General features: G+C 60.3%; 51 protein-coding genes (1 of these 51 cut by a window edge). 25 read left to right on the top strand and 26 right to left on the bottom strand.

Annotated features, from left to right (window positions below; translation table 11 throughout):
* Positions 1-815: the 5' portion of an HD domain-containing protein gene (locus tag I5L79_RS08480; RefSeq protein ID WP_196954606.1), read on the bottom strand. The gene continues 415 nt to the left of window position 1, outside the view; 815 of the gene's 1230 nt are visible here — the first part of the coding sequence; its start codon is at positions 813-815; its stop codon lies off the left edge, out of view.
* 107 nt (positions 816-922) lie between these two features.
* Positions 923-1288 (bottom strand): four helix bundle protein, encoded by a 366-nt coding sequence (locus I5L79_RS08475; protein WP_196954605.1) that lies wholly within the window; start codon positions 1286-1288, stop codon positions 923-925.
* 195 nt (positions 1289-1483) lie between these two features.
* Here I5L79_RS08475 and porX point away from each other — a divergent pair, with 195 nt between their 5' ends.
* Positions 1484-3049, top strand: coding sequence for a T9SS response regulator signal transducer PorX (porX, locus tag I5L79_RS08470; protein WP_196954604.1), 1566 nt, complete (start codon positions 1484-1486; stop codon positions 3047-3049).
* Between the two features lie 52 nt (positions 3050-3101).
* Here the strand turns inward: porX and I5L79_RS08465 are convergent, their stop codons facing one another.
* From I5L79_RS08465 to I5L79_RS08450, 4 genes are all read right to left on the bottom strand, one after another.
* Positions 3102-3449 (bottom strand): hypothetical protein, encoded by a 348-nt coding sequence (locus I5L79_RS08465; protein ID WP_196954603.1) that lies wholly within the window; start codon positions 3447-3449, stop codon positions 3102-3104.
* 215 nt (positions 3450-3664) lie between these two features.
* Entirely contained in the window at positions 3665-6106 is a 2442-nt protein-coding gene (locus I5L79_RS08460) for a TonB-dependent receptor (RefSeq protein WP_231402990.1), read from the bottom strand.
* A 167-nt stretch (positions 6107-6273) separates the two neighbouring features.
* Entirely contained in the window at positions 6274-6699 is a 426-nt protein-coding gene (locus tag I5L79_RS08455; RefSeq protein WP_196954602.1) for a MarR family winged helix-turn-helix transcriptional regulator, read from the bottom strand.
* A 295-nt stretch (positions 6700-6994) separates the two neighbouring features.
* On the bottom strand, positions 6995-8251 hold the full coding sequence (locus I5L79_RS08450) for a pyridoxal phosphate-dependent aminotransferase (protein ID WP_231402988.1): 1257 nt from the start codon (positions 8249-8251) through the stop codon (positions 6995-6997).
* Between the two features lie 265 nt (positions 8252-8516).
* Here I5L79_RS08450 and tsaE point away from each other — a divergent pair, with 265 nt between their 5' ends.
* Together tsaE and I5L79_RS08440 are read left to right on the top strand one after the other, a co-directional pair.
* The gene (tsaE, locus tag I5L79_RS08445) at positions 8517-8936 is read left to right on the top strand and encodes a tRNA (adenosine(37)-N6)-threonylcarbamoyltransferase complex ATPase subunit type 1 TsaE (protein ID WP_196954601.1); all 420 of its coding nucleotides are present in this window, start codon (positions 8517-8519) and stop codon (positions 8934-8936) included.
* Between the two features lie 86 nt (positions 8937-9022).
* Positions 9023-10249: an alanine dehydrogenase gene (locus I5L79_RS08440; protein ID WP_196954600.1), complete on the top strand. Its 1227-nt coding sequence runs from the start codon at positions 9023-9025 to the stop codon at positions 10247-10249.
* A gap of 194 nt (positions 10250-10443) precedes the next feature.
* Here the strand turns inward: I5L79_RS08440 and I5L79_RS08435 are convergent, their stop codons facing one another.
* Together I5L79_RS08435 and I5L79_RS08430 are read right to left on the bottom strand one after the other, a co-directional pair.
* A complete protein-coding gene (locus I5L79_RS08435; RefSeq protein WP_196954599.1) occupies positions 10444-11358 on the bottom strand; it encodes a flavin reductase family protein in 915 nt (304 codons plus the stop codon).
* Between the two features lie 27 nt (positions 11359-11385).
* A complete protein-coding gene (locus I5L79_RS08430) occupies positions 11386-11934 on the bottom strand; it encodes a hypothetical protein (protein WP_196954598.1) in 549 nt (182 codons plus the stop codon).
* 33 nt (positions 11935-11967) lie between these two features.
* On the opposite strand from I5L79_RS08430, the gene I5L79_RS08425 reads away from it, so the two are divergent.
* From I5L79_RS08425 to I5L79_RS08410, 4 genes are read left to right on the top strand one after another with little or no spacing between them, the layout of a single operon-like run.
* The gene (locus I5L79_RS08425) at positions 11968-13044 is read left to right on the top strand and encodes an SPFH domain-containing protein (protein ID WP_231402986.1); all 1077 of its coding nucleotides are present in this window, start codon (positions 11968-11970) and stop codon (positions 13042-13044) included.
* Entirely contained in the window at positions 13041-13967 is a 927-nt protein-coding gene (locus I5L79_RS08420; RefSeq protein WP_196954597.1) for an NAD(+)/NADH kinase, read from the top strand. The genes I5L79_RS08425 and I5L79_RS08420 overlap by 4 nt, the downstream gene beginning before the upstream one ends.
* 33 nt (positions 13968-14000) lie before the next feature.
* Positions 14001-14552 (top strand): RNA 2'-phosphotransferase, encoded by a 552-nt coding sequence (locus I5L79_RS08415; RefSeq protein ID WP_196954596.1) that lies wholly within the window; start codon positions 14001-14003, stop codon positions 14550-14552.
* A 47-nt stretch (positions 14553-14599) separates the two neighbouring features.
* Positions 14600-15478 (top strand): M28 family peptidase, encoded by an 879-nt coding sequence (locus tag I5L79_RS08410; RefSeq protein ID WP_231402984.1) that lies wholly within the window; start codon positions 14600-14602, stop codon positions 15476-15478.
* A 3-nt stretch (positions 15479-15481) separates the two neighbouring features.
* Here the strand turns inward: I5L79_RS08410 and I5L79_RS08405 are convergent, their stop codons facing one another.
* Positions 15482-16072, bottom strand: coding sequence for a hypothetical protein (locus I5L79_RS08405; protein WP_196954594.1), 591 nt, complete (start codon positions 16070-16072; stop codon positions 15482-15484).
* A gap of 88 nt (positions 16073-16160) precedes the next feature.
* Between I5L79_RS08405 and I5L79_RS08400 the strand changes: the two genes are divergently transcribed.
* The 7 genes from I5L79_RS08400 (at position 16161) to acs (ending at position 25720) form a co-directional block, all read left to right on the top strand.
* Positions 16161-16583, top strand: a complete 423-nt coding sequence (locus I5L79_RS08400; protein WP_196954593.1) for an IS1 family transposase — start codon at positions 16161-16163, stop codon at positions 16581-16583.
* A gap of 140 nt (positions 16584-16723) precedes the next feature.
* The gene (locus tag I5L79_RS08395; protein WP_231402982.1) at positions 16724-18247 is read left to right on the top strand and encodes a hypothetical protein; all 1524 of its coding nucleotides are present in this window, start codon (positions 16724-16726) and stop codon (positions 18245-18247) included.
* Positions 18248-18446: 199 nt separating this feature from the next.
* The gene (locus tag I5L79_RS08390; protein WP_196954592.1) at positions 18447-19952 is read left to right on the top strand and encodes an MFS transporter; all 1506 of its coding nucleotides are present in this window, start codon (positions 18447-18449) and stop codon (positions 19950-19952) included.
* A 162-nt stretch (positions 19953-20114) separates the two neighbouring features.
* Positions 20115-20336: a hypothetical protein gene (locus I5L79_RS08385; RefSeq protein ID WP_196954591.1), complete on the top strand. Its 222-nt coding sequence runs from the start codon at positions 20115-20117 to the stop codon at positions 20334-20336.
* Between the two features lie 111 nt (positions 20337-20447).
* Complete coding sequence (locus I5L79_RS08380; RefSeq protein ID WP_196954590.1) at positions 20448-23195, top strand: sensor histidine kinase; 2748 nt, start codon at positions 20448-20450, stop codon at positions 23193-23195.
* Between the two features lie 154 nt (positions 23196-23349).
* A complete protein-coding gene (locus tag I5L79_RS08375; RefSeq protein WP_196954589.1) occupies positions 23350-23730 on the top strand; it encodes a response regulator transcription factor in 381 nt (126 codons plus the stop codon).
* A 64-nt stretch (positions 23731-23794) separates the two neighbouring features.
* The gene (gene acs, locus I5L79_RS08370) at positions 23795-25720 is read left to right on the top strand and encodes an acetate--CoA ligase (RefSeq protein WP_196954588.1); all 1926 of its coding nucleotides are present in this window, start codon (positions 23795-23797) and stop codon (positions 25718-25720) included.
* 589 nt (positions 25721-26309) lie between these two features.
* Here acs and I5L79_RS08365 read toward each other — a convergent pair.
* Positions 26310-26630 (bottom strand): response regulator, encoded by a 321-nt coding sequence (locus I5L79_RS08365; protein ID WP_196954587.1) that lies wholly within the window; start codon positions 26628-26630, stop codon positions 26310-26312.
* A gap of 180 nt (positions 26631-26810) precedes the next feature.
* Here I5L79_RS08365 and I5L79_RS08360 point away from each other — a divergent pair, with 180 nt between their 5' ends.
* Both I5L79_RS08360 and I5L79_RS08355 read left to right on the top strand, forming a co-directional pair.
* Positions 26811-27479: an MCP four helix bundle domain-containing protein gene (locus I5L79_RS08360; RefSeq protein WP_196954586.1), complete on the top strand. Its 669-nt coding sequence runs from the start codon at positions 26811-26813 to the stop codon at positions 27477-27479.
* Between the two features lie 52 nt (positions 27480-27531).
* Positions 27532-28443 (top strand): YitT family protein, encoded by a 912-nt coding sequence (locus tag I5L79_RS08355; RefSeq protein WP_196954585.1) that lies wholly within the window; start codon positions 27532-27534, stop codon positions 28441-28443.
* Positions 28444-28521: 78 nt separating this feature from the next.
* On the opposite strand, the gene I5L79_RS08350 is transcribed toward I5L79_RS08355, so the two are convergent.
* The 4 genes from I5L79_RS08350 to fahA form a co-directional block, all read right to left on the bottom strand.
* A complete protein-coding gene (locus I5L79_RS08350) occupies positions 28522-28896 on the bottom strand; it encodes a hypothetical protein (protein ID WP_196954584.1) in 375 nt (124 codons plus the stop codon).
* Positions 28897-29365: 469 nt separating this feature from the next.
* Positions 29366-29908, bottom strand: coding sequence for a hypothetical protein (locus I5L79_RS08345; RefSeq protein ID WP_196954583.1), 543 nt, complete (start codon positions 29906-29908; stop codon positions 29366-29368).
* A gap of 27 nt (positions 29909-29935) precedes the next feature.
* A complete protein-coding gene (locus I5L79_RS08340) occupies positions 29936-31075 on the bottom strand; it encodes a zinc-dependent alcohol dehydrogenase (protein ID WP_196954582.1) in 1140 nt (379 codons plus the stop codon).
* 303 nt (positions 31076-31378) lie between these two features.
* The gene (gene fahA, locus I5L79_RS08335; RefSeq protein ID WP_196954581.1) at positions 31379-32662 is read right to left on the bottom strand and encodes a fumarylacetoacetase; all 1284 of its coding nucleotides are present in this window, start codon (positions 32660-32662) and stop codon (positions 31379-31381) included.
* Positions 32663-32734: 72 nt separating this feature from the next.
* Here fahA and I5L79_RS08330 point away from each other — a divergent pair, with 72 nt between their 5' ends.
* A complete protein-coding gene (locus tag I5L79_RS08330; RefSeq protein WP_196954580.1) occupies positions 32735-33553 on the top strand; it encodes a DUF6882 domain-containing protein in 819 nt (272 codons plus the stop codon).
* Positions 33554-33649: 96 nt separating this feature from the next.
* Here I5L79_RS08330 and I5L79_RS08325 read toward each other — a convergent pair whose 3' ends face one another.
* The 5 genes from I5L79_RS08325 to I5L79_RS08305 form a co-directional block, all read right to left on the bottom strand.
* Positions 33650-33985, bottom strand: coding sequence for a NifU family protein (locus tag I5L79_RS08325; protein ID WP_196954579.1), 336 nt, complete (start codon positions 33983-33985; stop codon positions 33650-33652).
* Between the two features lie 165 nt (positions 33986-34150).
* Positions 34151-35254, bottom strand: a complete 1104-nt coding sequence (locus tag I5L79_RS08320) for an Mrp/NBP35 family ATP-binding protein (RefSeq protein WP_196954578.1) — start codon at positions 35252-35254, stop codon at positions 34151-34153.
* A gap of 358 nt (positions 35255-35612) precedes the next feature.
* The gene (locus I5L79_RS08315) at positions 35613-36311 is read right to left on the bottom strand and encodes a LytR/AlgR family response regulator transcription factor (protein ID WP_196954577.1); all 699 of its coding nucleotides are present in this window, start codon (positions 36309-36311) and stop codon (positions 35613-35615) included.
* Complete coding sequence (locus I5L79_RS08310) at positions 36308-37456, bottom strand: sensor histidine kinase (RefSeq protein WP_196954576.1); 1149 nt, start codon at positions 37454-37456, stop codon at positions 36308-36310. The genes I5L79_RS08315 and I5L79_RS08310 overlap by 4 nt, the downstream gene beginning before the upstream one ends.
* A 1-nt stretch (position 37457) precedes the next feature.
* Complete coding sequence (locus tag I5L79_RS08305; protein ID WP_196954575.1) at positions 37458-38555, bottom strand: sensor histidine kinase; 1098 nt, start codon at positions 38553-38555, stop codon at positions 37458-37460.
* Positions 38556-38695: 140 nt separating this feature from the next.
* Here I5L79_RS08305 and I5L79_RS08300 point away from each other — a divergent pair, with 140 nt between their 5' ends.
* From I5L79_RS08300 to I5L79_RS08285, 4 genes are all read left to right on the top strand, one after another.
* A complete protein-coding gene (locus I5L79_RS08300; protein ID WP_196954574.1) occupies positions 38696-39979 on the top strand; it encodes a hypothetical protein in 1284 nt (427 codons plus the stop codon).
* Positions 39980-40103: 124 nt separating this feature from the next.
* On the top strand, positions 40104-41117 hold the full coding sequence (locus tag I5L79_RS08295; protein ID WP_196954573.1) for an LLM class flavin-dependent oxidoreductase: 1014 nt from the start codon (positions 40104-40106) through the stop codon (positions 41115-41117).
* Between the two features lie 374 nt (positions 41118-41491).
* Positions 41492-43552, top strand: a complete 2061-nt coding sequence (gene dnaG, locus I5L79_RS08290) for a DNA primase (protein ID WP_196954572.1) — start codon at positions 41492-41494, stop codon at positions 43550-43552.
* 139 nt (positions 43553-43691) lie between these two features.
* Positions 43692-44711 carry a potassium channel family protein gene (locus I5L79_RS08285; protein WP_196954571.1) on the top strand — a complete coding sequence of 340 codons (1020 nt, stop codon included), beginning with the start codon at positions 43692-43694 and terminating at the stop codon, positions 44709-44711.
* Positions 44712-44746: 35 nt separating this feature from the next.
* On the opposite strand, the gene I5L79_RS08280 is transcribed toward I5L79_RS08285, so the two are convergent.
* Entirely contained in the window at positions 44747-45481 is a 735-nt protein-coding gene (locus I5L79_RS08280) for a hypothetical protein (RefSeq protein WP_196954570.1), read from the bottom strand.
* Between the two features lie 127 nt (positions 45482-45608).
* Here I5L79_RS08280 and I5L79_RS08275 point away from each other — a divergent pair, with 127 nt between their 5' ends.
* Complete coding sequence (locus tag I5L79_RS08275) at positions 45609-46847, top strand: glycosyltransferase family 4 protein (protein WP_196954569.1); 1239 nt, start codon at positions 45609-45611, stop codon at positions 46845-46847.
* 2 nt (positions 46848-46849) lie between these two features.
* Positions 46850-48043, top strand: a complete 1194-nt coding sequence (locus I5L79_RS08270; protein WP_231402980.1) for a glycosyltransferase — start codon at positions 46850-46852, stop codon at positions 48041-48043.
* A gap of 238 nt (positions 48044-48281) precedes the next feature.
* Here the strand turns inward: I5L79_RS08270 and I5L79_RS08265 are convergent, their stop codons facing one another.
* Positions 48282-48908, bottom strand: a complete 627-nt coding sequence (locus I5L79_RS08265) for a hypothetical protein (protein WP_196954567.1) — start codon at positions 48906-48908, stop codon at positions 48282-48284.
* A 192-nt stretch (positions 48909-49100) separates the two neighbouring features.
* On the opposite strand from I5L79_RS08265, the gene proC reads away from it, so the two are divergent.
* Positions 49101-49913, top strand: a complete 813-nt coding sequence (gene proC, locus I5L79_RS08260; RefSeq protein WP_196954566.1) for a pyrroline-5-carboxylate reductase — start codon at positions 49101-49103, stop codon at positions 49911-49913.
* Positions 49914-50155: 242 nt separating this feature from the next.
* Complete coding sequence (locus I5L79_RS08255; RefSeq protein ID WP_196954565.1) at positions 50156-51370, top strand: bifunctional 3,4-dihydroxy-2-butanone-4-phosphate synthase/GTP cyclohydrolase II; 1215 nt, start codon at positions 50156-50158, stop codon at positions 51368-51370.
* Between the two features lie 157 nt (positions 51371-51527).
* Here the strand turns inward: I5L79_RS08255 and I5L79_RS08250 are convergent, their stop codons facing one another.
* The 5 genes from I5L79_RS08250 to I5L79_RS08230 all read right to left on the bottom strand — a co-directional run bounded on the left by I5L79_RS08250 (position 51528) and on the right by I5L79_RS08230 (position 56638).
* Positions 51528-52292, bottom strand: coding sequence for an ABC transporter permease (locus I5L79_RS08250; protein ID WP_196954564.1), 765 nt, complete (start codon positions 52290-52292; stop codon positions 51528-51530).
* A gap of 237 nt (positions 52293-52529) precedes the next feature.
* The gene (locus tag I5L79_RS08245; RefSeq protein WP_196954563.1) at positions 52530-53423 is read right to left on the bottom strand and encodes an ABC transporter ATP-binding protein; all 894 of its coding nucleotides are present in this window, start codon (positions 53421-53423) and stop codon (positions 52530-52532) included.
* Positions 53424-53650: 227 nt separating this feature from the next.
* Positions 53651-55420 carry a M14 family metallopeptidase gene (locus I5L79_RS08240; RefSeq protein ID WP_196954562.1) on the bottom strand — a complete coding sequence of 590 codons (1770 nt, stop codon included), beginning with the start codon at positions 55418-55420 and terminating at the stop codon, positions 53651-53653.
* Between the two features lie 30 nt (positions 55421-55450).
* On the bottom strand, positions 55451-55885 hold the full coding sequence (locus tag I5L79_RS08235; RefSeq protein WP_196954561.1) for a DoxX family protein: 435 nt from the start codon (positions 55883-55885) through the stop codon (positions 55451-55453).
* A 99-nt stretch (positions 55886-55984) separates the two neighbouring features.
* Entirely contained in the window at positions 55985-56638 is a 654-nt protein-coding gene (locus tag I5L79_RS08230) for a hypothetical protein (protein ID WP_196954560.1), read from the bottom strand.
* Between the last annotated feature and the right edge of the window lie 45 nt (positions 56639-56683).

Genomic DNA, 56683 nt, shown 5'->3' with positions numbered 1-56683 from the left:
TCGACCTCAAACTCCTGCTGGGTGACGTTGCGCGAAAGGAAAAAGTGCAGGTTAGGCGAGGCCGGTACCGCCACGCCGGCCCGCACCAAATCCCGGGCCCGCTGCATAATCCGAATCACCATCTGCTCGGCCGACGTGACGGTTTTGTGCAGGTACACCTGCCAGTACATCAGCCGGCGGCTCACCAGAAAGTTCTCGATGCTGTACACGGCTTTTTCCTCCAGCACTAGCCGCTCATCCACCACCGTGAGCATCTTGATGAGGCGGTCGGCGCCGGGGCGGCCTTCCTGCACGCCGGTATAGAACGAGTCCCGGTTAAGGTAGTCGAGCCGGTCCATATCCAGCTGACTGCTCACCAGTTGGTGGAAAAACGGCCGGTGGTAGGTGCCCTGAAAAATTTCAATGGCCAGCGCCAGCGCCCCGCCAAACTGCGCGTTCAGCTTTTTCATCAGGTGCAAGCTCACCTGCTCGTGGTGCACATCGTGGAAAATGCTGCGCTCCAGGGCGTGGGAGAGGGGGCCGTGGCCGATGTCGTGGAGCAGAATGGCGGCCATGGCGGCCTCGCCTTCCTTAGCCGAAATCTTCACGCCCTTGTCCTTGAGCGTGCGCAGGGCCAGCGTCATCAGGTGCATGGCGCCCAGCGCGTGGTGAAAGCGCGTGTGCAGGGCCCCCGGGTACACAAACATGGTGAGTCCCAGCTGCTGAATGCGCCGCAGCCGCTGGAAGTACGAGTGCTCAATCAGGTCAAACAGCAGCTCCGTGGGGATGGTCACGAAGCCGTAGACGGGGTCGTTAAAGATTTTTTTCTTATTCAAGGGACTTGGGGACTTGGGGACATCGGGACTTGGTTGGTCCGGTCCTCATCGTGGGATTTGTTTTTGTGGCCGTGTAGGCTGGTAGTAGCAGAGGTTTAATGTGTCTTCTATCGGTCAGCGTACTGCTTGATTTTGGTCTGGAAAGCCTGCAGCATTCGGCGCAAACGGCTGCAATGTTGCGTTAATACCTCTGCTTCAGGAGCGGAAAGGTAAAGCAGATCTTTAGCAAGCAGTAACTGAGTTTCCAACTCACTTGCTGAACCCATACTGATGGTAACGAAGCGGGCAAGTTCAGCATAGCTGTTTCGGCCACAGCCCTCGGCAATGTTATGAGGAATAGAAGCGGCTGAGCGGCGCATTTGGCTGGTGAGACCGAACAGTTCTTCTTTAGGGAAGGGGCGAGTGGCCTGATAAACCGCTAAAGTAAGTTGATGGCCCTCCTGCCAAACGATGAGCTTCCGAAAATCAAACATAAGGCAGAATAAGAAAGGGCTACACTGAGCTTGAATTTCACGAAGAATTTACCTTGCACAATATTTTTTGCCACTGTTTGGTTAAGCTCTTACGTATGCAACGCCAACCGGCGGCTGTTTTCCGCACAAGTTGAATCTGACCGGGCCGAGAGAACAAACCAAGTCCCTAAGCCCCTAAGTCCCCAAGTCCCTTCTATGCAATACTCCATTCTCTGGGCCGACGACGAAATCGACCTCCTGAAACCCCACATTCTCTTTCTCAAGGAAAAAGGCTACGACGTGACGGGCGTGAACTCCGGCGCCGATGCCATTGAGGAAATCCAGGAGAAAACCTACGATATCGTTTTTCTGGACGAGAATATGCCCGGCCTCACGGGTCTCGAAACCCTCACCGAAATCAAAGCTGTGCGGCCTACCGTGCCCGTGGTCATGATTACCAAGAGCGAGGAAGAGCACATTATGGAGTCGGCCATCGGCGCCAAAATTGCCGACTACCTCATCAAGCCCGTCAACCCCAACCAGATTCTGCTGTCGGTGAAGCGGGTGCTCGACAACAAGCGCCTTATCAGCGAAGCCACCAACTCCGGCTACCAGCGCGACTTCCGCCAGCTGGGCATGCAGCTCTCCGACCGCCTCTCGCCCTCGGAGTGGGCCGATGTGTACAAGAAGCTGGTGTACTGGGAGCTGGAAATCAACGAGACGGAAGGCAAGAGCATGGCCGAGGTCTTCAACATGCAGAAGGACGAGGCCAACACCTACTTCGGCCGCTTCATCACGGAGAACTACGAGGACTGGGTGAACGGCGACGACAAGGATGCCCCGCTCATGTCGCACGAGCTGTTCCAGAAGCGCGTGTTCCCCTTGCTCAAGGAAACCGGCGACCAGCCCGTGTACTTCGTGCTCATCGACAATCTGCGCTACGACCAGTGGAAAGTGCTGGAGCCCATTATTGCCGAGCTGTTCACCGTCGACTCCGAGGAAACCTACTACAGCATTCTGCCCACCACCACGGCCTACGCCCGCAACGCCATCTTCTCGGGCATGATGCCGGGCGAAATCCAAAAGAAATACCCCAACCTGTGGGTGTGGGACGACGACGACGAGGGCAAGAACCTGCACGAGGCCGAGTTCATGGAAATCATGTTCCAGAAGGCCAACCAGAAGCACAAGTTCAGCTACAACAAGGTGACCAACCTGCAGGCGGGCAAGGACTTGCTGGGCAAAATGAGCAACCTGCACAACAACTACAAGTGCAACGTCATCGTCTATAACTTTGTGGACATGCTTTCCCACGCCCGCACCGACATGGCCATGATCCGGGAGCTGGCCGCTGATGAGTCGGCCTACCGCAGCATCACCCGTTCGTGGTTTCTGCACTCGCCCTTGTATGAGATGCTGCAGGTTATTGCCGAGAAGAAAGGCAAGCTCATCATCACTACCGACCACGGCACCATTCGGGTGCGCCGCCCCTACAAGATTGTGGGCGACCGGAACACCAACACCAACCTGCGCTACAAGCACGGTAAAAACCTGGGCTTCGACGATTCCCGTGACGTATACACCGTGCGCAAGCCGGAGCGCGTATTCCTGCCCCGCGAAAACGTGAGTACGGCCTACGTCTTCACCGTCGGCGACTATTTCTTCGCCTACCCCAACAACTACAACTACTACGTGAACTACTACAAGGACACGTTCCAGCACGGCGGCATCTCCCTGGAAGAGTGCATCATCCCGTACGTGACGCTGAGCCCGCGGGGGTAGGTAGTTGCGAAAACAAAAAGGCCGGTCAGTTGACCGGCCTTTTTGTTTATGCCTACTTATGTGTTGTTGGATTAATATGTTGGACGACTAAGTAACCGATGACTGTTGGCAAAAAGATGGCAAGCCCAAGAGGGGAAACTAAAAAAAATAGGGCTAAACCTGCTGTGAAGCCAATGGTAACAAAGCAACCTACTTTCAATACGTTTTGCCCATAGTTAATCGTTTTGCCATTACTTCGGGAGCTAACGGCCCACATTAATGCCGCTAGCTGGGGCATCCAACTAAGTAGCACTCCTCCTGCTATATCTCGGTTGCCCATAACTATAAAGATAAACACATATATGCCACCGCAAGCCAATATGACTAGTATCAAATCACGTATTGGATGTTTCAACTTCATGAAGTTAAACTAATGACTGTCTGTAGCAGTAAAGCGTTTGCTAAATGTAACAAGTAAGCACATCTGCAAAAGGCTTTTACCTGTTTATAGTACTTGTTCCGGGCTCGACACCGAGCCGCGTAACAGACCAGCTGCACGAGCCATAAGAGAGGGGTTTACGTCTCCGACTCGTGCAGCTGGTCTGTTTCGCACATTATTAGGAAGCCGCGTTGGCTTTACTGCGCCCGGCGCTTTTCGTCTTCGGCGCCGCCTTGTCGGCGCTTGCTCGGCGCTAACTTGTCGTTGCCGAAGCGGTAGTTGAGTGACAGGGTAACCACCCGCGACTCAAACCGCTGGTAAAACCGCTCGGTGTAGTTGTTGAAGGACGTGGTAGCCCGGCCCTTGTTGGTGTACAGCAAATCGGTAGCGTTGAGCTTCACGGTGGCTTTGTTGTTCCATAAGCCTTTCTGCACGCCCACCGATAGTTCGCCCTGCGGCTTGGAGAGGAAGTAGCCGTACCGCTCTTTGGATTGATACGTGGCGTTCAGGTCGGCCTTCCAGTCGTGGCCCAGCGTAAAGGTGCTGTTGCTGCTCAGGTTGAAGGCGGGGCTGCCTGCGTTCAGGGCCGTGCCGGCTAGGTTGCCCACGAAACGGCTGTAGTAAAACACCGCGTTGTTGTACACGCTCCACCACTTGGCCGGCTCCACCGGCACCGTAAAGGTGAGTGAGTAGTTATACTGCCGCTCCAGGTTCTGGCTGGTCGAAACCACCACCCGGCCCCCGTCCTTGGCCGGCTGCACTGTGCCAATAATTGGGTCCGAGGTGACGGCGTAGCTCAAGCCCACGCTGTATTTCTGCTGAAAGGTGTGCGTCAGCTCCATGTTGTAGCTGGTTTGCGGCAGCAGCTCGGGGTTGCCGGCCCCGTACGTCGTCACGTCGATGTAGGAGCGAAACGGGTTCAGCTGCCCGTACGAAGGCCGGTCGATGCGCCGGCTCAGCGACAGCGCCAGCTCGTGCTTGTCGGAGAACGTGTGCTTCACGGCCGCACTCGGAAACAGCTGGAAGTAGTGCCGGCTGAAGCGCAAAGAATCAGCCTCCGGCTTACCCTCGGCGTTGGTTTGCTCCCCGCGCAGGCCGGCCTGCAGCGTCCACTGCGGCAGCGTCTGGTTGAAGTTGACGTAGCCGGCCACAATGTTCTCGTCGTAGCGGAAACGGTTGGAGCGGAGCGGGTCGCGCACCAGCTGGCTCACATCGCCGCCCACGGCCGGAATGCGGAACGCCAGGTCGTTGTCGGAGTATACCCAGCTGACTTTGCCGCCGGCCTCCAGGCGCAGCGCCTTACTCAAGGGTCGAGTGTAGTCCGCCTTCACCGATTGAATGGTGAGCAGGCTTTGCTGGTCGCTGGTGAACCGGTCGGCCGAGTCGCGCGGAAACGAAAAGCGGGTGTCCAGCAGTTGGTTGCGGCGCGTATCGTAGCGGGCGTAGTCGGCATCGGCGGTCAGCTCGTGGCCTCCCAGCGAGTCGGCAAAAGTATGCCGGAAGTTCACGTTGCCTGAGAAGTTGGGCACGTCGCCGTTGCGGCGGTTGTCAGAGGTGTAGCGCCGCGTCAGCTCCCCGCCGGCGGTATACTGCTCCGAGAAGTTGGAGCCTTTGCTGTCGGTTTTGAGGGCCAGCCCGTTGAACACCGTCCCGATGATGGTGCGCTCCGAAAGTGTATAGTCCAGCCCGGCCTTCCAGCTGTGCGAAAGGCCATGTCCCACGCTCTGATTGTCCTGGAACGACTTTCCCACCAGCGTCTGGGTGTTGTCCGCGTAGTCGAAAAAGTCCCGGTTGATGGTGAGGGCGCTGTAGTTGCGGCGGTCGGCCAAGGTGTAGGAGCCAAACACGTTGTAGTGCTTGCGCCGGTGGTTCAGCGTCAGGCCCGCGGTGGCTTTGTGGTAGCGCCCGTAGCCCAGGCTGGCCTGCGCGGTGCCGTTGGTGCCCTGGCGCTGGTCTTTCTTCAGGTTGATGGCAATGATGCCTGCCCCGCCCTGTGCGTCGTACTTGGCCGGTGGGTTGGTTATCAGCTCAATGCTTTTGAGCTGGTCGGCGGGCAGCCCGCGCAGGTAATCAGCCAGCTCGGCGCCCGACATGGGCTGCCGCTTGCCATCGATGAGCACCAGCAAGCCCTGCCGCCCGCGCAATGCCAGGTTGTCGTTGCCATCCACCGTCACGCCAGGCGAGCGGCGCAGCACATCCAAGCTCGTATTGCCCGCCGCCAGCGTGCTGCCTTCCACGTTCACCACCGTGCGGTCGGCCTGGCGCTCATACAGCGGCTTGCTGCCTGTTACCGTCACTTCCTTCAGAGTAGTAGCCCCGCTGGTCTGCAGGGTGATGAGAGGTGCTGCCACCGGACTGCCGGCTACCTCCAGCGGCCCGGTCCAGGCCCGCCGGAAACCTAGCTGCGCCACCGAAATCAGGTATCGCCCAGCGGCGGCCGGCTCCAGCCGGTAAGCGCCCCGCTCGTCGCTGAATTCCGATTTCACCACCAATGAGTCGGCGGCGCGGTGCAGGGTGACGGTGGCAAACTCCACGACCGCGCCCTGGGCGTCGCGCACCTGGCCGGTAACGGGGGCAACCTGAGCCCGGGCCGACAGCGCCAGCAACGTGCTCATAAGGGTAAGAGAAAGAGTTTTCATAGCTCAGAAGAAGGTTGGTGAGAGAAAGCAGAGGCGGGCATTCGAATCAGTATAGAGTTAATACGAATGATTTCGTAGTAAATGTACGAAGGTGTTCGTATATTCAAAATTATTTTTGTTTCTGCCGATGAGCCGATGAGCCGATGGACAGGCGGCAGGAGCAGGGCTCAGGTAGAACAGTTGAGGTATATGCGTTCCAGCAGGCGGCGCAGGGTAGCCAGTTCCTCCTCCGAAATGCCCTGCAGCGCCTGGGCGCGGTTGCGCAGTATTACCGGCTCCACGGCCGCCAGCGTAGCCTGGCCCTGGGGCGTCACTTGCAGCCGGGTACGGCGGGCATCGTGGGCGACCGGCTCGGAGGCCAGCAGGCCGTGCTTGAGCAGCAGCGCAATCATGCGGGCCACGGAAGCCTGGTCTTTCAGCACCCGCTCAGCAATTTCAGTCTGGGTCAGGCTCTGGTCTTCCTCAATCACGCGCAGCACCAGCCACTGGTCGATGGTAATGGCAATGCCCGCCCGGTCTATGTTGGTCTGGGCCAGCTTCCGGTAGGTTCGGATGGCCTTGTCGATGGAGTAGAAGATGATCCGGGAAAGCATGCTGAATCAGTTTGTCATAAAGACATATGATATGTCATAGAGGTTGCCTGCGCTACACGAATAATTTCGTATAGCGACCTTGTGGTAGTATAATGGATTGATTAACAGGAAAATATTTTTCTGACGGTTTGGAATAGAGCAGCAAGTGCGGCTTGCGCAGCGCCAAAGCAAGCTGTGAGGCAGAGCAAGCGCAGTAGAGCATTTTACATCTAGTCAACTACCAAGCAGGCCAGAAAATGCAAAAGCCCGAAGCCGCAACGCAGCTCCGGGCTCAGGTGGTAGGCACCGGAAGCGGTTACCGCAGGGCGTCCAGCGCGGCCCGCAGGCGGGGCAGAGCCGCCTGAATTGACTCCAGGGAAGCACCGCCCACGGAGGCACGGAACCAGGGCTCAGAATGCGCCGAGCCGAAGGCGCTGAAGGGCACCAGGGCCAGCCGCGCCTCACTGATGAGGTACGATGTCAGCTCTTTGGTGGACGTGAGTTGCTGGCCGGCGGGCGTGGTTTTGCCCAGCACGTCCAGCTTGATGGTCAGGTAAATGGCGCCCATTGGCACGACGGCCTGAACGGGGTAGCCCTGCTGGCGCAGCTCGGTGAGGCCCTGGTAGAGGGCGTTGAGGCTGGTCTGCACGCGGTGGCGGAAATCCGTAAGGAAGGCGTCAACATCGGTTTGACGGGGCAGGTAGGCGGCAGTGGCAACCTGCTCGGCTTTAGGAGCCCAGGCCCCCACGTGGCCCAGAATGGCTTTCATCTTGTCGATAATGACGCTGGGGCCAAACGCGTAGCCCACGCGCACGCCGGTAGCGGCTAGGCACTTGGAAATGCCGTCGATGTAGATAACGTAGTCGCGCAGCTCGGGGCGGAGGTTCACCGGGTCGTAGTGCTCGGTGTTGCCGAAGGTCAGCAGCCAGTAAATCTGGTCGTACATAATGTACAGCGGCTTTTCGTCGGGGCCGCGGCGCCGGTTTTCGGCAATGACCAGGTCGCAGATTTCCTCCAGATCAACCTTGGTGAAGACAGTGCCGGTGGGGTTGAGCGGGGAGCAGAGCGCCAGCAGCGTAGCCCCGCCCAGGTGGGGTGCCACGTCGGCAGCCGAGGGCATGAAGTTGTTTTCGGGCGTGGTGGCCACCATCAATCCCTCGGCGCCGGAAAGGTGGCAGTAGTGGTTGTTGTTCCAGGACGGCACCGGGAACACCACTTTGTCGCCGGGGTCGATAAGGGCCAGGTAGGTGGCGTAGATGAGCGGGCGGGAGCCGCCGGCCACCAGAATGTCGTTGGGCGAGTACTGCAGGCCCAGGCGGTCGGCCAGGAACTTGCTCACGCTCTGGCGCAGCTCGGCCACGCCATTGGCGGGCGGGTAGTTGGTGTTGTGCGCCGCGTAGGCCTGGGTGATTTCCGTGGCCAGCTCGTCGGGAATCGGGAAGATGCCGGGGTCGAAGTCGCCGATGGTGAGGTTGCAGATCTGCTCCCCCCGGCGGATCATATCGTTTACTTCATTGCCGATTTTAATGATTTCGGAGCCGATAAGGCTGCCCGCCATCCGGGAAACTTGCATAGTGCGGTGTGGTTGTGGTCGGGTAAAGGTAATAGGTGCTGAGGTGACAGGGTGATGGGGTGACACGTGACAGGTGACACGTGACACGTGACAGGTAACCGGTAGCTGGCACAGGCGGCGCGGCGCCGGCTGGCCGCTGGGGCAGCCGCAAGTCAGGAGACTTGCTTTTATCCGTCGGCGGGCAGACGCGCCATCTCCGATGGCTAAACCTGCCTCCAGGCTTACGTGTCACGTGTTACCTCATCACCTCCTTACCTTTGCCGGTATGCAGACAGTTGAAATTCCTGATTTGGCGGCGCTGCCGGCGGCGGCAGCCCAGGTGCGCGAGGCGCTGGCGGGCCACTCCCTCGTGTGCTTCGAGGGCGAGATGGGGGCGGGCAAAACCACCTTCATCAAAGCGCTGTGTGCCAGCCTGGGCGTGACGGAGGAAGTTAGCAGCCCCACGTTTTCGCTCGTGAATGAGTACCGCGACGCCCGCGACCAACCCATCTACCACTTCGACTTCTACCGCCTCAACTCTCCGCAGGAGGCCTTGGATATAGGCGCATTGGAGTACTTCGATTCTGGCTATCTTTGCCTGATAGAGTGGCCCGGCCGCATCGAAGCCCTGCTGCCGCCTGATCGGCTACTCCTCACGCTCACCGTCACCGGACCCTCTGCGAGGGAATTAATAATTAGTAATTAATAATGAAGAATTCGGTGTTTCAGCCTCAAGGCCCATCGAATCAGCTCATTACTAATTGTTAATTATTAATTACTAATTAAACCAAGATGCCCGAAGCAGTACCCCCTGGATTTGAGGCGCTGGCTGCCAGCCGCGCGTACTTCACGCAGGAATCCATGCTGGCCGTGGAAACGCGCAAGCGCAAGCTGTTTATCGGGCTGCCCCGCGAAACCTCCTTGCAGGAAAACCGCATCTGCCTCACGCCCGAGGCCGTGAAGCACCTGGTAGAGGAAGGCCACGAAGTGGTGATGGAAAGCGGGGCCGGGGAGCCCAGCAAGTACTCCGACCACAACTACTCCGAGGCCGGCGCCAGCATAGCCTACACGCCTAAGGAAGTGTTTCAGGCTGATATCGTGCTGAAAGTGGCCCCGCCCACGGCCGAGGAAATCGACTTGCTACGGCCCAACCAGACCCTGATTTCGGCCCTACAGTTTGGCTCCCTCACCAGTGACTACATCACGGGCATCCTGCGCAAAAAGGTGAATGCCATCAGCTTTGAGCTGATAAAAGACCCCTCGGGGGCGCGGCCGGTAGTGCGGGCCATGTCCGAAATTGCGGGCTCTACCGTGATGCTGGTGGCCGCCGAATATCTGGCCCGCTCCAACGAGGGCAAAGGCGTGATTCTGGGTGGTATTACGGGCGTGCCGCCCTCCCAGGTGGTGATTCTGGGGGCGGGCACCGTGGCCGAGTACGCCGCCCGCGCCGCTACGGGGCTGGGCGCCGAGGTGAAGGTGTTCGACAATCACCTCTACAAACTGCGTCGCCTCAAGCAAAACCTGGGCATTCAGCTCTTCACCAGCACGCTGGATACCTACACCCTGAACCAGCAGATCCGTCGCGCCGACGTGGTGATTGGGGCGCTGAATGCCGAGGAGGGCCGTATTCCCTTCATGGTGCCCGAAGACGTGGTAGCCAGTATGTCGCCGGGCTCCGTCATCATCGATGTCAGCATTGACCAGGGCGGGTGCTTTGAAACCTCGGAAATGACCAGCCACAGCAAGCCGGTGTACCGCAAGTACGACGTGGTGCACTACTGTGTGCCTAACATTGCCTCGCGCGTGCCGCGCACCGCTACCAACGCCCTGAGTAACATCTTCACGCCCATTCTGCAGGAAATCAGTCAGCACGGCGGCATCAACGAGGTGCTGTTTACCAACGAGCATTTCCGCTCCGGCGTGTACGCCTACAAAGGCTCCCTCACCAACTCCGCCATTGCCAAGAAATTCAACATGCGCTACAAGGAGCTGGGGTTGATGATTGCCGTGCGGAACTAGAACCACGGATTCGCGCGGATTGAAGCGGATTCCACGGATTTTGTGGACGGCACGGCAGTGGGTAATAAGGTGTCTTACACCGTTGCTCCGCTCATGCCAAGCGGCGCAAGCGCACGACCTGAGAGGAGCAATGAGTGTTTGTGCCTGATTGCTTCCGATGCGACGAAGCAATAGGTGGCGTGGCGTAAGCCTGCTTATGCTTCCGGTGAGGCCAGCAACAGTACTTTCCACGCGTCCAGCACCTGTCCGGACTCCAGCAGCTGCTTCCCGAGTTGCATAAGGGCCTGCCGTTGCGCAGCATCTCCTAGTTGCAGAATGGCCTGCACGGCGGGCTTCTGGCGGTAGGCAGCTACTTCCTCGGATGTAGGCAGTGCATGGGCTTCGACGTTGGCGAGGCGGCCCAGGTTGTTGCCGGTCAGCACGTCGGAATGGCGGATGTGGGCCGGGAGCTGGTCGAAGCCGATGCCGAGGTTGCGGTTGGGCTTGGGTACTTCGAACAGGGTTTGGGCGGACCGGCTGTACCAGTCGCCACCGAGGCGGGCCACGGCGTCGAGCTTCCTGGGGTCGATGCCGATGCCGGAGGGCAGGATGATGTCTTCGCGGAAGTGGGCCAGCACCACCCGGCACAGCACCAGGTTGCCGGCTCCGTTGTTCTGGCCCAGCTCAATTATCTGCTCTACCACGCACTCAAAAGCGGCCGGGGCTTCCAGCACGCGGGGCGGGCGCACCCGCTGGCTCGGCACTTCGGTGAAACCGGCCTTCACAAACTCATTTACGCCCTTGGCATACTCCGTGCTGGCCAACGACATCTGCTCGACCATAGCGTAGTCGCAGATGTGCACCACACATTCAGGTACTTCGCGCACGTTCTGCAGGGTGTGCTTCTGGGAGTTGTCGCGCACGCGGTTGGCGGGTGAAAACGCCAGGATGGGCGGGTTGGAGCCAAAGCAGTTGAAGAAACTGTAGGGGCTCAGGTTCACGCGGCCTTCATCCACCGTACTTACAAACGCCACCGGGCGCGGGGCCACGGCCCCCACCATAAACGGGTGCCAGTCAGAAGGAGATAAGTCGGAGGGGGTGATGCTGCGGAATAGGGTGGGAGCGGGCATGGGGCGAAGTTCGCCGTTGCCGGGCAATTAATCATCGTAGTGCCAGCGCCGACTGTGGCTGTTGTAGGTAGCGCCTGCAAAAAGGCCCGCGCCATACCCAAGCATATACTGCGTGGAGTCCTCTATGAGGAGGGGCGGATAGTAGACGAAAGGTATGTGGGAGAAGGTGCCGAAGCCCGTGCCCGGCAGGTGAGGCAGATACCGGGGCGTCAACTGCGCCAGCGAATCGGGCAGTTTGTGCTGGTCGTGGCGGTAGGCTGTCAGGGCTTGAATGATGACGGCGGCTCGGCGTTGAGAAACAGCATCCTGCCACTGGTGGATGAGCGGGAACAGAGGCAGCTGTAGCGCCATTGCGCTTGCCACAATCAGCCAGTAGGCGCGCCGGGGCGGTTTGCTCAGTAGCAAGCCAACCAGGATGACCAGTAAACTCACCGCGGTCAGCACTATAACCGGCGGGAAAAGCCAGGAATTTGTTTCCAGCTGCACTACCAGCAGCAATGCCAACAGGCCCAGACCAAAAATCCAGCGCGGCGCTGTCTGTGGCCGGGGCCAATGCGCATCAGGTGTATCAGGCATTATGGCAAGATAAGAACAGAAGAATTCTGAACTATGGATACTTTTACCGCTGCGCCTCCTACTTCAATCAGCCTCGCTATGTTCGGAATAAACCACATTCAGTTCGATTCGATGACCTACGCCATTCACTATAAGAATGGCCGCATTGCGAAAGAAGGGCGGGGCCTGTCGTTCTACTATTTCGGGCCGAATAGCTCCATCGTGGCTATTCCGATGGGCAGCAACGACCTGCCCTTTATCTTCAACGAAACCACCCACGACTACCAGACGGTTTCCATCCAGGGGCAGATTACCTACAAAGCCGGCAACCCCAAGCAGCTGGCCGAGCAGCTCGACTTTACGGTAGATAGCCGCGGCGTGTACAAGAAAAACGAACTGGAAAAGCTGCACCAGCGCATCATCAACGAGGCCCAGACGGCTACCGCCACCTTCGTGCACAGCCTGGGACTGAAGGACGCCATGCGCGCCGCCAAAGCTATTGAGGTAAATATTGCCGAGGGGCTGGCTGCGTCCAAGGCCATTATGCTGCTGGGCATTGAGGTGCTGAGCGTAAACATTCTGGCCGTGAAAGCCACGCCGGAAATGGGCCGCGCCCTGGAAACCGAAACCCGCGAGAAAATCCAGCAGGAAGCCGACCAGGCCGTGTTTGAGCGCCGCAACTTTGCTGTGGAGCAGGAGCGCAAAATCCGGGAAAGTGAGCTGAACACCGAAATAGCGGTGGAGGAAAAGAACAAGCAGATTGCCGAGAAGAAAACCGAAGGCGAGATGCAGAAGGCCGAAAGCACCCGCAAGCTGCGCGAAATGCAGGTGCAGGCCGACATATCGGTGGAAGAGCAGCGCAAGCTCCTGATTGAGCAGAACGCAGAAAACCAGCGTAAGGAAGCCGAAACCCGGGGCTACGTGCTGGAAACGACGCTGCGGCCCTACAAGGATATGGACTGGAAGCTGCTGGTGGCCCTCAGCAACAACCCCGACCCTAAATTCAACATTGCCCTGGCCTTCCGGGAACTAGCCGAAAACGCGGGCAAAATTGGCAACCTCAACATATCCCCCGATTTGCTCGATACGCTGCTGAACGATTCTGATAAGCCCCAGCCCGGCCGCCGATGAGCCTCGATTATGCCATCCTGGTGCGCAACAAAACGCGCCTGGAGCAGCTCATGGAGCGTTTCAATACCAAGGCGCAGGCCAGGTTCTACATCGAAAGCGTGGGCGGCGAGTTTGCCGAGTATGAGGCCGAAAATGCCCGTTTCCAGGAGTCGTTTTCCTTGGTGCAGCGCCGCCTGTCGTCGGTTATCAAGAACAAGGTGGTGGAGCGCGCCTATCTACCTTCGTTTTTGTTCAACCCCAAGCAGCTGGTGGTAGTGGTAGGGCAGGATGGGCTGGTGGCCAACACGGCCAAGTACGTGGGCGGCATCCCCATCATTGCCGTCAACCCCGACCAGGAGCGCAACGACGGCGTGCTGCTGCCCTTTACGCCCCAGGACTTTCTCCCGGCCGTAGAGCGCGTCATGGCCGGCCGTTTTCAAGTGCGGGAAGCCACCCTGGCCGAAGCCCGCCTCCACGACGGCCAACGCCTGCTGGCGTTCAACGACCTGTTCATTGGCGCCGCCTCGCACGTGTCGGCGCGCTACCGCGTAGCGTATCGGCAAATTCAGGAGCACCATTCTTCGTCGGGCATCATCGTCTCGACCAAATCTGGAGCCACGGGCTGGCTCAGTTCCATCGTGAACATGACGGCCGGCATGAGCCGGTTTCTGGATGACACTGCCGCAGCCCCGCCCCGGCCCGTGCTGCGGGAAGACGAATTGCTGTTTGTGGTGCGGGAGTCGTTTCAGAGCAAGCGTACCCAGAGCAGCCTGACGGCGGGCCTGCTAAACAAGCAGGTGCCCTTGCAAGTAGAGTCGATGATGCCGACGAACGGCGTAATCTTCTCCGATGGCGTAGAAACCGACTTTTTGCAGTTTAATTCTGGCGCTATGGCCACTATCGGGCTGGCCCCGGAAAAAGCGCGGCTGGTTTTGAAAGGCTAACTATTCCCAATTGCTTATGTACTTCCCCTCGTTATGCAGAATACCCAGCTAAGCAAACTCCTGAGCTATGCCCTGCGCCACCGCCCCGACGAGCTAGGCATCACCCTTGATGCCCAGGGTTGGGTGCCGGTAACCGACCTGCTGGCCACCCTGCAAACCCGCGACGCCAGCATTTCCCTTGCCCAGCTGAAGGAAGTTGTGGTCTCCAACGACAAAAAGCGGTTTGCCTTTTCCGAAGATGGTCAGCAACTGCGGGCCAGCCAGGGGCACTCCGTGGAAGTGGATCTAGGGCTAGAGCCCATAGTGCCACCCGCAACCCTGTACCACGGCACGGCCACCCGGTTTGTGGCCAGCATTCTGGCCGAGGGGCTGCGGCCGGGCAGCCGCCAGCACGTGCACCTCTCTCCCGACCGCACCACGGCCGAAACAGTAGGCCGGCGGCACGGTAAGCCCGCCATTTTGCTGGTAGCAGCCGGGGCCATGCACGAGGCAGGAATGACGTTCTATCAGTCGGCCAACGGGGTGTGGCTGGTGGCCGCCGTGCCGCCGCAGTACCTGCAGCCGGAGCCGCTCGAAGGCGTATGAAGCGGCTAGTGACGTTAGCCTTGCTATGTATAGTGGCGGCTCCGGCAATGGCCCAGCCTTCTGCCGCAGCGGAGGCTGATACAGCCCAGTTGCGCCGCCACATCGTAGCGCTTACTTCTACGCCCGAGCCGCGCAACTATCTGCACCTGGCTAGCCTCAACCAAGCCGCCGACTACATCAAAGCCGAGCTGGCCGCCGCCGGGGCCCGGCCGATCGAGCAAACCTACACCGTGGAAGGACGTGAGTACCGCAACATTCTGGGCTCTTTTGGGCCAGCAGATGGGCCGCGCCTCATCCTCGGGGCCCATTACGACGTGTATGGGGAGCAGCCCGGTGCCGACGACAACGGCAGCGGCGTGGCGGCCCTGCTGGAAGTGGCGCGGCTGCTGGGCCGGCAGCCGGCGTTGCCCTACCGCGTAGACGTGGTGGCCTATACCCTGGAAGAGCCGCCGTTTTTCCGCACCAAGAATATGGGCAGCTACGTGCACGCGAAGGCCCTGCACGAGGCAGGCGTAGCGGTGCGTGGCATGGTGGCCCTGGAAACCCTGGGCTACTACGATGACCGGAAGCACACCCAGGATTATCCCTTGGCCCCGCTGAAATGGGTGTATGGCAACCGCGGTAACTACGTGACAGTGGCGCAGAAATTCGGCAATGGCCAGTTTGGACGACAGTTTGCGCGCCGCTTCCGAGCTGTGGCCGCACTACCCGTGAAACGCTTCAAGGCCCCAGCCTGGCTGCCCGGCATCGACTTCTCCGACCACCTCAACTATTGGCACTTTGGCTACCCAGCCGTGCTGCTCACCGACACAGCCTTCTACCGCAACAAGCACTACCATCAGCCCACCGATACCCTTGATCGGCTGGATATGCGTCGCCTGGGCCTGACCGTGGATGCGCTGATGGCCGTGGTGCTGGAACGGTAGTATTCATGCATCAGCCCGCTGACCTACCCACACCCAGCCGGTTTGCACCAATAAGTATTCTTCTCCATCAGAGGCCTGATAAGGACGGTGTGGCTTGCGTAGCGCCCAGGCGGGCCAGCTATTGGGATAATCGAATCGGTCGAGCATGGCTTCCCAGCGGTGAGTGCGCCAGATAAGCTGACCGGCCCCGGGAAGCTGTTGGTACTCCGGCGGCAGGGGAGGGCCATCCGGCACAGCCTCGTTGAAACCGGTAGCGTACCAGCCAATCCGCTCCTGCACGCCGGCCACTACCTGGGAGCTGTGGGCAAAATCGGGCGAAACGAGCCAAATGGCTAGATAATAGGGCTCAGGTTGATTTTGCAGCTGTTGCTCCCAAGACAGGAAGGAGTTGAGTAAGTATTGCGCAGCCACCTGACGTACTACTTGGGGCGGCTGCCGCTGGTGCCAGTGCCAGGGGCCGAGGCCTAGTTTATCATGGTCGTAGTGCCAGTGCTGGAGCGTGGCATGGTTCAGCTCGGCGGCGCAGTGCTGGTAGCGTTGCCGGAGCCAGGCAAAGCGGCGGCGCTGGCCACGAATCTTTTTGGGAGACGGCATAGGGGAGGATACTGTGAGTTATTTGCTAAAATACTATATCTTTACTAACTACCTATAGCTTGTAGGTAAGTCCTCACTTACTCTGCCCATGTCTCAGCTGCGTTGCCCCAAATGCGAATCCCTGGAAGCTACCAAAAGCGGCGTAGTGGGCGGGCGGCAGCGCTATAAGTGCAAAAACTGCGGCTACCACTACTCCGTGGCCAAAGCGGGTAAGGAAACCAATCCATACTACGTCATCAAGGCCCTGCAGCTCTTTATGGAGGGCGTGAGCTACCGCGAGATTGAGCGGCTGCTGGGCGTGAGCCACGTGTCGGTGATGAACTGGGTGAAGAAGTACGGCGTGAAGGCCCCACGCCAGACCGACTACCATCCCACCTACAAAATTCTCAACCAGAAAGAGCTGGCGGAGTTTTTTCAGAAGCCCGAAAACCTGAAAAGTGCCGGCCTGATGGTAACGGAACTGGGCGACAAGTACATGATGATTCGGTGGGAGCGGTTCAAACAGGCTTAGAACTATAGTGGATTAGCGGAAATATAGCTGGCGTGTGGGTTCCAACGGGGGATTCTCCTACTTGGCGGTACCAGTCCGGCACCCTGATGCGGTGGCGGACTTCCGCGCTGAGTTTCCCCTAACCGTAATTCCCCGCAATCATGCAAAATGCTCGTTATGCGCTGGCTCTGAGTGCCCTGCTCACGGCTACGGCCACCACGGCCCAGGTGCAGCCCGCACCCCCGGCCCAGCCGGCACCGCCACCTGCCGCGCCGGCCGCGCCGCCCACGCCGGCGGCACCCGCCAAATCGGCGCCGTATGGGGGCGGTATGAAGGTGAATATTTCGCCCGACGGCTCAAAGTACCTGCGCTTTATGACCTGGCATCAGGTGTACTCGCGCTACACCGAGAACAACACGGGCACGCTGCGGGCTCCCGGCAAGCCGCAGAAAGGCCAGGTAGACTTCGGCCTGCGCCGCTCGCGCTTCATGATCATTGCCCAGCTGAACCCGCGCTTTCTTATCTACACCCACCTGGGCATCAATAACCAGAATGCCGTGAGCGGGGGCGTAGCGCCAACCACCGACGGCAAGAAGCCGCAGTTCTTCATTCACGAGGCCGTGACGGAGTATAAGGTAAACAAGTACCTGAGCCTGGGCGGTGGCCTGCACTACTTCAACGGCATTTCCCGCCTCACCAGCGCCAGCACCACCAGCATCCTGACGATGGACCTGCCGCTGACCAACTTCCCCACCATTGAGCAGACCGACCAGTTTGCGCGCTGGTTTGGAGTGTATGCCAAGGGCCGGATTCAGAAGTTGGACTACCGATTTTCCGTGAGCGACGCCTTCCTGACCAACCAGGCCAGCACGCCCCTGAGCCTGGGCACCAACACCACTACCGATGGCCTAGTCACCAGCACCGGCACCGGCATTGCTGCCTACAACCCGCAGAATACCGGCCACGTGTACCAGGGCTACGTGAGCTACAACTTCCTGGAGCCCGAAGCCAACCTGCTGCCCTACTTTACCGGTACCTACCTGGGCACCAAGCGCGTGTTCTCCGTGGGCGCGGGCTTCCTCTACAACAAGGACGCCATGTACTCGCGGGCGACTTCCAGCGCCGTGCCGGTGACGCCCGCCGTAGCCGCTGACCCCTTCGGGCAGGTAGCCACCCGCAAGCACGATCTGAAGCTGTTCGGGGTGGATGCCTTCTATGACGTGCCCCTGGACACGGCCGCGCGCACCGCTATTACGCTGTACGGCGTGTATTACAACTACGACATGGGCCCGAACCACGTGCGCTTCGTGGGGCCCGAAAACCCCGGCTACGGTACGGCCCCGACCCGCGGCAACGCCGTGCCGCAGTCGGGCACCGGCAACTCGTTCTACGGGCAGGCCGGCTACCTGCTGCCCCAGAAGCTGCTCGGTCCCAAGGCCCGTCTGCAGCCCTACGTGGCCTACCTGCATAGCCGCTACGAGGGCCTGCGCACCAGCAACGGCGACACGCAGAGCGCCAATGTGTACGACGCCGGCGTGAATCTGCTGCTCGATGGCCACAACGCCAAGGTGACGCTCAACTACCGCGCCCGCCCCGATTTTCAGGGCTACGCACCCACCACCGGTACCATTACCGACGTGGACTACAAGCCGGAAATAACCCTCCAAACCCAGATTTTCCTGTAAGAAGCAGGCTAGTTGATTCAAAAATCAATGGTCATGCTGAGCTTGTCGAAGCATCTCTACCGCTTCGTCTGCAATGATTCAACGAAGCGGTAGACATGCTTCGACAAGCTCAGCATGACACTGAATTCAGCGTGACGGTTTGCTAAAAACCAGCCAAACGCCCTACAAAACGAACCTTCTACTCCAACCAGCAATTCCCATGAACCAGCACTTACCCCAGCGCGACGCGGCCGCCTACGCCGGTGCCGCGCCCGTGGGCAGCCCCGCTGCCGACGAGGCCGTAACCCACGACAACAACGCCGTTTCGTCCAGCAAAATCTGGCAGGTGATTACCGCTTCTTCAGTGGGCACTGTCATTGAGTGGTACGACTTCTACATTTTCGGGTCGCTGGCCGCCATTATCGGGCCGGTGCTGTTTGGGGCCACGGGCAAACTGGAAGACTCCCTGCTGGGGGCGCTGGCCGTGTTTGGGGCGGGCTTTGTGGTGCGGCCGTTCGGAGCGTTGTTCTTCGGCCGCATCGGCGACATGATCGGTCGCAAGTACACTTTCCTGGTCACGCTGCTGATTATGGGCGGGGCCACGTTTGTAACGGGTCTGGTGCCGGGCTACGATAAAATCGGTATTGCGGCGCCACTGATTGTGGTGGTGCTGCGCCTGCTGCAGGGCCTGGCCCTGGGCGGGGAGTACGGCGGGGCCGCTACCTACGTAGCTGAGCACGCCCCCGACAAAAAGCGCGGCTACTTCACCAGCTTCATCCAGATTACGGCCACCGGCGGACTCATCCTGAGCATTTCGGTGATTGTGATTACGCGCAAGATTCTGGGCGAGGAAGCCTTCAAGGAGTGGGGCTGGCGCGTGCCGTTCCTACTCTCGGGCCTGCTGGTTATAGCCTCCTACTATATCCGGCGCAAGCTGCACGAGTCGCCGCTGTTTGCCAAGGCCAAGGCGGCCGGCACCACCAGCACCAACCCCCTGCGCGACTCCTTCGTGAACCCCGTAAACCGCCGCCTGGTGCTCATTGCCCTGTTTGGCGTGACGATGGGCCAGGGCGTTATCTTCTACACCAGCCAGTTTCAGGCCTATTCCTTCATGAACAACACCCTGAAAATAGACCTCGTGGATTCCAGCACCATTCTGGTAGTGGCCATGCTACTGGCCACGCCGCTGTTCGTGTATTTCGGCAGCCTTTCGGACCGCATCGGCCGCAAGCGCATCATCATGACGGGCATGATCTGCGGGGCCTTGTTCACCATTCCGCTGTTCTACGGCATTAAGGCCTTTGCCGGGCCGCTCACCGAAATTACCCCTGCCACCGTGGATGCCGCCGGCAAAGCCGTGCCCGCCGTCATGAAGGCCCTCACGCCCAATATCCCCGCCATGATTGCCCTGACGTTTATCCTAGTGCTGTTCGTGACGATGGTGTACGGACCCATTGCGGCTTACCTCGTGGAGCTGTTTCCTACCAAAGTGCGCTACACCAGCCTCTCGGTGCCCTACCATATTGGCAATGGCGTATTCGGGGGCTTTGTGCCGCTGGTGGCTACCTGGATAGGCGTGTGGGCCGCCACCCAGCCCGAGGGTACTTTCGCCAAGGACCATAGTAGCCTGATCGGGCTGGCTTACCCGGTGCTGGTGGCTTTCGTCTGCTTCGTGATTGGGGTCATCTACATGCGGGATGTGCGCAACGTGCGCATCATGGACTAGCGGTGAAAACTGAATTTGTGCAATAGTGCAAGTCCGTCGGGCCGCAAGCCCGGCGGACTTCGCATGAACCGGAGTTATCATTTGCCCGAACCCGATAGTACAGGATGATTGTGTACTATAGCCTCCCAACCCGCGAGTCAGCAACTTTCAACCAACGCATGTATGTCCCCCATTTCTCCTCAGGAGCGCCCGGAGCAGCGGCGCGGACAGCGGCTGCTGTTCGTGGGGCTGCTGTTTGCCGTGCTGCTCAACTTCCCGTTTCTGGGGGTCTTCAACCACGATGCGCGGCTGGCGGGAATTCCGGTGCTTTACCTCTACGTGCTCCTGGCCTGGGGGGCGCTGGTGCTGGCCACCGGCTGGCTGGTAAAATCAACGAAAAATTAGTACTTGATAATCAGTAATGAGGAATTGGGTATTCGGTTGTAACGCAGGGTTTTCGTGCTCCTGATTGGCTTCGGCCTCTCCTGAGATATTAATTACTAATTGTCAAAATAAATGCCCACGCTGCTGGTTCTTGGCTTTTCCTTCGGCTACCTCGCCCTGCTGTTTGGGGTGGCGTACGCGGCGGAGCGCCGGTCGGCGGCCCGGCGGAGCCTGGTGAGCAACCCCTACGTGTATGCCCTGAGCATGGCCGTGTACTGCACCGCCTGGACGTACTACGGCTCCGTGGGCCGGGCGGCGCACTTCGGGCTGGAGTTTGTGGGTATCTACTTAGGGCCTACGCTTATGGCCCCGACCAATTGGCTGGTCATGCGCAAGATTATCCGCATCTGCCGCCGGCAGCGCCTTACTTCCATTGCCGATTTCATTTCGGCCCGCTACGGCAAAAGTGCCTCCCTCGGCGCGCTGGTTACGGTGGTGTGCGTGCTGGGCGTGGTGCCCTACATTGCCCTGCAGATCAAGGCCATTGCGGCTTCCTTTGATATTCTGACGCGGCCGGTCAGCGTGGCCCTACCGGCGCAAGCGGCCTCGGCCGGGGTGGGCTCGGCCTTTTATACCACGGTGGCGCTGGCGTTTTTTACCATCATCTTCGGGGTGCGCTCCATCGAGGCTACAGAGCGGCACGAAGGCATGGTGCTGGCTGTGGCCCTGGAAAGCCTGGTGAAGCTGGTGGCTTTTCTGGCGGCGGGTCTGTTCGTCACCTACGGGTTGTTTGGAGGCTTTGCCGATGTATTTGAGCGGGCTGCCGCCCTGCCGGAGCTGCGCCGCCTGTTTACGCTGGACGGGGCCGGCACCACGCCGGGGCAGTGGTTTACGCTGCTGTTGCTGAGCATGGCCGCCATCCTGCTGCTGCCGCGCCAGTTTCAGGTTTCGGTGGTGGAGAACGTGAACGAGGACCACCTGCGCAAAGCTATGTGGCTGTTTCCGCTCTACCTCATCATTATCAACCTGTTTGTGCTGCCCCTGGCCTTTGGCGGCCGCCTGCTCGACGGCAACGGGCGCTTCGATGCCGACACCTTTGTGCTGGCGCTGCCCCTGCAGGCGGGCCATCCGTGGCTGGCGCTGCTCATTTACCTGGGCGGGCTGTCGGCGGCCAGCAGCATGATTATCGTGGAAACCATTGCCCTGAGCGTGATGATGAGCAACCACCTGCTGATGCCCCTGCTGGTGCGCGTGCCCGCCGCCCGGGCCGAGGGTGCCCGGTGGTTTGCCTACCTGGGGCAGGTAGCCCTGCACAGCCGCCGCCTGGCCGTGGTGCTGGTGCTGCTGCTGGCCTACGGCTACTACGCCGTGGTGGGCCATTTGCTGCCGCTGGTCAACATCGGGCTGGTGTCGTTTGCGGCGGTGGCGCAGTTTGTGCCGGTGGTGCTGGGTGGGCTTTACTGGAAGGGCGGCACCCGCCAGGGCGCCACGGCCGGCATTCTGGCCGGGTTCGTGGTGTGGTTTTTCACGCTGGTCTTGCCCACGCTAGTGGGCCCCAATATGCTGCCCGCCGACCTGCTCACCCACGGACTGCTCGGCCAAAGCTGGCTGCGGCCATTTGCCCTGTTTGGTCTCGACGGGCTGGATTATCTTTCGCACGGCCTGTTCTGGAGCTGGTTTTTCAACTTGGGCTTGTACGTGGGCGTCTCGCTCGGGCGGCAGCCTACGGCCCTGGAGCAGCGACAGGCCGAGGTGTTCGTGGACGTGTTCCGGCACGGCACCGGCTTCGAGGGGCCGGCCGGCTGGCATAGCGCCGCGCCTTTGCCCGACGTACGCGCCCTGCTCACCGGCTTCCTCGGGAAAAAACGCACCACCCAGGCCCTGCGGGCTTTTCAGGAACAATTCCCCGAAGCTCACCTGACGGACTCCGCAACCCCGCCCCAGGCCGACCCGCACCTGCTGGCTTACGCCGAAAAGCTGCTGGCCGGCTCCATCGGGCCCGCCTCGGCCCGGCTGCTGCTGCGCTCCTCAGTGGGAGTGGAGGACATCAGCTTCGACAATGTAGTGGGCATTCTGAAGGAAAGCCAGCAGCTGCTCGAAGCCAACCGCCAGCTCCAGAAGCAGCAGCGCCAGCTCCAGCGCCTCACCCAGGAACTACAGGCCGCCTACGACCAGCTGCAGGAGCTGGATCAGCACAAGGATGAGTTTCTGTACACCGTCACGCACGAGCTGCGCACCCCGCTTACCAGCATCCGGGCCCTGGCCGAAATCCTGACCGACAACCCCGACCTGGAAGAAGAGGAGCGGCAACGGTTTCTGCTCACCATCACCCGGGAATCGGAACGGCTGGGGCGGCTGATTACGCTGGTGCTGGACCTGGAAAAGTACGAGTCGGGCAAGGCCGTATTGGACCTAATGCCGGTAGACGTGGCCGATGTGGTAACCGACGCGCTGGAAGCTGTGGGTCAGCTGCTGCGTGACAAGCACATCCGGCTGGACCTGGCCGTGCCGCCCGGCCTGCCGCGCCTGCCCGGCGACCGGGACCGGCTGATGCAGGTGCTGGTGAACCTGCTCTCCAACGCCGTGAAATCCTGCCGCGCCGATGGCTCCGGCCACATTGCGGTAGGCGTGGAGGCCACGCCTAACCTGCTGCGCCTCTCGGTGCAGGACAATGGCAAAGGCATCGACCCGGAATTTCACCAGCTTATTTTCGACAAGTTCTTCCAGGCCCGCCACCAGACGATGCGCAAGCCCGAAGGCTCGGGGCTGGGTTTGGCCATCACCAAAAAGATAGTGGAGCTGCACGCCGGCCGCATCTGGGTGGAAAGTCAGCCCGGCCACGGCGCCTGCTTCTCGGTGGAGCTGCCGCTGGTTAATTAATAATTGATAATTAAAAATGAGTGATTATTTAAGCAGTCGTGCGCTTTTGTCAACTGGTTCTATTTGTTCGATTGTCGGATTGATAAATAGTTGGGCCTGGAATACGTGTCCTTGTCAGTAATTATTCATTACTAATTCTTAATTACTAATTGAAATGATGCCTCCTCACATTCTTATTGTCGACGACGAGCCGAATATCGTCATGTCCCTGGAGTTTCTGATGCGCAAAGCCGGCTATTCCGTCTCCATCGCCCGCAACGGCACCGAAGCACTGGAAGCTATTGACCGCACTCCTTTCGACGTGGTACTGCTCGATATCATGATGCCCGACGTGGATGGTTACCAGGTGTGCCGCCACCTGCGCCTGCGCCCCGACCGCGCTGCTGCCCGCGTCATCTTTCTGTCGGCCAAAAGCAAGGAGGCCGACATTCAGAAAGGCTACGAAGCCGGCGCCGACCTCTACCTGCCCAAGCCCTTCAGCACCCGTCAGCTCATGGACAAGGTGAAAGAACTGCTGGCAGCCGGCCATTCGTAGGGCTGCCATGCACCATTATCAAACTTTATTTACAACTTCACCACCTCAAAACGTCATCGTTCCCATGCCCGAAACGCCCACCAAGCACCCCCGCATCCGTAGCATCGAAGGCTACCACGAAGCCTACCACCTTAGCATTCATCACCCCGAGGAGTTCTGGGCCTCGGTGGCCGCGCCCTTTACCTGGCGCCGCAAGTGGGACAAGGTGCTTAGCTCTGATATGGCGGCCGGGAAAAACGAGTGGTTTGCCGGCGCCCGCCTCAACATTACCGAAAACTGCCTCGACCGCCACCTGGCCACGCGCGGCAACAAACTGGCCCTGATATGGGAGCCCAATGACTCCAAGGAGCGGCACTTGCGCCTCACCTACCGGGAGCTGCACCAGCGCGTGTGCCAATTCGCCAATGTGCTGCACAACAACGGCGTGGAGAAAGGCGACCGGGTGTGCCTCTACATGCCCATGATTCCGGAGCTGGCTATTGCGGTGCTGGCCTGCGCCCGCATCGGGGCGGTGCACTCCGTTATTTTCGCCGGCTTCTCGGCCACCGCCATTGCCGACCGCGTAAACGATGCTCAGGCCTCAGTGGTACTTACGGCCGACGGCCTGAACCGGGGCGCCAAGCAGATTCCGGTGAAGCGGGTGGTAGATGAAGCCCTGGAAATCTGCCCCTCGGTGCGCCGCGTGATTGTGGTAGAGCACCTGGGCTGGCCCGTGCAGATGGAGGAAGGCCGCGACGTGTGGTACCACGAAGAAGCCGAAGGCGTGGCCAAAACCTGCCCCGCCGAGGAAATGGACGCCGAAGACCCGCTGTTTATTCTCTACACCTCGGGCAGCACCGGCAAGCCCAAGGGCGTAGTGCACACCACCGCCGGCTACATGGTGTGGACGGACTACACGTTCCGCAACGTGTTTCAGATAGAGGAAAACGACATCTACTGGTGCACCGCCGACATTGGCTGGGTAACGGGCCACTCGTACCTGCTCTACGGGCCGCTGCTGGCCGGCAGCACCTCCCTCATGTTCGAGGGCATTCCCACCTACCCCGATGCCGGCCGCTTCTGGGAGGTAATTGACAAGCACTCCGTCACGATTTTCTATACTGCGCCCACCGCTATCCGAAGCCTGATGGCCGCGCCGCTGGACAACGTGCTCAGCTACTCGCTCGACTCGCTGCGGGTGCTGGGCTCGGTGGGGGAGCCCATCAACGAGGAGGCCTGGCACTGGTACCATACCCACGTGGGCAAAGAGCGGTGCCCCATCGTAGATACGTGGTGGCAGACGGAAACCAGCGGCATCATGATTTCGGCGCTGGCAGGCATCACGCCCTCGGTGCCGGCCCGCGCCGGTCTGCCGCTGCCCGGGGTGCTGCCCGTGCTGCTCACTCAGGAAGGCCAGGAAATCGAAGGCAACGACCAGGAAGGCTATCTGGCTATCAAACAAAGCTGGCCCGGCATCATCCGCACCACTTACGGCGACCATGAGCGCGCCCGCCAGACGTATTTTGCGCCGTATCCCGGCTACTACTTCACCGGCGACGGTGCCCGCCGCGACGAACAGGGTCTTTACCGCATCATCGGCCGGGTGGATGATGTTATCAACGTGTCGGGCCACCGCTTCGGCACGGCCGAAATCGAAAACGCCATCAACCAGAACAGCCACGTCATCGAGTCGGCCGTGGTGGGCTACCCGCACGATGTGAAAGGCCAGGGCATCTACGCCTACGTGATTCTGGGCGAGGCCCTGCCGGAGCGCGAAGCCGACCGCCAGCATATTGAGGCCAGCATCATCGAAACGGTGGTGGCCGAAATCGGCAAGATTGCCAAGCCCGACAAGATTCAGCTGGTAACGGGGCTACCCAAAACCCGCTCGGGCAAAATCATGCGCCGCATCCTGCGCAAAGTAGCCGAAGGCGACACCAGCAACCTCGGCGACACCTCCACGCTGCTGGACCCCGCCGTGGTGGAGGAGATTATCAAAGGAAAGAAGTGAACGAGCGGCGCTTAAGCTATTTGAGACACAACAGGCCGCGCATCTGCGTGCGCGGGTACTCAGTCTGAATTCCGCTTTCAATCAGTGGTTTAGAAATCAGAGAGAGATAATTTGGCCGCCAGTCACGAACAGTGGCTGCTTGGTTCGAAGGAGAGTAGTAGTAGCTGCCTTCTGCGTATATTATCTGTGAGCAGTACGCCCACGAGTGAGGTGAAAAACGCCTTGTTCGTGGGCGTACTTTATGGATATTGGTTGGCTCATGGTGAGAAGGTTAGCTCATATTTCGAGCTGAGCAAAAGCGGCGAAATTGAACCTGAAGACAGGAAAGAAGTGAATAGCGGTTCAGGCCGGGCGCCGACGGCAAGGTGGGGAATAGTAGTTAAGCCCAACTGGCTCAGATCATCACGCCTGTTACCTTCGGACAGGTACTGCTCCAGGCCGACAGCGGGAATGCTTCGAGCCTGACGGATGATGTGTGAAATTGGCTGCAGTTCCGAACTGACAGAAACCAGCGGGCGGCTAAAATGGCAATAGCCAGGGGCCTTATAGTGACCATCTCATCCGGTTTTCGGCCGAAATGGACACAAGTTCAGCTTCTATAAGGCATGGGCTCGGCCAGGTAGTCGCCGGCACCGGCCTCAAAGCTGGCTACCTTGTCGGCCAGGCTGTCGAGGGCCGTGAGCATGAGCACCGGCACCCGGCGCCGGGCCGCCCGGATGTGCCGGCACAGCTCCACGCCGTTGCGGTAGGGGAGGTGCACGTCGAGCACCACCGAGTCGTAGGGCTGCTGGTACAGCGACCAGCCCGTGCGCCTATCGTAGGCTACCGTGAGCTCATAGCCTTCGTGCTCAAACCCCTTTTTGATAAAGGAAGTTAGTTGGGGCTCGTCTTCCACCCGCAGAACTTTCATACCCGGAGTGAATGCGCGTGAACTCGTGAACGGGGCAATGTAAGCAGCCAGGACCGATGCAGGTTGCCCGTCCGGCAGCGCAAAAGCAGGTCAAGCTGGCCGACCTTCAGGGGACTTTTTCCACTTTCCTGTTTTTTATCTGCAATTTAGGTTGTTCCGGTCACCACCAGCTCCTGCATCATGCCTCTACTGTCCCGAATCCACTACAAGGCTAAGCCGGTTTTCCTGTTTCTGATCGTGATGCTGACCATCCTGGCCAGTAGCGTGCTGGAAAAGCGGCTGATGCGCGACCTGAACACGTCCGTTTCTTCGCTGTACCAGGATAGATTGATGCCCGCCACGGGTTTGTTTCAGCTCAACGACCTGATGTACGCCAAGCAGCAGCTGATGGCCGGCTACCTTGGCAGCCCCGCCGGGGTCCGGCTCGAGCACGTACGACGGCAGCTGGCCCGCCACAATCAGGCTATAGGCGTGCTGGTTGATGGCTACCAGGCCACGTACATGGTGGCAGATGAAGCCCGGTTGTTCCATGATTTCCGGGCCCACCTCAACCGGTATAACGTCCTGGAAGCGCAGCTGCTGGCGGCGCAGCTGCCCGGCCCTGCAACCCAGGCGCTGGAGCAGGAGTTCGACCGTATTCACCGCGACCTGAGGATCCTCAACCTGATTCAGCAGCGGGTCGGGCAGGAGCTTTCCCGGGGCTCCGTCGTCACCGAAGGCACTGCCACGCTGCTTAGCAACCTGAAAATTGCGCTGCTGGTGATTTTTACGCTGGCCATTTACCGGGCTCTGCTGCTCGACAAGCACCCGCTCCTGCCCGGCAGCCTGAAGAACTTCCGCCTGAACTGATCTTTGCGGCGTCGGGCATTAGCCCGGTGCTGTTTTTACTTGTTTCATTTCCATGCACCCACCCAGAGAACTAGCCCCAACACCACCAGAAAGCGCGGTTAAGTCTACTTTCCGCACCGGCCTGAAAAACCTGGCCTTTATCGTGGCTGGCATCCTGTCGGCCGGCATGGGGCTTAAAGGCTTTCTATTGTCGAGCCACTTTATCGACGGGGGGGCTACCGGTATTTCCATGCTGCTGTCTGACGTCCTGGGGTTGCCGCTGTCCTGGGGGCTGCTGCTCATCAACCTGCCTTTTCTGGCTTTGGGCTACCGGCAGATGGGCGTACAGTTTGCCCTGAAAAGCGCGGCTGCCATTGCGGGCCTGGCCGCCTGCCTGGTGCTGGTGCCGTACCCCGACGTTACCCCCGACCTGCTCATTACTGCCGTGTTCGGCGGAGTATTCATCGGGGCGGGCATCGGGCTGGCTATGCGCGGCGGGGCCGTGCTCGACGGAACCGAAATCCTGGCCCTGCTCATCAACCGCAACACGGCCCTGCTAAAGGTTAGTGATATTATTCTGATTGTCAACATCTTCATCTTCGGGGTGGCCGCCTTCGTGCTGGGCGTCACCGAGGCGCTGTACTCCATTCTGACCTACGTGGCGGCGTCCAAGACGCTTGATTTCATCCTTACCGGCATTGAGCAGTACACGGGCGTTACCATCATTTCCGACCACAGCGAGGCCGTACGGGAAGCCATTACCACCAAGCTGGGCCGGGGCGTGACGGTATACAAGGGCGAGAGTGGCTTCGGCAAGCGGGGCGAGCAGCGCGAAGAGCGGAAAATCATTTTCACGGTGGTTACGCGCCTGGAGCTGCCCAGCCTGCGGGAGGAAATCAAGCGCCTGGACCCCAACGCGTTTATCGTGCAGCACAGCGTCGACGACGCCGTGGGCGGTATGCTCAAGCGCCGCCCGCTGCACTAGCGCCTGCTCGGCCGCCACGACCTCCTAGAAAAAGCACCTCTAAAAAGAAAGCCCGGCCACTAGGCCAGGCTTTCTTTTTTACTCGCATACAACCGTTACACGGGCGAGGAGCTCAGCCGGGGCGCCTCGCTCAGGGGAGCGGCAAGGCCGTTGGCGGGGCACCGTAAGTGCCCGGCGCAGCAGCGGCTTCCTGCACGCAGCCAGCGCCGGGGCTGGGAGCCAGGCTAACACCGCGGGCGCCACGTAATGGCCGTGCGTATGCGTTGCCTCCAGTACCACTTTATGCTTCACCACCGATACCTCAGGGGGCACTGCCAAAGTCCCGGCTTTGGCATGAATGGCCGGCAGATGCAGCATCTCCACTTCCCGGTGGTTCAGGCCAAGCGCGATAATCACCGAAACCGCCAGGGTTGCGAAGCGCAGCGAAAACCAAAAGTGGGCTAGAAGAGGCATCAGGCAAGTTAGATCAGCAAAGATACTACGCCTGTTCCGGCGCCTGGCTACCTTGCCGTTACCCGGCTGCTGGTTGCTCTGCTGCGTTAATTATTGAATTGCATAATAAGCTCTTATATAAATAAGTGGCTGCCTTTCAACTGTGGCTCCTTCCATCTAAATGCCAGCCAACACTGCGAAACGCTATAGAAACAGTCAGCAGATAAAGGTCAGGAAGGACCATTTTATCTAAGTGCTTTTATTGCCTCTGAGCTTACCGGTAGTACGCACTGGCCCGTTGAGCCCTTACAGACATGCCATAACAAAAAACGCCCACGAACAAGGTGTTTTCACCTCGTCCGTGGGCGTGTTGCTCACAGAGGATTATGCGCGGGGCGCTACGTGTTTGGGCTGGGCAAAAGCTTGCAGCTGCTCTTGCATACAGCGGCTGATGAGGTACCCCCGGGTTGTTGGGCCCGCTGTCGGCAGCTTAGTAAGGGCGCTGGGGTCTGCGCTTTTCCTTTTTATTCTCGCTTCCGCCTGAGCTCAGCAATACCACGGTGCCAGCGGCCACTGCGGCCACGGTAGCCAGCTTGATAATCAGGCTGGTGCGGTTGTGCTTCCACTCCACGGGGTAGCCTTTCTCGGCGTAAATATTGGGCACTTTGCCATGCGCAAAGTCATCCAGGATACCTTCGACTACGTTCACGCGGTCAGCAAAAACGAGGGGCAGCCAGTGGCGGTAGCGGTTTTCGCTGTACCGGAAAGCTACCCGCCGAATCATACCGCTCAACCCGCTTGGGGGCACAGTAGTGCCATACACGGCCGACACGTTGGGCCGCTCAATGGAGCGCAGCTTCTCGGTGTCGTCGTGCTGCAGGGAAGCTGGGCGGTGCTTGCTGTCGGGGTCCTGGCCTACGTTCATCCGCGGATACCGCATCGGGTAGGTCGGGTCGTTCTTTGGGTCTGCGTCCACGCCCCAGCCGGGAATCTGCTTGGGGTCGATGGGCGTATTTATCACGTTGTTTTCCATGGTAAGTCAGCGTTTCGGGGTGGCAGATTAGGGAATCAACACAGGCTTGATGCAGTTGTCGAGCTTGGCCGAGAACATGCGGTAGCCGTCGGCCACTTCCGCCAGCGGAATGCGGTGAGTAATCAACCCTTTGGGGTTGAGCGTACCGTTTTGCACGTGCTGGATCAGACGGGGCAGCAGACGCTTCACCGACGCCTGGTTGGCGCGGATGGTCAATCCTTTGTTCAGCACGTTGCCAATCGGGATAAGGTTGTCGGTCGGGCCGTATACCCCCACGATGGACACCACGCCGCCTTTCTTCACCGAGTTGATAGCCCAGTGCACCGCCGTAGCCGAGCCGGCCTGCAGCAGCAGCTTACGGCCCGTGATTGTCTGCATGGCGTTGCCAGCAGCTTCGGCGCCCACGGCGTCAATCACGCAGTCGGCCCCAATCCAATCAGTAATCTTCTTAATGAACACCACCGGGTCGCCGATTTCCTCGAAGTTGTAAGCCTCGCAATAGGAGTAGTTACGGGCAAAGTCGAGGCGGTACTCTTCTTTGTCGATGATGATGACGCGGCCCGCGCCGAACAGCCAGGCGCAGCGGGCAGCCATAATACCAACCGGCCCTGCACCGAACACTACTACGGTGTCGCCGGTCTGGATACCCGCCATTTCGGCGGCCTGATAGCCGGTAGGCACCACGTCGGTCAGCAGTACAGCATCGTCGAGGTCCATGCCCTCGGGGATGATGGTGGGGCCCACGTTAGCGTAGGGCACCCGGGCATACTCAGCCTGGCCGCCGTCGTAGCCACCAGCCGTGTGCGAGTACCCGAAGATGGCACCTACGGCCGTAGCTTCAGTATTCGACTCGTGGCAGTTGCCATACATGCCCTGACGGCAGAAGTGACACTCCCCGCAGGCAATGTTGAAGGGCACTAGTACCCGGTCGCCGGTTTTCAGCTTGGTTACTTCCGAGCCGATTTCCACCACTTCCCCCACAAACTCGTGGCCGAAGGTGGTGCCCACGCGGGTATCGGGCACGTTACCGTTGTAAAGGTGCAAGTCGGAGCCGCAGATGCAGGTACGCAGCACCCGCACAATAGCATCCTGCGGGTGCTTGATTTCCGGCATCGGTTTCTGCACGGCACGGACCCTTTTCGGGCCTCGGTAGTCCATTGCGAGCATACAATTCCTGTTTTGTAGTGAGAGTAGAGGTTTTTCCTTCAGGCCGCTTGCACGTAGGCTTTTCCCAAGTAAAGACTGGAAAAAACAAGGGCTGAGTGGTAGTAAATTGTACTCCCTGCTATCCGTAGGGTTACAGGAAATTGGTAATAAGCCGGAAATACGTACTTCGCCCGCAGAACTCCGGATAAACACGTACGTCGGCCAATCGAAGAGTACTTCGTTGTAACATAACATATTACAGCAGCATGTCCGACTTCGGGGAGGAAGTCGGACATGCTGGAGAAAGTAAAAGCCAGACTGATTTTATAGCTGCGGGGCCGGCAGCACTTTGCCCGTTACCTCCCCGAAGCCGATGCGCAGGCCGTTCCGCTCGCAGTAGCCGCGCATAGTCACCCGGTCACCGTCCTGTAGGAACTTGCGCTCCGAGCCGTCGGCCAAGGGCACCGGGCGGGTGCCGCGCCAGGCCAGCTCCAGCATCGAGCCGAGCGAATCGGGCGTGGGGCCGGATATGGTGCCCGAGGCGTACAGGTCGCCGACTTCCAGGTTGCAGCCGTTGGAGCTGTGGTGAGCCAGCTGCTGGGCCATGCTCCAGTACATCAGCCCAAAGTTGGAGCGCGACACGGTGGTTTCGGGGCCGGCTTCGGGCTGGATGGTCACTTCTAGGTTGATGTCGAAGTTGTGCTGGTCGAGCTGGCGCAGGTAAAGCAGGGGCTCGGGCTCCTGCACGGGGCCGGCCACCCGGAATGGCTCCAGCGCATCGAGCGTTACTACCCACGGTGACACGCTACTGCCGAAGCTCTTGCCCAGAAACGGCCCCAGTGGCACGTATTCCCAGCTCTGGATATCGCGCGCGCTCCAGTCATTGAACAGCACCAGCCCGAAGATGTACTCCTCGGCGTGCTGCACCGGCACCGTGTCGCCCAGGTGTGTGCCTTTGCCCACCACGAAGGCCATTTCCAGCTCAAAATCCAATTGTTGGGAGGGGCCGAAGGAAGGCGCGGCGGCATCGGGGGCTTTGCGCTGCCCGTTGGGCCGGCGCACGTCGGTGCCGCTCACCACAATGCTGCTGGCCCGGCCGTGGTAGCCGATGGGAATGTGGCGCCAGTTGGGCAGCAGGGCGTTGGCCGGGTCGCGGAACATGATGCCCACGTTGGTGGCGTGCTCGATGCTGCTGTAGAAATCGGTGTAGTTGTGAGGCTTCACGGGGCGCAGCATCCGCACCTCGCGCTGGCGCAGCAGGCACGTGCGCATCACCTCATCCGAGCGGAGAGAGACGTTGTCGTGGCGCAGCAGCTCTGATACACGCTGGCGCACGGCCCGCCATGCCGGGCGGCCCAGGGCTATAAACTGGTTGAGGGTACGGCGCCGGAAAATCTTCGGCATCTTCGGCCCCAGCTCCAGGTCCTCAAAAAAGCCGAACTGCGCCACGGCGTACAGATCCAGCACGTACTCGCCGATGGCCACGCCCAGCCGCGGCCCGCGCTCCTCCGTCTCAAACACGCCAAAGGGCAGGTTCTGAATCGGAAAGTCGCTGCCGGGAGTAATATCAATCCAGGAGTGCAGGGCGGGGTCGTTCGGATTTGGCATCGGGCGGATGGTTGGTGGTAGAAGCGGCAAAGGTAGCGGGGGCGAGGGAATGAGAATCAAGCTCAATTTTTTATGCCAGAAGCAGTAACTTTAGCACAAGACTTGGGAATCTACTCTCTAAAATGTATTTTCACTCAAATGGGAAAAGTGCCATATATCAAATTTGCTAAAAATTGTGTTACGGATTTAATGGATACGCAAAACGAATTGGAATCTATTTACCCTATTCATGAATATGAAAATTGGTTTTACAACCAAGCTACAGGTTTGCTAACTTTCTCAACCGGTGATGATGAATTGAATTTTAAATATGTTAATGTAGGTAGTTTCTCTAAGAAGTTTAATACGTGGAAGTGGTCGTGGGATAACGAGCATACTTTATCCAAGGTCAAGGATGATATCCTACATGTTAAAGAATTTGGCGAAAAGCACGGCTACGAAAAGCTAACAGGAGGATATTTTGCCAGCAGTGAACATGAAGCCTGGGAATTTACGGCTATTACTGCTAAGCTGATGAAAGGTATCGGGGCGTACAGGCCAACCTCTGAGCACCTATTGATTTTTATGGTACTTACCGAATTTGTTGACAATGAAACTGCTAAGGATATAAAAGATTTGTATGTGGAGTGTGATAAGCATGAATATAGAAGAAGGGCATTTGTGTGTAGTCATCTAATGGCTCGTGAGGAAGTTGGATTTGAAGAAGCATTCGATACATATGAGAATATGGAATTATACGATGATGACTATCAGGCATGGTGTAATGAATGTGAAAAGATAAGGCGGAGAGAGGATGGATGGAATAAAAAGTCGATGGAGTTTGCTGATATTAGAGTGGTTTGTGAGAAATGCTATTTTGAGATGAAAGAAATAAATCTTGGCTACAAATAGTTGTGTGCTGAATTATCAATGCTGAAGAAACACCGCGCCCCGCCCCCGACCGGAAAACCGGCAGGAGCGGGGCGCGCTGTATAAATCGAAGTACGCTTAAAAATTGGGCGTTGGTACTGGGGCGGGCGACACGGGGTGGCCGGTCTGGCCGGCGGGCTGGGCCGACATAGGCGTGAGGTTGATGGCTTCCACGGCGCGGATTTCGGGCACGGCTTTCTTCACCGATTCTTCCACGCCGGCTTTCAGCGTCATCGGCGACATGGGGCAGGTGCCACAGGCGCCCAGCAACTCCAGCTGCAGCACCATATCGTCGGAGATGCCCAGCACGCGCACGTTGCCCCCGTCGGCAGCCAGATAGGGCCGGATGGTATCCAGGGCCTGCTCAATACGAGGCAGGAGCGGATGGTTTTCTACGGCAGCGGAATGCGTCATGAATCTAAGATTGAGCTGCAGACCGGGCCAGGAAAGACACCGTGAGCAGCAAATTACTTGGTCAAAGGTAGCGCTTTTGGCGCGTATGGAAGCAACAAACCGACCAGCCGCAAAGTTGCCCGACGAGCTTGCAGACAGCTTAACCAGCTGAAAACGATGGAAATGCTACGATTTCATTTCCACGATGTTGGTTTTGGGCGCCACGGCGTTGCGGATGCTCACCTGGCGGGCCAGCTCTTCTGCCAGCTGCGCGAAAACGGCAGCAGAAGGCGTGTTTTCCTGCAGGATGGCGGGTGTGCCCAGGTCGCCGTTCTCGCGGATGCTCTGCACCAGCGGAATCTGGCCCAGCAGCGGCACCTGGTGCTTTTCGGCCAGCGCCACGCCGCCGCCTTCCCCGAAGATGAAGTACTTGTTGTCGGGCAGCTCGGCCGGCGTAAACCAGGCCATGTTCTCCACAATACCCAGCACCGGCACGTTAATCTGGGGCAGGCGGAACATCTGCAACCCCTTCTCAGCGTCGGCCAGGGCTACTTTCTGGGGCGTGGTCACGATGAGCGAGCCAGTCACGGGCACCGTCTGCACCATGGTGAGGTGGATGTCGGAAGTGCCAGGGGGCATGTCGAGGAGCAGGTAGTCCAGCTCGCCCCAGTCTACCTCCGTAATAAACTGCTTGAGGGCCGAAGAGGCCATAGGGCCGCGCCACACAATGGCCGACTCGGCCGGAGCCAGGAAGCCAATGCTCATCAGCTTCACGCCATGCGCTACAACGGGCTGGATGAGGTTTTTGCCGTCCGGGCCCTGGAACACGTGGGGCCGCTCGTCCATCACCCCAAACATAAGGGGCATGGAGGGGCCGGAAATATCGGCGTCCACGAGGCCCACTTTGGCGCCTGATTTGGCCAGGGCAATGGCCAGGTTGGCCGTGACGGTGCTCTTACCCACACCGCCCTTGCCCGAGGCAATGGCAATGATGTTCTTCACGCCGGGCAGCAGGTCGCGGTTCTGGCGCATAGTCGTCACGCGTGAGGTCATCACCACTACCACCTCGGCTTCGGCGTCTACCATCGTGTGAATGGCGCGCACGCAGGCATCGTGAATAAGCTGCTTGAGGGGGCAGGCGGGCGTGGTCAGTACTACCGTGAAGGAGATGGTGCGGCCGTTGATCTGCACGTCCTCAATCATGTTGAGCGTCACGAGGTCTTTGCCCAGGTCGGGCTCCTCCACGTAGCTCAGGGCCTTGAGGACGTCTTCTTTGGTTATGGTTGCCATTCGATAAGTCAATCGGGGGAATACGGATGCAAAGATAACCCGGAAACCGGGGCGGCGGTTGCAGCGGCGTAGAACGACGGCTCCATAGCACGTCATTCCGAGTGAAGCTGAGGAATCTTGCGTGCTGACGTTGTAGTGCTACTTGGGCCATATGGCCCAGAACAGTCTCGTCGTTAGCTCCTCTAGCCTTTGGGTGCTGACAGTGTTTAAGCGAATGGCGCGGTACCGGTTGTTCAACGATGAGACGCGAATACGCGTCTCTACACCGTTCATACTCCCACAACGTCAGCACGCGAGATTCCTCGACTTTGCTCGGAATGACGTGCTATTGGCGCATAATGACCTTTAAACAAATAGGTTACAACCCGAACTGGGCCAGCAGGGCTTCCTTGTGCTGCTTGCCGATGGGCAGCTTCTCGGGCAGGTCGTAGAGCTCTACCTCGTTGCCGCTGATGGCCCGGATGGCGTCGAGGCGCACGATGTAGGACTTCTGGATGCGGATGAAACGCGCGGCGGGCAGCTGATCTTCCACCCGGCTCATGCGCAGGTAGGTGATAATCATCTGGTTTTTGAGCACGATGCGGATGTAGTCCTTCATGCCCTCGATGTAGTAGATTTCATCGAACAGTACCCGCCGCAGGGAGTGACCTTCCTTCACGAACAGAAACTGCGGCTCCGGCGCGGCCACGGCTGCCGGCCGGCTGTTGACTACCGTCAGGGCTTTGTTCACGGCCTTCATAAAGCGCGGGAATGATACGGGCTTCACCACATAGTCCAGCGCGTCGAGCTCGTAGCCTTCCAGCGCGTGGTGGGGCGAGGCCGTGACGAAGATGACGTAGGGCGCGTTGTGCAGCGAGCGAATAAACTCCAGTCCGTTCACCTGGGGCATGTTGATGTCGGAGAACAGCAGGTCGATGCGCTGCTGCTGGAGCACCTCCAGAGCCTCGAACACATGCTCGCAGCTGGCCACCAGGTTCAGGCTGGGCATCTGGGCCACGTAGCTTTGCAGCAGCTCGCGGGCAAACGGCTCGTCGTCGATTATCAGGCAGTTGATCATGAGGCAGAAACAGGAGTAAGCAGTGCGGCAGGCGCGGGCGCCGGAGCTAGGCGCAGGGTGAGGTTTACGGCGTAGGTGTGGGCGTCGGGGTCTTGGGTAATGGTCAGCTGGTAGTCCTGAGGCGCGTAGTGCAAAGCCAGGCGCTTGCGCACGTTGGCAATGCCCACGCCCCCAAACGCCCGATCAGACGCCCCGGGGCTGAAGCTGTTTTGCACCGCAAAACGCAGCTCCTGACCCACCACGTCCAGCGTAATAGCTACCCAGGAAGCATCCAGGCTGCTGTCGACGCCGTGCTTGAAGGCGTTTTCCACGAATGGAAAGAACAGCAGGGGCGTGAGGAGCAAGTGAGTTCCCGCAGTAGGCGACTGGTAGCGGATGCTCACCTTCTGGCCGTAGCGCAGGCGCTCCAGCTCCAGGTACGCCTCCAGAAACCCCAGCTCCTGGCTTAGTGGCACCAGGGCCGCCTCAGCCTCATACACGGTGTAGTGCATCAGATGGGCGAGGTGCTGCACCATGTCGGGGGCGCGCTCGTCCTGCTTCACCACCATCAGGTACAGGTTGTTGAGGGTGTTGAAGAGAAAATGCGGATTCACCTGGGCCTTCAGAAAGTTGACTTCCAGGTGGAGGTTTTCGCGCTGCAGGTGCAGGCTGCGGTTGCTGCTGCGCAGCAGAAACTGAATAAAGCGCAGCAGAATGGGCGGCACCACCGTCACCACGAAGTCGCTCAGGCCCATGCTCACGCTGCGCCAGGAAAACACGCCCTGCCACAGGCTGCCATCCAGAAAGCGGTGCATGTAGCTGTAGGCATCCTTGGAAATGAGGCCGTGGGCGTCGAGCAGGGCGTAGTAGGCGTAGGAAAGCAGCGCCCAGCCGTAGTAAATGCCGAGGATACCCAGCAGCGTGAGCCCCCAGCGCCGCCCCAGCAGCCAGCGCGGCAGCATCACCAGAGAGAAAAAGTAGAACCCCGCCACCGTAGCCAGCGTGTCCTTCACCACAAACCCCCAAGTAACCAACGGGCTTTCCTGCCACTGGCTGAACACGGCGTACTCGTAGCCCACAAACAGGCCCCAGAGCACCAGGTGCCGGAGCACGCGGCCAGCCCGAGCACTCAGATATTGCCGAACAGGAAAACCAGCCAGGGTCATATCAGAGCTGAATGTGCAGGTGAACGTGAACGTGCCGGCCGTCTTCGGTGAGGGTGGCGGTGTGGCGGCCGGGGTACTGCAGCGCCAGGCGGCGCAGGGCGGCCTGCACAGAAGTATCGAGGCGGTAGGTGAGGGGCAGGGGCGCGGCGGTAGCCCGCGTGAGGGTGAGCGTAACTTCCTGCGGCTGCACGTCTACCTGGCTGGAAATATGCGCGGCCGTCGCCGAAGCATTCAGCCCGGCAAACAGCCGCTCCAGAAACGGGTGCAGCAGCAGGGGTGCCAGCTGCTGGGTGGTGGCCGCGCCCCGCACTTCGTGGCTTACGGCTACCTCGGGGTGGCGCAGGCGCTCCAGGGCCAGGTAGTCGTCCAGGAATTCCAGCTCCCGGCTGAGCAACACCCGCTCCGTATCGGTTTCGTAGAGGGTGTAGCGCATCAGGTCGGCCAGGTGCAGTACTACGTCGGGGGCGCGGGCATCGCGGGTGCGGGTGAGCTGGTGCAGGCTCCCGAGGGTATTGAACAGGAACTGCGGGTTGATCTGAGACTTGAGGTAGCTGAGCTCCAGGCGCAGATGGTCGCGCTCCAAAGCCAGCCGCCGCCGGTCCACCACCAGCGCGTACGCCAGAAAGCTGATGAGCACCGGAAACAGTAGCACGGCCAGCAGGTGCATCCCCATGCTCAGCTGCCGGAACGGACTCAGCAGGCTGGGCCAGAAATCGGCTACGTAGAACGTGTGCAGCAACTGGCGCAGGTCGGGGGCCAGCGGCAAATAGGCTTCGGCCAGGCGGGAGCCCGCATACATCCAGAGCTGAAAGGCGTAGAGCAGGGCCACGCCGCCCGCCAGTGCCCGCCAGTGCTGCCCCTGCAGCAGCCAGCGCGGAATAATGAGGTAGACCAGGCTATTGAAAAGCAGAATGGCAAAGCCCATCTGCAGAGCTACCAGCGGGCACACCGGCCCGTCGAAGTGAAAGTTGGGGCGGTTGTTCCACGCAAAGTAGAATCCCGCCAGCAGCGCCCACAGCAGCCCTTGCAGCAGCAGCGTGGTGGTGCGGGCGCTAAGCTGTTGCCAGCGGAAGAACGATAGCGCGCGGGGGAGAGGCATCAAAAATGGGAGGACAACTCAAGCTTTGGTGGTGTGGGGCCGCTACTTGGTCGAATACTTTTCGGGAGCCTAAAGCTCTGCAATTTCTTTGGGTCAGTTCTTCTTTCTCTCCCTCGAATCTTTCCTTCCAGCCCTCCGCCATGCCCCGCACGTTTCTGCCTTCTGCCCTGCGCACTTTCGCCCGCCGCCTCACCGGCCTGGCTTCCCTGGGTTTTGCCCTGGCATCCAGCCCCGCCGCCCAGGCCCAGCGCCCGGCCCCGGCTTCCGATACCACGTTCCAGCGCCTGCTGCATAAGCATCAGTTTGCCCTCACCCAGAGCGGCACCCAATTCAGCGGTGCGGGTTGGGACAAGCTCCGGCAGGATATCCAGAAAAGCCAGCTTGTGCTGCTGGGCGAAGACCACGGTATGGCCCAGATTCCGGCGTTTGCCACGGCTGTGGCCGAGGTGCTGAAGCCCAAGGTGTACGTGGCCGAAATAGACCGGTACCAGGCCCGCGACCTGAGCCAGCTGGCCAGTCAGCCCGGTTTGCCCACGGCCTTCAGCCGGCAGTACCCGATGAATCTGTCGTTTTATAGCTGGGTCGAGGAATTTGAGCTGGTGCGTAGCCTCCGGGCTCAGGGCACCGCCCTAGTGGGCATAGAGCAGGTGGGTGCCGCCACCCCGGGCCGGCTGCTGGGCCTGATGGCCGATCAAACGAAAAGCAAAACGGCCAAGGCCTACCTGCGCAAAACGGCCGCCACCTTCCAGGCCCAGGACCGCGCCGACATGGTGGCCGGTACCTACAACCGCTCCACGGTGAACACGCTGCGCCCCGCCACCCTGGATAGTCTGCGTGCCGCCACCCAAAAAGAAAGCCCCGAGGTGCGCCGGATGCTACAGGACTTTGAAGCCAGCGTGGCCATCTTCCAACTCAACTACGCTGGCAAGCCCGGGGCCCACCAAACCCGCATCAACCTCATGAAGCGCAACCTGCTGCAGGAGCTGCAGCCCTACCAGACGGTCGGCCAGCCCTTGCCCGCTATGCTCTTCAAGTTCGGGGCCTACCACCTGGGGCGCGGCCGCAGCATCTGGGGCGACATCTACGACGTGGGCAACTTGGCCGTGAACCTGGCCGACATGCACGACCAGAAAACCCTGCACATCTTCGTCATCGGCAAGCAGGGCACCCAGGTAGGCGGCGCCAACCCCGACGACTTCAGCAAGAACGTAGCCCAGTACTCGCACACCGATGAGGCCATGGTAAAGCCCTTTATGGCCGCCACGCCCGCCGGCACTGCCTGGCAGGTGTTCGACCTGCGCCCCCTGCGCCGCGCCATGCTCCGCCAGAATATGCCCGTAGCCGATCAGGAGCTGCAGGCCACCATCCTGGGCTACGACTACGTGGTTATCATCCCCGAAACCACCGCCAGCCGGAATTATTGAGTTGCCCGTTCTCAGTTGCCGGTTGTCAGGTCGGAGTACTTCGAGTCTGGCAACTGGTAACTGGCAACTGAGAACCAACAACGCCCGCGCCGGTTGTAGCAACTCACCTTCTCTCCTGAAGATTATGCAGCTTGGCATTGATAGTTTTGCCGCGGCCCCCACGGGTGGCACCGCCTCCGACAACGCCACAGCCCTGCGCCAGCTCCTCGGGCGCATTGAGCGGGCTGACCAGGTTGGGCTTGACTTCTTCGGCATTGGGGAGCACCACCGCCGCGAGTTCCTCGACTCGGCCACGGCCGTGATTCTGGGCGCGGCAGCCTCGCTTACTCAGCGCATCCGACTGGGAAGCGCCGTAACCGTGCTCAGTGCCGCCGACCCGGTGCGTGTGTTTCAGGAGTTTTCTACCCTCGATCTGCTCAGCAACGGCCGCGCCGAGCTCGTGGTGGGCCGCGGCTCCTTCACCGAAGCCTTCCCACTATTCGGCCTAAATCTGCACGATTACGACGCCCTGTTCGAGGAAAAGCTGGCTTTGCTGCTGCAGATCCGCGACCAGGAGCAGGTACGCTGGTCGGGGCGGTTCCGGCCGGCCCTCACGGGGCAGGCGGTGTATCCGCGTCCCCTGCAGGCGCAGCTGCCTATCTGGCGCGGGGTGGGCGGCACGCCCGAGTCGTTTGTGCGGGCCGGAGCTATGGGCCTGCCGCTGATGGTGGCCATCATCGGGGGCGAAACCCACCGCTTCCGCCCCCTCATCGACCTTTACCGGGAGGCCGGCAAGCAAGCCGGCTTCGCCCCCGAGCAGCTGCAGGTGGGCCTGCACTCCCTGGGCTACGTGGCTGAAACCACCGAGCAGGCCATAGCCGACTACTACCCCGGCTACGCCCGCACCTTCACCCGCATCGGGCGGGAGCGGGGCTGGCCGCCCGTCACGCCCGGCCACTTCGAGGCCCAGCGCGGCCCCCGCGGGGCACTGCTGGTGGGCAACCCCGAGGAAGTAGCCGCCAAGATTCTGCGCCACGCCGAGGCGCTGGGCGGGGTAAGCCGCGTCACCTTCCAGATGGACAACGCCGACCTGACCCCCGAAAAGCTGCTCCGCGCCATTGAGCTGCTGGGCGAGCAGGTGAAGCCGCTGCTGGGGTGAAGTACGCTTTGGACATAAACAGAACGTCATGCTTCATCTGGCGTCCGCATAGCCGAAGCATCTCTACCGCTTCGTTGGGTTTACTACACTACCAAGATGCTTCGAAAAGCGGACGCCAGATGAAGCATGACAGTTAGCCGGCCCAGCTCCTGGTATACTTCTATTCTGTCAGCCACTTGGCAGGGGCTTTCCCTGAGCAAAGTCTAGAAGCAGTCTAGAGGCAGTCGAGAAGCAGCCTAGGGGCACCATATAACTAAAGTGCAACTGTTAGCTGCCCTGAGCCGGGGAAATAGCAGGGTGGTTGCCAGCCTGCCCGCGGGTTCCTTGTATCTTCGGCGTCCCGTTCTGCTGCTTACCTGTTGCCCCGCACTGCCTTGGCTCGCATCCCCAAAGAAACCGTTGATCAGATTATCCACCACGCCGACATCGTGGAAGTGGTGGGCGACTTTGTAAGCCTCAAGCGCAAGGGGCAGAATATGTGGGCCTGCTGCCCATTTCACCACGAAAAGTCGCCGAGCTTCTCGGTGGCCCCAGCCAAGGGGCTCTACAAGTGCTTCGGGTGCGGCAAGGCCGGCGGCGTGGTGCAGTTCATCATGGACATTGAGGGCACCAGCTACGTGGAGGCCCTGAAGTACCTGGCCAAGAAGTACGGCATTGATGTAGAGGAGGAAGAAAAGACCCCCGAGCAGCAGCTGGCCCAGAACGACAAGGACTCCCAGTTCATCATCTCCAACTGGGCCAAGGACCACTACCACCGCCTGCTGCTCAGCACCGACGAGGGCCAGGGCATCGGGCTGAGCTACCTGCGCCAGCGGGGCCTCAACCAGACTACCATCAAAACCTTCGAGCTGGGCTACTCCCTCGACCAGTGGGACGACCTGCTGAAATCGGCCACGGCGGCGGGCTTCGAGCAGAAGTACCTGGAGAAAACCGGCCTCATCATCCGGCGCGAAGACGACCAGGGCCAGGACACCGGCCGCCGCTACGACCGGTTCCGGGGCCGCGTGATGTTCCCGATTCACAACGTGTCGGGCCGCGTGATTGGCTTCGGGGCGCGCACGCTCAAGCCCAACGACAAAACGGCCAAGTACCTGAACTCGCCGGAGTCGGACATCTACCATAAGTCCGACGTGCTCTACGGCCTCTACCAGGGGCGGCAGGCCATCCGCACCGAGGAGCTGTGCTACCTGGTAGAGGGCTACTTGGATGTGCTGAGCTTGCACCAGGGCGGCATCAAAAACGTGGTGGCTTCCTCGGGCACGTCTCTTACCGACGGCCAGATCCGCCTGCTCAAGCGCTACACCGACAACGTGACGGTGCTTTACGACGGCGACGCGGCCGGCATCCGGGCCTCCCTGCGCGGCATTGACATGCTGCTGGAAGGCGGGCTGAACGTGCGCGTGGTGCTGTTCCCAGACGGCAACGACCCCGACTCCTACATCCGCAAAGTAGGCGACCAGCGCTTCGTGGAGCACCTGGAGGGCGCCAGCCAGGACTTCATCCAGTTTAAAACCGATCTGGTGAGCCGCGAGGCCGCCCACGACCCGGTGAAGAAGGCCGAGGCCATCCGGGAGGTGCTGCAAAGCATTGCCAAGGTGCCCGACCCCATCAAGCGGCAGGTGTTTCTGCAGCAGACGTCCCAGGCCTTCGGCATCGACGAGCAGGTGCTCATCACCGAGTACAACAAGCTGGTGCGCAACGCCTCCGGTAAAGCAGCTGGCGGCCAGAGCAGCGAGGGGAGTGGAGCTAATAGCACCGGCCAACCAGCAACCCGAAACCAGCAATCAGCCACCCGAAGCCTTTCGCCCGAGGAAGAAGCTGAAGCCCTGATGTACGGCGCCTCGCCGGAGGACCTGGGCGGTAGCAGTGCGTTTGCCACCGAGGAAAAGGAGGAGCTGGAGCCCATGCCCGACGTGCTGCAGCAGTGCGAGCGGGAACTGGTGCGCCTGCTGGTGCTCTACGCCTCGCAGCCCCTCTCGCCCGACGTGGCCGTGGCTCAGTACCTGCTGGCCCAGCTGGAAGAAACGCCCCTGCGCACCCCGCTCTATGCCGACGTGCTGCACGTGTGCCAGCAGGAAATGGAGCAGGGCCGCTGGCCCGAGGTGCGCACCCTCATCCAGCACGGCCGCTCCGATATCCGCGCCCTTATCGGCGACCTGGCTACGGAGCGCTACGAGCTCAGCCCCAACTGGACTACCCACCAGATTTACGTGCCCCGGGAGCTGGATCTGATTCAGGAAGCCTGCGACAACGCCATCCTGCGCCTGAAAAAGGAGATTGTGCAGCGCGAGCTAAACCAGCTGCAAAAGGAGTTGCGCGATGCCCGCGACCCGGCCGCCGTGGACAAAATACTGGAAGCCCTGATGCTCTACAAGCGCCTCGACAACGAGCTGGCTGCCCACCTTGGCACCGTCATCCCGCGCAACGTGGGGTAGCGGTGAAGGAGTAATTGCAGGGAACAGCAGCTAAGTAGAATGTCATGCTTCGCCAAGCTCAGCATGACAGGCGTTATTTACCTGCCTCTATTCACCTATCAGCACTTCAGCACATTCCTCACCTTAGCACATTGACTACATGTGGAAGCGGTTTAACCTGAGTCGGTTTGTGCTGGCCCTGGCGCTGTCGATGTTCAGCCTGGCCAGCGGCGTGGTGGGGTTTATGCTGATTGAGGACTATGGGTTCATCGATGCGGTGTACATGACGATGACCACCATTTCAACGGTGGGCTACGGCGAAATTCATCCGTTTTCGCCGGCAGGGCGGGCCTTTGTGTCGGTGTACATTTTCTTTAACCTGCTGGTCATAGCCTACCTCGTGTCGGTGCTGACTACCTATATCTTTGACGGCGAGCTGCGCAACCTTTTCAAGATGTTTAAAACCGACCAGGAAATCCGCGGGTACAGCGGCCATATCATCGTGTGTGGCTTCGGGCGCAACGGCAGCAAGGCCTATCACGATTTGCGGGCCAACGGCGCGCGGGTGGTGATAGTGGAGCAGGATGAGTCGCTGCTGAAAGCCGCCGCGGAAACCAGTCAGGAAGCCATTCCGGCCGTGTTTGGCGACGCTACCGCCGACGAGACCCTGCGCGCCGCCGGCATTGGTCGCGCCCGCGCCCTCATCACGGCCCTGCCCAAGGATGCCGACAACGTATTCGTGGCCCTCACGGCCCGGGAGCTGAACCCCAGCATCAAAATCATTGCCCGCGCCTCCCTTAAAACCAGCGAGGCCAAGCTCCTGCGCGCCGGCGCCGACTCGGTGGTGATGCCCGACGAAATCGGGGGCTCGCACATGGCCAACCTGGTGGTGCGCCCTGAGGTTATCCGCTTCCTGGACATGATTTCCGGCCTGGGGCCCGACAAGCTGCGGCTGGAAGAAATGCGCTTCGACGAAATCCGAAGTGAGTTTCAGGGCCGCAGCATCCGGGAGCTGGATATCCGCTCCCGCAGCGGGGCCACCGTCATTGGCCTGAAGCAAGGCACAGGGGAACTGCTGGTGAGCCCCAACGCCGACATCCGCCCCGCCTTGGGTGACGTGCTGCTGCTGCTGGGCACCGAGGAGCAGATCCGCACGCTGATCGGGCAGTTCCGGGCGTAGGAATCTAGCATCAGACGCCGCCAGAAACTATACTGTTAAGATATCCAAGTCTCAACGGCCTGCCTGATGCGCCAACGGCCGGCTACTTTCTCGACCAACAGTACTTCCCCATAGCCGCACTTCCCGCCACACTGCCAGCCATATGCCAGTAGTGCCTGCGTTTTGGCTGGATTAAAGGCTATTCTAGATAGTGTAATAAGTCCTGCCGCTTTGTCTTGACTTCCCATATAACGGGTTGGTGTGGGCAATAGCCTAGCAGTGCAAAGTTGGAAGTCGCTTGGCTGCATGAGATTCTGTAAACTGTTGAGGCTATCCAGCGTGGCCTGCTCCAGCCCAGGAGCAAGTTGATACACTAAATCAGCTATCTGCTTATAAGAAGACTGCAAATTGCCTATCTGGTTGGGCAGCTGCGCCAAATGCGTATATCGACTGAGGGCGACATTTAAATAGAATGTCTGAAATCGGGCTGAATCCTGAAAAAGCTGGTTCTGAAAAATAGCTTCCTGCGTGCGTAGCCACACCGAATCGGTGTGCGAAGACTCAATGGGCCAGGTTCCTGCGTACACTTCCTCGAAATGCCGTTGGATATAGTCGTTATTCGTTTTCGGCAGATAAGCCCGATATAGCCCGTGCTCGATCAGCTCAATCAGCACATCATTATACAGTTGCTTGGTAGGGTCGGTGTGGGTAGTAGGGCACTGGCGGAACTCCGGCTCACAGCCCGTAAAGCTCAGCAGCGCGAACAGCAGGAGGGAAGCAGCAAACCGCATAACGTTTGGTGGGAGATATGAGCGTAAAGGAAACGGTAACGCGCAGACTGCCGGTTCTGGTGTGGCAAGACTAAAGTCGGTCGTTGCGACATATCTACTAGCTTTGCCGGCCCCTTACCTTTGCCCCGTGCGTATCCTGCAGCTCTGTCCGCGCGTTCCGTTCCCGCCCCACGATGGGGGCGCCATTGCCATGTACGACGTGGCGGCGGGCCTCGCTCGGGCCGGACATGAGGTAACCGTACTGGCCATCAACACCCCCAAGCACCACCAACCGGCTACCGTGCTCGACCACCTGGGCCCTAACGTGCGGCTGTTGACGGTAGATGTCGATACCAACCTTTCGCCCGTCAAGGCGCTGCGCAACTTCCTTTTTAGTGAGTTGCCCTATAACGTGGAGCGGTTTGTGAGTGCAAAAGTGAAGGCGAAGCTGGCCGAGCTGCTGGACCGAGAGCAGTTTGATATAGTGCAAATGGAAGGCACTTTCGTGGCCTGGTACGCCGGATATTGGGTTGAAAACGGGTTGTGTCGCTGGCGGTACCTGCCGCCCGTGGTGTTGCGCGCCCACAACGTAGAGTATACCATTTGGGAGCAGTTGGCCCGCAATACTGGCAATCCACTCAAAAAATGGTACTTGCAGAAGCTTGCGCAGCGACTGAAGCTGTTCGAAAAATGGATGATGCACCGGTTTGACGCGGTGGCCGCCATCACCGAGGCCGACCAGCAGCGCCTGCGCCAACAAGGCTGCCAGGAGCCGGTGGTGTTCATCCCCGCCGGCGTCGACCTGACCCGTTTCCGGCCCGAGCCCGCCGTGCTGCCCCGGTCGCGCACCCTGTGCATGATTGGCTCCCTCAACTGGCTGCCCAACCTCGAAGGTCTCGACTGGTTTCTGACTCAGGTGTGGCCCCGCCTCGCGGAGCGCCTGCCCGAGCTGGAACTGCACGTGGCCGGTACGGGCATGCCCGAGCGTTTGCGCCAGCTGCACCTGCCCGGCGTAACTATGCACGGCTTCGTGGAGTCCGCCGCCGACTTTATGCGGGCTTACGAACTGATGCTGGTGCCCCTGCTTTCGGGTGGAGGTATGCGGGTGAAAATTATTGAGGGCATGGCCCTGGGCAAAGCCATTCTGAGCACCGCCCTAGGCGCCGAAGGCATCCATTGCCGCCCCGGTCACGACATCCTGCTGGCTGACGACCCCGAGGAATGGGTGCGCCTCTTGGAGGATTACTACTACGGCCGCCTCGACGTAAATGGCATTGGCGCCCAGGCCGCCCAGACGGCCGCCGAGCTATACGACAACCGCCGGGTGGTAGCACGGTTCGAGCAACTGTACCAGCAGGTAGCCGCCCAGCGGCCGGTTTCATGCTAGACATGGTGCTCATCGGTGCGTTTTGGCTGGCGCTGCTGCTGGTGGCGCACACCTACGTGCTGTTTCCGGCGCTGCTGAGCTGGCGGGCCCGGGGCCGGCACCACAACACGCAGGTATATTCCCCTCAGGATGACAACCTGCCCCCGGTAGATATCCTGCTAGCCGCCCACAACGAAGAGCAGGTAATCGAGGAGAAAATCCGCTCCACCTTCGCTACGACTTATCCTCTCGATAAGCTCACCCTGCACATCGGCTCTGACAACTCCACTGACCGTACCCACGCGCTAATCGATAGGCTACAAGCGCAGTACCCCGGCGTGCGTCTGCGCGTATTTGCGCAGCGTACCGGAAAGCCTGGTATTATCGAAGCCCTGGCCCAGGAAACCACCGCGCCGGTGCTGGTGCTTACGGATGCCAACGTATTCTTCGTGCCCGATACCATTTACCAGCTGGTAAAGCACTTCCGGGCGCCAGAGGTGGGTTTGGTAGGCGGCAATATCCTCAACCCCGAGCACCGGCAGGAAGGCATATCGGGCCAGGAAAAAGCGTACCTGGAGCGCGAAAACCTCATCAAGTACCAGGAAGGCGTGGTATGGGGCGCTATGATTGGGGCCTTCGGAGGCTGCTTTGCGGTGCGCCGCAGGTGCTTTCATGCCGCCCCGGCCTCGTTTCTGGTAGATGACTTCTATACCTCTATAGCCGTGCTGCGCGACGGGTACCAGGCCCTGAACGAGCTGGACGCGGTGTGCTACGAAGACGTGTCGGACCGGCTGCCGGAGGAATTCCGTCGCAAGGCCCGCATTTCCACCGGCAACTTTCAGAACCTGCGGGAGTTCCGGCAGCTGCTGTGGCCGCCGTGGCGGGGGCTGAGCTACGCGTTCTGGTCGCACAAGGTGCTGCGCTGGCTCACGCCCCTGCTGTTGCTGCTCATGCTGCTTTCGAGCGCGGCGCTGGTGCTGCGCGGGGCCGGCTGGTTTTACCAGCTGTTGCTGCTGGGCCAGGTAGGACTGCCGCTGCTGCTGCTGCTCGACGCTTGGCTGCGCCGCCGCAACCGTCATTCGCGGCTGCTGCGCTTCATCACCCACTTCTATAGCATGAACGCGGCTCTGCTGGTGGGCCTCTGGCGCTACCTGCACGGGGCCGGCCCCGCTACCTGGCAGCCCACGCAGCGTTTCCAGCAGGCGGGTGGTAAGTGAGTTTGACCGCACAGCAGAACGCTGTAGAGACGCGATACTTCGCGTCTCTACGTTGAACGACCAAGGTCTCGCCGGATAAATAACATCAGCAACGACAAGACGCGAAGCGTCGCGTCGCTACAGCGTTCAGCGGCGCACCATCCTGCTTCTTTTGCAATCCAGAAACTCACCATAAAAAGGAAGCGGGGCGCAGTCCGGATTTCCGGCTGCGCCCCGCTTCATTTGTGTGCGGCTAAGCTTACAGCTTAGCCAGTTTCTCCAGGGCTATCTGCTTGGCTACGGACTCAACCAGGGCCAGGTCTTTTTGCTTATCGGCTTCCACTTTTACCAGAAAGCGCCCGCCCAGCGTGAGCGTAAGCTCGGCCCGGCCGTCTTTCTTGTGGAAGTTTTCCATGCCCGAAGCGCCCTCAATGCCCAAGGAAGTGGATTTTACGAGTTCTTCATCGTTTTCGCTTTCCATGCCCAGCGCAAACATGGCGGCCGCGCCCTGGTACATATCATGGGCACCGTTATAGTCCATCAGTTCGGTTTTGACGGTTACGCTGTCCTTGGTGAACTCCCGGCTGGCAGTAGAAAACGCAAAGCCGCCCATCTTCGTCGACTGGCCTTCGGGGTTGCCGGCGGTAAAGCCGCTAATCTCGGCGGGCAGGTAGCCCTGCAACTCTTTGTAGGGCAGGGAAAGGGTGTCGCCGCGCTTTTCGCGCTCCTCGCGCTGAGCCTTAGCCGCGTCCAGGGTCTGTTCGATGTTTTCGCCGGCGTCTTTGAGCTTGGCCAGGTTGTCGTAGGTTTCCTTGGTTTTCTGGGCTTGTTCGCAGGCCGAAGTCAGCAGCACGCCGCCGAGCAGGAAAAAGGCAAGTTTTTTCATAGAAAAGGAAAAGAGAAGATCAGGCTCAAAAGTAGCCGGTATTTCCGAACTATATCAATGCTTGAATATTTAGCCCGGCGGTTGGAAATAGTAGCCTGCCTAAGAGCTGATGAGGCTATTTTGGCTTTCCTGCTTATGTTGGCCGCCAACCTCTAGCACTTTGCGGGACGGCCGTATTCTTTTCAGTTACCAATGAAAAACCTACGCATTGCTATTCTGGGCTGCGGCAATATGGGCCTGGCCTTCGCCAAATCCTTTCTGCACTACAACCTGGTAGAACGCCAGGACCTGCTGCTGCTAGGCCGCCACGCCGACCACTGCCAGCGCCTGCGCGACGCCCATCCCGGCCTGCCCACCGGCGAGCTGGATGCCCAGGTGGGCACTTACGATATAGTGCTGGTGGCCGTGAAGCCCCAGGATTTCAGCCGCGTAGCCGAGGCGCTACGGGACGTACTGCAACCGGAGCAGGTCGTGCTGTCCATCATGGCCGGCATTCCCATTGCCCGCCTCCAGCGGGAACTGCAGCAGCAGGCCGTGATGCGCGCTATGCCCAACACCCCCGCGCTGCTGGGCATGGGCATTACCGGGTTTTCGGCCGCCCCGGAAATTGACCGGCTGCGCCTGCACCAGGTAGAAAACCTGCTGAATGCCACTGGCCGCTCTCTGTTTCTGGAAGATGAAAGCATGCTCGACGCCGTAACGGCCGTGAGCGGCAGCGGCCCGGCTTACTTTTTCTACATTGTGCAGGCCATGATTGACGCGGGCCGCCAGCTCGGTTTTTCCGATTCGGTGGCTTCCTTGCTGGTGAAGCAGACGATGCTGGGCGCCTACCACCTACTCAACAACTCCGAGAAAAGTCTGCCCGAGCTTATTGCCAACGTAGCGTCCAAAGGCGGCACCACCGAAGCTGCCCTGCGCCAGTTTCAGGCCGGCCACCTTGCCGAAACCCTGGCTGCTGGCATTCAGGCTGCTCAGGTGCGCGCCACTGAGCTGGCCCGGGAGTAGTGAACTAGTAAGCTGGTGAAATGGTGGGATTGACGTTCCGCTGGCTTGAGCAGGCGCGAATATTCCCGTCATTGCGAGGTGAAACAGCCAAGACAAACTCACTATTTCACCAGCTCACCATCTTGCCTTTCGTAACTTCGCGGCGCCGTTGCGGTTTGTAGCGGCAGCGGGCATTTCGTGGGGAGCTGTGCGGCTCCGCACCATCCGCGAAATCCGTTTGAAATTCGTAAAATCCATAATCCATGTTGGATTCCATTGAAGATGCCATTGCCGATATTCGGGCCGGCAAAGTAGTCGTGGTCGTTGACGACGAGGACCGCGAAAACGAAGGCGATTTTATCTGCGCCGCTCGCTGCGCCACGCCCGAGGTCATCAACTTTATGGCCACCCACGGCCGTGGTCTGGTATGTGCCCCACTCATTGAGCAGCGCTGCGAGGAGCTGGGCCTAGAGCTGATGGTAGGCCGCAACACGGCCCTGCACGCCACGCCCTTCACCGTGAGCATCGACCTGCTGAAGAACGGCGTAACCACCGGCATTTCAGCCTCGGACCGCAGCAAAACCATTCTGGCCCTCATCGACCCCGAAACCAAGCCCGAGGAGCTGGGCAAGCCTGGCCACATCTTTCCCTTGAAAGCTCGCAAAGAAGGCGTGCTGCGCCGCGCCGGTCACACCGAAGCGGCCATCGACCTGGCCCGGCTGGCGGGCTTCGAGCCAGCGGGTGTGCTGGTTGAGATTCTGAAGGAAGACGGCGAAATGGCCCGCCTGCCTGAGCTGCGCGAAGTAGCCAAGCGCTGGGACCTGAAGCTGATTTCGGTGCAGGACCTTATAAAATACCGCCTCGAAAAGGAAAGCCTTATCAAGCGCGAGCTGTCGGTGAAGCTGCCCACGGCGTACGGCGACTTCGACCTGGTAGCCTACACGCAGCAGTCGACCAACGCCCAGCACCTAGCGCTGGTAAAGGGTGACATCACGAGCGGCGGGCCGGTGCTGGTGCGCGTGCACAGCTCCTGCGTGACGGGCGACATCTTCGGCTCCTGCCGCTGCGACTGTGGGCCCCAGCTGCACCAGGCCATGCAGCAGATTGAGCTGGAAGGCCGCGGCGTACTCGTATACATGAACCAGGAAGGGCGGGGTATCGGCCTGCTCAACAAGCTGCGCGCCTACCAGCTGCAGGAGCAGGGCCGCGACACCGTAGAAGCCAACCTGGATTTGGGCTTCCAGATGGATGAGCGCGACTACGGTGTGGGTGCCCAGATTCTACGCGACCTGGGCATCAGCCAGATGCGCCTGCTCACCAACAACCCTCGCAAGCGCACCGGCCTCATCGGCTACGGCCTCGAAATCGTGGATACGGTACCCATTGAAATTGAAGCCAACGTGCACAACGAGCGTTACCTGACTACCAAGCGCGACAAGCTAGGCCACACCATCCTGAGCAAGCTGCGCCCCGTATAGCCTCACTGCAATCAGATGCTTCAACCCCAGCTCTCCACGCCTCCGGGCCGGGAGGCTGGGGTTGTCTTTTTGTGGAGCAACTGAGTTGGTTTAATCCTCTTGAGCGGAAGAGAACGGCCGGAAAGGAAGCAGTAGACGGCCTTTTTAGTTGCGGCTGTTACAGGTCGCGGCGCAGCAGCAGGTAGCTGAGCAGCCAGAAAAAGGCCACGTAGGCCAGCGCGACGGGCAGGGCCTGGGTGGGCAGCAGCGCCCCGCTGGGGCCGGTTACGGTATCCAGCAGCTCCTGGCCGGGCGTGGGCGTGAGGGCGCTGAGCAGCTTGCCGGGGAAAAATCGGTCCAGCGAATCGGGAACCTGGGAGCGAACCAGCGGCTCGGCCACCCAGCCGTAGAGCATAAACGCCAGGATGGCCAGTCCGCTTTTGCGCAGGGCAAAGGCCAGCAGCGCGGCCAGGCTCAGGTAGCCCAGGGCCTGCACCGCATATAGTGCCACCGCGCCCAGCTCGGCCGTGACGGCGCCCGGCGCTGCCTCGGGCCCACGCGTCAGTCCGAAAAACAGCCCGATGCCCAGCACCACCAGCGTAGCGTAAACGGCTAACCCGGCCGCAATACCCAGCTTGCCCTGAATCAGCTCGGCGCGGGAAAGGCCATCCAGCACCTGCTGGCGGAACGTGCGGAACTGGAACTCGTCGGTTATGAGAATGATGAGCAGGATGCCCAGCAGCAGGTTGAAGTAGCTGGCCACGTACGCCAGCCGGCTCCACACCCCCGGAAACGCGTACAGCGAGCTGCCCATGGGTTTGCCGTTGATGACAGCTCCGCCGCTCATGCCCACAAAGCCCGCCAGCAGCACCGCATACAGCACCAGCAGAATCCAGACGGTACGGTAGGGCAGCAGCTTACGAAGTTCGGCGCGGAAAAGCATGGGAGTGGATGGTTATCTTGTTATCTGGTTGAATTGCCGCGTCATGGATAGGTGCAGACGAAGCAATTCGTTCTGGGCAATGCGCCAAGCCTTAAGAATGATACTGCCCTGCTTGCGCTGCCTGGTTGCGTCAGGGGAGCGGGTAAGAAGGTATTGGGTGTTGTACCGGCTGTCATGGCTTCGCGCTGTTCGCCATGACAGCCAGAAAACCATTTCAACCAGAAAGCCATCGGCCCCTCAGCTCGTGAGGGCCAAGAATTGAGTTTCGAGGCTGCGGTGGCGCAGCTCCAGCCCGGCCAGGATGATGCCCTGGCTGAACAGCGCTTCATTGAGAGCGGCCGGGTGCTGCTCCGAGGTCAGTACGGCGCTCAGGCAGCCGTCGGCCTCGGCTTGCACGTCGGAAACCCAGGGCAGGCGGGCCAGCGCCTGCGTCAGAGCGGCGGGGGTGGTGGCGGGGCCGGGGCGCAGTACCACGCGGTCGGCGCTGGTGAGGATGTCGCGCACGGGGCCGGCGGCGCGCAGCTGCCCCCGCTGCAGCACCGCCACGTGGGTGCATACTTTCTCTATCTCATCGAGCAGGTGGCTGGCCAGGATGATGGTTTTGCCCTCAGCGGCCAGGCGCTGCACCAGCGTGCGTACTTCGGCAATGCCCTGCGGGTCGAGGCCATTGGTGGGTTCGTCCAGCACCAGTACTTCGGGCTGGCCCAGCAGGGTAGAGGCTAACGCCAGGCGCTGCTTCATTCCCAGAGAAAAACTCTGAAACGCGTCATGCTGGCGGCCCAGCAGGCCCACGGTTTCCAGCACCTCGTCGATGCGGCGGGCATCGGCTCGTTTTACTTCGGCGGCAACCTGCAGGTTCTGGCGGGCCGAGAGGTAGGGGTAGAAGTTGGGCGTTTCGAGCAAAGCCCCCACACGCCGCTTGCTGCCCGCCGACAGTGCCTGGCCAAACCAGCGCACGGTGCCGCCGCTGGGGTTGAGCACGCCCAGCGCTATACCCAGCGTAGTGGTTTTGCCCGAGCCGTTCGGCCCCAGCAGCCCATACACGCTGCCCGCCGGAACGTGCAGCGTCAAGTCGCGCAGGGCCTCGGTGCCGCCGTAGCGCTTGGAAAGATGGTCGAGTTCAAGAACCATAGGGCTAATATGAGGGAATGTGCTGCGCTTCGCTAATGTGGGCTAATGTGCTGATGGGAGCAATGTGCTGAAGTGCCAATCAAAGGTTGGTGGTCAGAGGTGAGCAAGGAAGTCTGCTGCTGGCATATGGCATATCGTGTAAGGATACAGCGTCTGCCCTAGGCACTCATCCTGCATTAGCACATTTTCCACATTATTCACATTAGCGCAGCACAGTTTCCACATTATCAGTCTGCCATCGTCTCCAAAGCGCCGCCTTGCCAGCGTACTACAGGGTAGCGCAGGTGGGAGGCCTCGTAGTAGGGTGAGTGGCGATACACGAATTCCAGTTGGGCGCTGGCACTTTGGGCGAAGGATGGGTCGGTTTTCTTGCGCTCCTCCAGCTGCTGGCGCAGCTTTGGGTCCCGGCGAAGCAGGTCAGCGGCCACGTCCTCAAACACGTAGTCGGAGAAGTGCTCTTTCTGCTGCAGCACGCTGTCGAAGAAGCCCCAGGCAAAAAATGAGTCAGTGGCCTGCGGCTCCAGGGTTTCGATGGCGAAGCGCCGCTGGGGCTGGTCGAGGCTTACCACGTAGTCGCCCCGGAAAAAGCGGATTTTCTGCTGCTCGGCTCGTACCTGCAGGCGGCTGTGCAGGTAGTGGCCTTCGTAGGGGCGGGGCGAGGTAGCGAAGTCGCCCAGGTAATAGGCTTCGGCGGTGAGGGTGGTGTCGCGGCTCAGGCGGCGCAGCTGCACGCCCCCGCGCTTTAGCCGCTCGGCTACTTCCGTCCAGGCCTGGGGCAGCACGTAGGCCCGGGGCGCCTGCACCTGCACGCCGGCGCGGAAGGTGTTGTAGTACTTTATGGGCTTGGTGTACGGCACTTTCTGGTCATAGTAAAGGCGGAGCAGGCCGCTGACCTCGCTGGGTTTGGTACGACCCTCGTAGCCCCGAAACTGCAGCGTCTCGGCGCGGGTGGTATCGCGCTGCCAGTTGAGCGGGAAGGTTTGCTGGGCGGCCGTCTGCCGGTCGGCCTCGGCGCGGGCCCGGGCCAGCTCATCGGAGCTCTGCGCTAGCTGTTGCAGCAAAAGGTACAGAAAATCGTAGGTAGCCTTCACGCGGGGCTGATACGCTTTCAGCATGTGGGTTTCGGTGATAAACCCAATGGTATTGAACAGAGCCGCGTAGCCGGAGGAGTAGCGCGGGGTTTCCAGAAAGCCCTGCAGACCCCGGGCGTCGGGGGTGCGTCCCTCAAAATCCACGTAGGGTGTGAGGGGCCAATGGCGCTTTTCCATGCCCTGGTAGAGCGAGGGCAGCAGGCGGCCCGTCATGTAGGCGCTCAGGGCCGGGTGCAGCTTGTCCTTCTGCGTGGCAATGAGCGTCATGGTGTACTGGTAGTCGGCCCCGTTGGAGGTGTGCGTATCCACAAATACGTCGGGCCGCCACCGGGCAAACAGCTCGGCAAACGACTGCGCATTGCGCGAGTCCTGCTTTACGTAGTCGCGGTTCAGGTCGAGGTTGCGGGCGTTGCCCCGGAAGCCGTAGCTTTCCGGCCCGTTCTGGTTGGCGCGGGTGGTGGAGTTGCGGTTCAGGGCACCGTCCACGTTGTAAATCGGGATGATAACGACCGTGAGGTGGTCGAGCAATTTCTTCAGAGCCGGCTTTTGAACCAGGTCGCGGGCCAGCATCAGGGAGGCGTCAATGCCTTCCGGCTCGCCGGGGTGAATGCCGTTCTGAATAAAGACTACCCGCCGCCCCGCCGCGCGCGTGGCGGCCGGGTCGTTCAGCCCGTTGCCCGAAACAACCACTTCGTGTAGCGGCTGCCCCGAGTCCGTAGCTCCGGCCGGGCGCATAGTTATTTCCGCGTATTTGGCGTCGAGGCGCTGGTAGTAGTCGATACACTCCCGGTAGGTGACGGTGGTGTTGCCGTTGCCTTTCTCAAACGGCGTGCGCCAGTCGGCGGCCGCTGGCTCGGGAACGGGCCGCGTGCTAGCCAGCAGCGCCGTGAGTAATACAAGAAACATGCTGATACGTAAAGGTGAAACCGGCCCGGACTAATACCGCCGCCGGGGCGCCGGAAAAATGGCCTGGTCCACGCTGTACCGGCCCGGCCCGATAAACAGGAGGCCCGCAAACACCACGGCCGATTCCAGCGCGTGCGAGAAGCCGCCGAACCCGTCGCCGGCGCTCAGGTGGCTGATGGTGGCCACAATCATGGTTGACAGCAAGAGCACGCAGGCCACCCGGAAAAATAACCCCAGGGCCAGCAGCTGCCCGCCCACGGCCTCGGCCACGGCGGCCATAAATCCCCAGAAAGCCGGCGCGAAGTGGATGCCCAGCGTCCCCATCGTTTCGCCCAGGGCCGCCCATTTTTCGGGGCCGCCCATCAGCTTGGGGTAGCCGTGAATGGTGAACATGATGCCCAGCCCCACGCGCAGCAGCAGCAGGCCAAGGTCGTGGGAGCGGTAGAGGTTGTGAAAGAATTTCATGCGCGGCCGGGACGGGCATAACGGTGGAGAGGGGGAGGGCGCCCCGGCGCGGCCAAAGTACACGTTTTAGCGCGGATTCTCGCCCCTCGTTACAACCCGCTACCGGAAAAGGTATATTCCTCTGATGCGCGTTGCCGGCGGCAGCTCGGTTGGCTGCCGGGGTGGGCGGCTCAGGCCGGCCATATCCAGCTGCCAGCTCATGCGCACCTCATCCGATACGGCCACCAGGCCCGCATCGGCCACTTCCACCGTGTTGATGCCGTAGTGGGAGCGGGCCAGGCCTACCGGGGAGCCTACGCCCACGCCCTCGGCCGTGCGGTAGTGGGGGCTGGTAATGTGCACGCGCCAGAGCCGGTAGCCTTCGTCGTCGTCGCCCACCAGCTCCAGCACGGACGGCGGCGCGTCGGGGTGCCGTGGGTCCTGCATTTCATACACCGGGTAGTCGATGCCTTCGAGTTGGCGCGTGGTGCGGCGCAGCTGGGCGGCCGGGATGATGGCGCGTAAAGCGGCTTCCTTCATGTTGAGGCGCAGCACGCCCACCCGGCCCGGGCTCAACAGGTGCAGGGAGTCGGGAGCTTCGGGGCGGGCGGCCGGAGCAGGCGTGGGCGGAGCCGGCACCTGCTGGGGCGCAGGCGTGGAGGCCGTAGCGGGCGGTGTGGCCGTGGGTGCATTGCGGACGCTGGGCCCGTCGCAGGCCGTGAGCAGGACGCCGGCTGCCCATGCGCCGAACAGGAAAGGCAGAAAGGATTTCACGCCCCAACTTACGCACCTGCCGGCTGGTTGTTGATGCCCGGGCAG

This window comes from Hymenobacter guriensis (genome assembly GCF_015773195.1).
Taxonomy (GTDB): domain Bacteria; phylum Bacteroidota; class Bacteroidia; order Cytophagales; family Hymenobacteraceae; genus Hymenobacter; species Hymenobacter guriensis.
The sequence above is the reverse complement of the archived record's forward strand: the minus strand, read 5'-3'. Positions and strand labels throughout refer to the sequence as shown.

Coding starts and splice junctions, on each gene's coding strand:
- I5L79_RS08280 (WP_196954570.1), bottom strand. CDS start 45,481: ATGCGGTTTGCTGCTTCCCTCCTGCTGTTCGCGCTGCTGAGCTTTACG.
- I5L79_RS08330 (WP_196954580.1), top strand. CDS start 32,735: ATGCCAGAAGCAGTAACTTTAGCACAAGACTTGGGAATCTACTCTCTA.
- I5L79_RS08430 (WP_196954598.1), bottom strand. CDS start 11,934: ATGCCTGATACACCTGATGCGCATTGGCCCCGGCCACAGACAGCGCCG.
- I5L79_RS08245 (WP_196954563.1), bottom strand. CDS start 53,423: ATGGTTCTTGAACTCGACCATCTTTCCAAGCGCTACGGCGGCACCGAG.
- I5L79_RS08460 (WP_231402990.1), bottom strand. CDS start 6,106: ATGAAAACTCTTTCTCTTACCCTTATGAGCACGTTGCTGGCGCTGTCG.
- I5L79_RS08400 (WP_196954593.1), top strand. CDS start 16,161: ATGTCTCAGCTGCGTTGCCCCAAATGCGAATCCCTGGAAGCTACCAAA.
- I5L79_RS08295 (WP_196954573.1), top strand. CDS start 40,104: ATGCAGCTTGGCATTGATAGTTTTGCCGCGGCCCCCACGGGTGGCACC.
- acs (WP_196954588.1), top strand. CDS start 23,795: ATGCCCGAAACGCCCACCAAGCACCCCCGCATCCGTAGCATCGAAGGC.
- I5L79_RS08270 (WP_231402980.1), top strand. CDS start 46,850: ATGGTGCTCATCGGTGCGTTTTGGCTGGCGCTGCTGCTGGTGGCGCAC.
- I5L79_RS08415 (WP_196954596.1), top strand. CDS start 14,001: ATGCAGAATACCCAGCTAAGCAAACTCCTGAGCTATGCCCTGCGCCAC.
- I5L79_RS08310 (WP_196954576.1), bottom strand. CDS start 37,456: ATGACCCTGGCTGGTTTTCCTGTTCGGCAATATCTGAGTGCTCGGGCT.
- I5L79_RS08440 (WP_196954600.1), top strand. CDS start 9,023: ATGCCCGAAGCAGTACCCCCTGGATTTGAGGCGCTGGCTGCCAGCCGC.
- proC (WP_196954566.1), top strand. CDS start 49,101: ATGAAAAACCTACGCATTGCTATTCTGGGCTGCGGCAATATGGGCCTG.
- I5L79_RS08360 (WP_196954586.1), top strand. CDS start 26,811: ATGCCTCTACTGTCCCGAATCCACTACAAGGCTAAGCCGGTTTTCCTG.
- I5L79_RS08455 (WP_196954602.1), bottom strand. CDS start 6,699: ATGCTTTCCCGGATCATCTTCTACTCCATCGACAAGGCCATCCGAACC.
- I5L79_RS08355 (WP_196954585.1), top strand. CDS start 27,532: ATGCACCCACCCAGAGAACTAGCCCCAACACCACCAGAAAGCGCGGTT.
- I5L79_RS08365 (WP_196954587.1), bottom strand. CDS start 26,630: ATGAAAGTTCTGCGGGTGGAAGACGAGCCCCAACTAACTTCCTTTATC.
- I5L79_RS08300 (WP_196954574.1), top strand. CDS start 38,696: ATGCCCCGCACGTTTCTGCCTTCTGCCCTGCGCACTTTCGCCCGCCGC.
- I5L79_RS08385 (WP_196954591.1), top strand. CDS start 20,115: ATGTCCCCCATTTCTCCTCAGGAGCGCCCGGAGCAGCGGCGCGGACAG.
- I5L79_RS08235 (WP_196954561.1), bottom strand. CDS start 55,885: ATGAAATTCTTTCACAACCTCTACCGCTCCCACGACCTTGGCCTGCTG.
- I5L79_RS08325 (WP_196954579.1), bottom strand. CDS start 33,985: ATGACGCATTCCGCTGCCGTAGAAAACCATCCGCTCCTGCCTCGTATT.
- I5L79_RS08305 (WP_196954575.1), bottom strand. CDS start 38,555: ATGCCTCTCCCCCGCGCGCTATCGTTCTTCCGCTGGCAACAGCTTAGC.
- I5L79_RS08450 (WP_231402988.1), bottom strand. CDS start 8,251: ATGCAAGTTTCCCGGATGGCGGGCAGCCTTATCGGCTCCGAAATCATT.
- fahA (WP_196954581.1), bottom strand. CDS start 32,662: ATGCCAAATCCGAACGACCCCGCCCTGCACTCCTGGATTGATATTACT.
- I5L79_RS08285 (WP_196954571.1), top strand. CDS start 43,692: ATGTGGAAGCGGTTTAACCTGAGTCGGTTTGTGCTGGCCCTGGCGCTG.
- I5L79_RS08395 (WP_231402982.1), top strand. CDS start 16,724: ATGCAAAATGCTCGTTATGCGCTGGCTCTGAGTGCCCTGCTCACGGCT.
- I5L79_RS08340 (WP_196954582.1), bottom strand. CDS start 31,075: ATGCTCGCAATGGACTACCGAGGCCCGAAAAGGGTCCGTGCCGTGCAG.
- I5L79_RS08375 (WP_196954589.1), top strand. CDS start 23,350: ATGATGCCTCCTCACATTCTTATTGTCGACGACGAGCCGAATATCGTC.
- tsaE (WP_196954601.1), top strand. CDS start 8,517: ATGCAGACAGTTGAAATTCCTGATTTGGCGGCGCTGCCGGCGGCGGCA.
- I5L79_RS08435 (WP_196954599.1), bottom strand. CDS start 11,358: ATGCCCGCTCCCACCCTATTCCGCAGCATCACCCCCTCCGACTTATCT.
- I5L79_RS08475 (WP_196954605.1), bottom strand. CDS start 1,288: ATGTTTGATTTTCGGAAGCTCATCGTTTGGCAGGAGGGCCATCAACTT.
- I5L79_RS08410 (WP_231402984.1), top strand. CDS start 14,600: ATGGCCCAGCCTTCTGCCGCAGCGGAGGCTGATACAGCCCAGTTGCGC.
- I5L79_RS08315 (WP_196954577.1), bottom strand. CDS start 36,311: ATGATCAACTGCCTGATAATCGACGACGAGCCGTTTGCCCGCGAGCTG.
- I5L79_RS08405 (WP_196954594.1), bottom strand. CDS start 16,072: ATGCCGTCTCCCAAAAAGATTCGTGGCCAGCGCCGCCGCTTTGCCTGG.
- I5L79_RS08250 (WP_196954564.1), bottom strand. CDS start 52,292: ATGCTTTTCCGCGCCGAACTTCGTAAGCTGCTGCCCTACCGTACCGTC.
- I5L79_RS08255 (WP_196954565.1), top strand. CDS start 50,156: ATGTTGGATTCCATTGAAGATGCCATTGCCGATATTCGGGCCGGCAAA.
- I5L79_RS08420 (WP_196954597.1), top strand. CDS start 13,041: ATGAGCCTCGATTATGCCATCCTGGTGCGCAACAAAACGCGCCTGGAG.
- porX (WP_196954604.1), top strand. CDS start 1,484: ATGCAATACTCCATTCTCTGGGCCGACGACGAAATCGACCTCCTGAAA.
- I5L79_RS08240 (WP_196954562.1), bottom strand. CDS start 55,420: ATGTTTCTTGTATTACTCACGGCGCTGCTGGCTAGCACGCGGCCCGTT.
- I5L79_RS08390 (WP_196954592.1), top strand. CDS start 18,447: ATGAACCAGCACTTACCCCAGCGCGACGCGGCCGCCTACGCCGGTGCC.
- I5L79_RS08265 (WP_196954567.1), bottom strand. CDS start 48,908: ATGAAAAAACTTGCCTTTTTCCTGCTCGGCGGCGTGCTGCTGACTTCG.
- I5L79_RS08425 (WP_231402986.1), top strand. CDS start 11,968: ATGGATACTTTTACCGCTGCGCCTCCTACTTCAATCAGCCTCGCTATG.
- I5L79_RS08345 (WP_196954583.1), bottom strand. CDS start 29,908: ATGGAAAACAACGTGATAAATACGCCCATCGACCCCAAGCAGATTCCC.
- I5L79_RS08380 (WP_196954590.1), top strand. CDS start 20,448: ATGCCCACGCTGCTGGTTCTTGGCTTTTCCTTCGGCTACCTCGCCCTG.
- I5L79_RS08320 (WP_196954578.1), bottom strand. CDS start 35,254: ATGGCAACCATAACCAAAGAAGACGTCCTCAAGGCCCTGAGCTACGTG.
- I5L79_RS08465 (WP_196954603.1), bottom strand. CDS start 3,449: ATGAAGTTGAAACATCCAATACGTGATTTGATACTAGTCATATTGGCT.
- I5L79_RS08350 (WP_196954584.1), bottom strand. CDS start 28,896: ATGCCTCTTCTAGCCCACTTTTGGTTTTCGCTGCGCTTCGCAACCCTG.